Here is a 47,406-nt window from a genome sequence, read left to right on the forward strand (position 1 = left end):
GAGGCTTGGCAAAAACCCAAGCCCTGGTCATCCTCGCCCGCAAGCTGTGCCGGGTGGCATTCGCACTCATGAAAAACCAAAGCGAATACCAGCCGAATTTAAGGTTGCAGGGTTCCCCTGCAACATAGAATCTCCCACACGCACCCCGCACCATTGCGCAGTGACAGGCGCACCCAATCACAGGATAATGCGCCAACTTTTTCGGCGGCTCTGCCCTGCGGGCCGTCTGATACGTTTGCTTGTTTGGCCGCCTTAGCCTGACAACCCTGGAGTGTCTGGTTTGATTGTCTTTCGTTATCTGTCCCGAGAAGTCCTGTTGACCTTGAGCGCCGTCAGTGCGGTGCTGCTGGTCATCATCATGAGTGGACGCTTCATCAAGTACCTCGCCCAGGCGGCTGCCGGTCTGCTGGATCCGGGCTCGCTGTTTCTGATCATGGGCTTTCGCCTGCCGGGTTTCTTGCAGTTGATTCTGCCGTTGGGCCTGTTTCTCGGGATTCTGCTGGCCTACGGCCGTTTGTACCTTGAAAGCGAAATGACCGTGCTGTCGGCCACCGGCATGAGCCAGCAGCGACTGTTGGCAATGACGTTGTTCCCCGCCACCCTGGTTGCATTGGTGGTGGCGTGGCTCAGCCTGAGCCTGGCGCCGCAAGGGGCCAATCAGTTCCAGTTGCTGTTGAACAAGCAGGATGCCCTGACCGAGTTCGACACCCTTGAGCCTGGCCGTTTCCAGGCGCTGCGCGACGGAACGCGGGTGACCTACACCGAAACGTTGTCGGATAACCGCGTCAACCTTGGCGGCGTGTTCATTTCGCAGAAGAACATCTCCTCGGACGACAAGAAGGATCGCGGGATTTCCGTGCTGGTGGCCGAGAAGGGGCGCCAGGAAATTCGCGCCGACGGCAACCGCTACCTGATTCTCGAGAACGGTTATCGCTATGACGGTAACCCGGGTCAGGCCGACTACCGGGCGATCAAATATGACGAGTATGGCGTATTGCTACCTAAGCCGGACGTCAGCGATGAAGTCACCGACCGTGACGCGATGACCACCAGTTCGCTGCTGGGCAGTGACGACATCCGCTCCCGCACCGAATTGCAGTGGCGCCTGTCCTTGCCGTTGCTGGTGTTCATCGTGACCCTGATGGCGGTGCCGTTGTCGCGGGTCAATCCGCGCCAGGGCCGTTTCCTCAAGCTTTTGCCGGCGATTCTTCTCTATATGGCTTACCTGACGATCCTGATTGCCGCCCGCGGCGCCCTCGAGAAGGGCAAGATCCCGCCGGCACTGGGGTTGTGGTGGGTGCATGGGATCTTCCTGGTCATCGGCCTGGGCCTGCTCTATTGGGAACCACTGCGCTTGAAAATGGCGAGTCGCCGCAGCGCGCTGGAGGTGGCCCGTGGTTAAACTCGATCGCTACATCGGCAGCAGTGTGTTCATGGCGATCCTGGCGGTACTGGGGATCATTCTCGGTCTGGCGACGCTGTTTGCCTTTATCGACGAGATGAGCGACGTCAGCGATACCTACACCCTGGTCGATGTGTTGAGCTACGTCCTGCTCACCGCGCCGCGCCGTCTCTATGACATGTTGCCGATGGCGGCGCTGATCGGGTGCCTGATCGGCCTCGGCAGCCTGGCCAGTCACAGCGAGCTGACCATCATGCGCGCAGCGGGTGTATCGGTCGGACGGATCGTCTGGGCGGTCATGAAGCCGATGCTGGTGCTGATGGTCGTGGGGCTGCTGATTGGCGAGTACGTCGCCCCGGCGACGGAAGTCACTGCCCAGGCCAATCGCTCCCTGGCCCAGGGCAGCGGCGATGCGCAAAGCGCCAAGCACGGCCTGTGGCACCGCCAGGGTGACGAGTTCATCCATGTCAACTCGGTGCAGCCCAACGGCCTGCTGTATGGCGTGACCCGCTATCGCTTCGATGATCAACGCCACATGCTGTCTTCGAGCTTCGCCAAGCGCGCGGAATTCGACAAGGACCACTGGCAGTTGAGCGAAGTCACGACCACGGTATTCCATGAAAAAAGCACGGAAGTGGTGACGGCCCCGGTCGAGCGCTGGGATGTGGCGCTGAGCCCGCAATTGCTCAGTACGGTGGTGATGTCCCCCGATTCGCTGTCGATCACCGGCCTGTGGGGTTACATCCACTACCTGGCCGACCAGGGCCTGAGCAATGGTCGTTATTGGCTGGCATTTTGGGTCAAGGTGTTGCAGCCGCTGGTCACCGCTGCCCTGGTGCTGATGGCGATTTCCTTCATCTTCGGTCCGTTGCGTTCGGTGACCCTCGGCCAGCGGGTGTTCACGGGGGTGCTGGTGGGCTTTACCTTCCGCATCGTCCAGGATCTGCTGGGGCCTTCGAGCCTGGTGTTCGGTTTTCCGCCACTCCTGGCGGTGCTGTTGCCGGCCAGTATCTGTGCCCTGGCCGGGCTCTGGATGCTGCGCCGGGCCGGTTGATCCCGGGTATTTGCGGCTCCAGTCGATGATAAAAAAACGCCCCTGTCGCAAGACCGGGGCGTTTTTGTACGTGCCGTCTGACCTGTAAACGTGACGCTTGGGCCGTGGATCAGGTACAATTCCCGGCTATTTTTCGGCGGGCTATGCCTGCAGCCTTTTTGAGTGTTGATCCGTGAGTGATTTGAGTCATATCCGCAATTTCTCCATCATCGCCCACATTGACCATGGCAAGTCGACGCTGGCCGATCGCTTCATCCAGATGTGCGGCGGCCTTGCCGAGCGCGAAATGGAAGCCCAGGTGCTGGACTCCATGGACCTGGAACGTGAACGCGGGATCACCATCAAGGCCCACAGCGTCACCCTGTATTACACCGCTCGCGATGGCATCAAATATCAGCTGAACTTCATTGATACCCCGGGCCACGTCGACTTCACCTATGAAGTCAGCCGCTCGCTGGCGGCGTGCGAAGGTGCGTTGCTGGTGGTCGATGCCGGCCAGGGTGTTGAAGCGCAGTCGGTTGCCAACTGCTATACGGCGATCGAGCAGGGCCTGGAAGTCATGCCGGTCCTGAACAAGATCGACCTGCCGCAGGCCGATCCGGACCGCGTCAAGGACGAAATCGAGAAGATCATCGGCATCGACGCCACCGATGCGGTCGAGTGCTCTGCCAAGACCGGCCTGGGCGTCGACGAAGTGCTCGAGCGTCTGGTTCACACCATTCCCGCGCCGACCGGCAACTACGAAGATCCGCTGCAGGCGTTGATCATCGATTCCTGGTTCGACAACTACCTGGGCGTTGTGTCCCTGGTACGCGTGCGTCACGGCCGTGTGAAGAAGGGCGACAAGATCCTCGTCAAATCCACCGGCAAGATCCACCTGGTGGACAGCGTCGGTGTGTTCAACCCGAAACACACCGCCACCGTTGACCTGAAGGCTGGCGAAGTGGGCTTCATCATCGCCGGCATCAAGGACATTCACGGTGCGCCGGTCGGTGACACCCTGACCTTGAGCTCCACCCCCGACGTTGACGTGCTGCCCGGCTTCAAACGCATCCAGCCGCAGGTTTATGCCGGTCTGTTCCCGGTCAGCTCCGACGACTTCGAAGATTTCCGTGAAGCCCTGCAAAAGCTCACGCTCAACGACTCGTCCCTGCAGTACACCCCGGAAAGCTCCGATGCCCTGGGCTTCGGCTTCCGTTGCGGGTTCCTCGGCATGCTGCACATGGAAATCATCCAGGAGCGCCTGGAGCGCGAGTACGACCTGGACCTGATCACCACGGCGCCGACGGTAATTTTCGAGCTGTTGCTGAAAACCGGTGAAACGATTTACGTCGACAACCCGTCGAAGCTGCCGGACCTGTCCTCGATCGAAGACATGCGTGAGCCGATCGTGCGGGCCAACATTCTTGTGCCGCAAGAGCACCTGGGCAACGTCATTACCCTGTGCATCGAAAAGCGTGGCGTACAACACGACATGCTGTTCCTCGGTACCCAGGTCCAGGTGAGCTACGATTTGCCGATGAACGAAGTGGTGCTCGACTTCTTCGATCGTCTGAAATCCACCAGCCGCGGCTATGCTTCGCTGGACTACCATTTCGATCGTTATCAATCGGCTAATCTGGTGAAACTGGATGTGCTGATCAACGGTGACAAGGTCGACGCCCTGGCGTTGATCGTGCACAAGGATAACGCGCACTACAAAGGTCGCCAGTTGACCGAGAAGATGAAAGAACTGATTCCGCGCCAGATGTTCGACGTCGCGATCCAGGCCGCCATTGGCGGGCAGATCATCGCGCGGACTTCGGTCAAGGCACTCAGAAAGAACGTATTGGCCAAATGCTACGGCGGTGACGTTAGCCGTAAGAAAAAACTGCTGGAGAAGCAGAAGGCCGGTAAAAAACGCATGAAGCAAGTCGGCAACGTGGAAATTCCACAAGAAGCCTTCCTTGCAGTGCTCAGGTTGGATAGTTAGGTCCTATGTCACTAAATTTCCCGCTGTTGCTGGTCATCGCCGTGTTCGTCTGCGGCCTGTTGGCGTTGCTCGATCTGGTTTTCCTGGCGCCGCGTCGGCGTGCGGCCATTGCCTCCTATCAGGGCAGCGTCAGCCAGCCTGACGGGATGGTGGTCGAGAAACTGAACAAAGAGCCGCTGCTGGTCGAATACGGCAAGTCGTTCTTCCCGGTGTTGTTCATCGTGCTGGTCCTGCGTTCGTTCCTGGTGGAACCGTTCCAGATTCCTTCCGGCTCGATGAAGCCGACCCTGGACGTTGGCGACTTCATTCTGGTGAACAAGTTTTCCTACGGGATCCGCCTGCCGGTGCTCGACAGGAAAGTCATCGCAGTGGGTGATCCGCAACGCGGCGATGTGATGGTGTTCCGCTACCCGAGCGACCCGAACGTCAACTACATCAAGCGAGTCGTGGGCCTGCCGGGTGACCAGATTCGCTATACCGCCGACAAGCGTCTGTTCGTCAACGGTGAGTCCATTGCCGAACAACTGGTCGGCTCCGAGCCGGGCACGCTGGGCAGCGCCGAACTCTACAAGGAGAAACTCGGCATTGCCGAGCACCTGATCCGTAAGGAGATGAGCCGCTACCGCGCCGCGCCGGACCATTCGTGGACCGTGCCCGCCGGGCACTACTTCATGATGGGCGACAACCGGGACAATTCGAACGACAGTCGCTTCTGGGATGATCCGAGCATTCCCAAGGACCTGCTGGGCATGGTTCCCGACAAGAATATCGTCGGCAAGGCCTTCGCAGTCTGGATGAGCTGGCCAGAACCCAAACTCAGTCACCTGCCGAATTTCTCGCGGGTTGGCCTGATCAAGTAATCACTCACGGCGCTGTTGAACACAGCGCCGAATGCATTTCTGGAGTCGGCACAATCGGCGCCAGAAGCATGAAACAATGATATTCAGGACGTAATTTTTGAACACAGCGTTAATTGTCCCAAGCCTGCGCCGCACCACGGCGATGGCGGTGGAATCCAGCCACGAACTCAGCGTGGGTAAACCGTGAGCGTCTCCTTAAGCCGTCTAGAGCGTCAGCTCGGCTACACTTTCAAGGATCAGGAACTGATGGTCCTGGCCCTGACTCACCGCAGTTTTGCCGGGCGCAACAATGAACGCCTGGAATTCCTCGGTGATGCCATCCTTAACTTCGTCGCCGGCGAGGCGCTGTTCGATCGCTTCCCGCTGGCTCGCGAAGGCCAGTTGTCACGTTTGCGTGCCCGCCTGGTGAAAGGTGAGACCCTGGCCGTGCTGGCCCGTGGTTTCGATCTGGGTGATTACCTGCGTCTGGGTTCCGGCGAGTTGAAGAGTGGCGGCTTCCGTCGCGAGTCGATTCTGGCCGATGCCCTGGAAGCGCTGATCGGTGCGATCTACCTGGACGCCGGCATGGACATGGCACGCGAGCGCGTGCTGGCCTGGCTGGCCGGAGAGTTCGAAGGCCTGACGCTGGTCGATACCAACAAAGATCCGAAAACCCGTCTGCAGGAATTCCTGCAGTCGCGGGGTTGTGAGCTGCCGCGTTACGAAGTGGTGGATATCCAGGGTGAGCCGCATTGCCGGACGTTCTTCGTCGAATGTGAAATCACCTTACTGAACGAAAAAAGCCGAGGTCAGGGTGTGAGTCGTCGTATTGCCGAACAGGTAGCGGCCGCCGCAGCACTGATTGCCCTGGGTGTGGAGAATGGCAATGACTGATTCAACCGCAACACGCTGTGGCTATGTTGCCATCGTCGGCCGTCCCAACGTGGGCAAGTCCACGCTGCTGAACCACATCCTCGGCCAGAAACTCGCGATCACGTCGCGCAAGCCGCAGACCACCCGCCACAACATGCTCGGCATCAAGACCGAAGGCGCCGTTCAGGCGATCTACGTCGACACCCCGGGCATGCACAAAGGTGGCGAGAAGGCGCTGAACCGCTACATGAACAAAACCGCTTCGGCGGCGTTGAAAGACGTCGACGTGGTGATCTTCGTGGTTGACCGCACCAAGTGGACCGACGAAGACCAGATGGTCCTCGAGCGCGTCCAGTACGTCACCGGCCCGCTGATCGTCGCGTTGAACAAGACCGATCGCATCGAAGACAAATCCGAGCTGATGCCGCACCTGACCTGGTTGCAGGAACAGCTGCCGAACGCGCAGATCATGCCGATCTCGGCCCAGCACGGGCACAACCTCGAAGCGCTGGAGCGGGTGATTGCCGGTTACCTGCCGGAAAACGATCACTTCTTCCCCGAAGACCAGATCACCGACCGCAGCAGCCGCTTCCTTGCCGCCGAGCTGGTGCGCGAGAAAATCATGCGCCAGTTGGGCGCCGAGCTGCCGTACCAGATCACCGTGGAAATCGAAGAGTTCAAGCAGCAGGGGAAAACCCTGCACATCCATGCGTTGATCCTCGTCGAACGTGACGGCCAGAAGAAAATCATCATTGGCGACAAGGGCGAGCGCATCAAGCGCATCGGCACCGAGGCGCGCAAGGACATGGAGCTGCTGTTCGACTCCAAGATCATGCTCAACCTGTGGGTCAAAGTGAAAGGCGGCTGGTCCGACGACGAACGCGCCTTGCGTTCGCTGGGTTACGGCGACCTGTAACACACCGCAGGACCCCTTGTAGGAGCGAGCTTGCTCGCGATGGACTTGAGAGCGCCGCGTTCATTCAGAAGGCCCGCGTCATCGTTATCCACCATCGCGAGCAAGCTCGCTCCTACAGTTCGGCGAGAACCCATGTCCCAAACCCCACCTACCGGCCAACTCGCCTTCGTCCTCCACTCCCGCGCCTACCGCGAAAACAGCGCATTGGTGGATTTCCTCACGCCACAGGGTCGGCTGCGGGCGGTGTTGCGCAGTGCGCGGGGCAAGGCGGGGACGCTGGCGCGGCCGTTCGTGCCACTGGAAGTCGAATTCAGGGGGAGGGGGGAGCTGAAGAACGTCGGGCGCATGGAAAGTGCCGGCGTTTCCACCTGGCTCAACGGTGAGGCGCTGTTCAGTGGCCTCTACCTCAACGAACTGTTGATCCGCCTGTTGCCCGCCGAAGACCCGCATCCCGCTGTCTTCGATCACTATGCCGCCACGTTGCTCGCCCTGGCTGAAGGCCGTCCGCTGGAGCCGCTGCTGCGATCCTTCGAATGGCGGCTGCTGGATGACTTGGGTTACGGCTTCGCCTTGACCGCCGACATCCACGGCGAACCCATCGCGCCGGACGGTCTGTACCGCTTGCAGGTCGATGCCGGCCTGGAGCGGGTCTACCTGCTGCAACCCGGTCTGTTCAACGGTACCGAACTGCTGGCCATGGCCGACGCCGACTGGTCCGCGCCCGGCGCACTGTCTGCCGCTAAGCGCTTGATGCGCCAGGCGCTGGCCGTACACCTGGGCGGTCGCCCGCTGGTCAGTCGCGAGTTGTTTCGCAAGCCATAGGGTCCGTTGACGCTTGATGGTGACCGCGACGACGCTCGTCGCGACCACCACCAAACGTCAACAGACCCTGGCTCCCCGTGTATGCTGTGCACCGAACTTTCCCTTCTTCAGGAGCGCTTCCGTGACCACCAGCAATCGCATTCTTCTTGGCGTTAACATCGACCACGTTGCCACCCTGCGCCAGGCCCGGGGCACTCGTTACCCGGATCCGGTCAAGGCAGCACTCGACGCCGAAGAGGCGGGCGCTGATGGCATTACCGTGCACCTGCGTGAAGATCGCCGGCACATCCAGGAGCGCGACGTGCTGCTGCTCAAGGACGTGCTGCAAACCCGCATGAACTTCGAGATGGGCGTCACCGAGGAAATGATGGCCTTCGCCGAGCGCATCCGCCCGGCGCACATTTGCCTGGTCCCGGAAACCCGCCAGGAACTGACCACCGAAGGTGGCCTCGACGTAGCGGGGCAGGAAGCGCGGATCAAGGCGGCGGTGGATCGCCTGGCGCAGATCGGCTGTGAAGTGTCGCTGTTCATCGATGCGGACGAGCGGCAGATCGCAGCGTCCCGTCGTGTTGGCGCGCCAGCCATCGAACTGCACACCGGTCGTTATGCGGATGCCGAGACGCCGACGCAAGTGGCTGAAGAATTGAAGCGCGTCGCCGATGGCGTGGCGTTTGGCCTGGCGCAGGGTTTGATCGTCAACGCCGGCCACGGCCTGCACTATCACAACGTCGAAGCGGTCGCCGCGATCAAGGGCATCAACGAGCTGAACATCGGCCATGCGCTGGTGGCCCATGCGTTGTTTGTCGGGTTCAAGTCGGCGGTGTCCGAGATGAAGGCGCTGATCCTGGCCGCTGCATTGAAGGGCTAAGACCGCGGCGCTGCTTTCGCTGGCAAGCCAGCTCCTACAGGTTCGTGTCGGACACATAATTGTCGTTTGACGCGCACCTGTAGGCGCTGGCTTGCCAGCGAAGGCGTCTTCAAAAGCAACACAGAATCAGAGCGGCGGGGTTTCCTGGTTCGGCTTGGTCTTGTCGACCCCCGGTACATGCAGACTGCCCTCGGCGACCTGGTCGCCTTCAAGTTGCGGCTGCGTGACCCAGGTCAGGATGTCGTAGTAGCGACGGATGTTCGCCACAAAGTGCACCGGCTCGCCACCCCGGGCGTAGCCGTAACGGGTTTTGCTGTACCACTTCTTCTCGGACAGCCGCGGCAGGATTTTCTTCACGTCCAGCCACTTGTCCGGGTTGAGCCCTTCCTTGGCCGCCAGTTTGCGCGCGTCATCCAGGTGACCGCCGCCAACGTTGTAGGCCGCCAGGGCAAACCAGGTGCGATCCGGTTCCTGAATCGAGTCGTCCAGCTGTTCCTTCACGTAGGCCAGGTACTTGGCGCCGCCCATGATGCTCTGCTTGGGGTCGAGGCGATTGGATACGCCCATGGCCTGGGCGGTGTTCTGGGTCAGCATCATCAGCCCGCGCACACCGGTCTTGGAGGTGACGGCCGCTTGCCACAGGGATTCCTGATAACCGACCGCGGCCAACAGGCGCCAATCGACTTTCTCTTCCTTGGCGTACGCCTTGAAGTGCTTCTCGTACTTGGGCAGCCGTTGCTGCAAGTGCTGGGCGAAGGTGTAGGCGCCCACATAGCCGAGCACATCGACGTGCCCGTAATAGCGGTCCTTGAGACGTTGCAGGGTGCCGTTCTTCTTCACCTTGTCGAGGTAGCTGTTGATCTCGTTCAGCAGGCTGTTGTCGTCGCCAGGCGCTACGGCCCAGCTCTGGTTGCTGGCATTGCCGAGATCGAAGGCCACTCGCACGTTGGGGAAGTAGACCTGGTTCATCGCGACTTCGTTGGAGTCGACCAGGGTCAGGTCGATCTGATCTTCATCCACCATGCGCAGCAGGTCGACGACTTCAACGGCGTCGGACTCTTCGTATTCAATGGCGGGATATTTCTTTTTCAGTTCCGCCAGCTGCTCGGCGTGGGTGCTGCCCTTGAGCACCATGATCTTCTTGCCCACCAGATCTTTCGCATCGGTTGGCCGCGATTGGCCGTTGCGATAGATGATCTGAGGGGTGACTTCCAGATAGGAGTGGGAAAACCGCACTTGCTTCTTGCGCTGCTCGCTGGCGACCAGGCCGGCGGCAGCCAGCACCGGGCCGTTGGGCTTGCCCACCTGGTTGAACAGGTCGTCGAGGTTGTCGGCGGTTTCAATCTTGAGTTCGACCCCCAGATCGTCGGCGAAGCGCTTCACCAGCTCGTATTCGAAGCCGGTTTCACCGTTGCGATCCTGAAAGTAGGTGGCAGGGCTGTTTCGGGTAACCACCCGCAGCACGCCATCCTCCTTTACGCGCTCCAGTGTGTTGGGTTTATCAACACACCCACTGAGCATCAGGAAGAGTCCGGTTGCGATCAGCCATTTGGCGAACCGCGGACGCAAAGCCGTTGGGGAAAACATCTGCGCAGTATACGCAAAGGACCACGAGCGCCATATCTCGACAGCGAGCGGCTTGTCTGTTAGAGGGCTAAAAACACGCCCGGCGCCCGCAGGAACGGGCTTTTACGGCACTTAATGACACAAAAAATAACCCCTGGCGCGCCTCCCCGAGAGCCCGGGTCACGGCACCGCGCGGGCGCTCCGACGTTCGGGTGCAGCCGTGAGTACCGTTTCGAGTGATGTCGCGGCCTGTTTAGGCTAGAATGCACGGCCTCAAAGCACACCCCTTCCCGAGGCTGTCCCGAAGATGTTGATCCTGCGCGGCGCTCCTGCCCTTTCTGCCTTTCGCCACAGCAAACTCCTTGAGCAACTGAGCCAGAAGGTCCCGGCTGTCAGCGGCTTGTATGCTGAATTCGCTCACTTCGCCGAAGTTACCGGCGTCCTGACCGGCGACGAACAGCAGGTGCTCGCGCGCCTTCTGAAGTACGGCCCAACTGTTCCGGTACAAGAGCCGACCGGTCGTCTGTTCCTGGTGTTGCCGCGTTTCGGCACCATTTCGCCATGGTCCAGTAAAGCCAGCGACATCGCTCGCAACTGCGGCCTGAGCAAGATCCAGCGCCTGGAGCGCGGTATCGCGTTCTACGTCGCCGGCCAGTTCAGCGACGCCCAGGCTCAGCTGATCGCTGACGTGCTGCATGACCGCATGACCCAGATCGTCCTCGGCAACCTTGAACAGGCTGCCGGCCTGTTCCGCCATGCCGAGCCGAAACCGCTGACCGCGATCGACGTGCTGGGTGGCGGCCGCGCCGCACTGGAAACAGCCAACACCGAGCTGGGCCTGGCCCTGGCCGATGACGAGATCGACTACCTGGTCAATGCCTTCGTCGGCTTGAAGCGCAACCCGCACGACATCGAACTGATGATGTTCGCCCAGGCGAACTCCGAGCACTGCCGTCACAAGATCTTCAACGCCAGTTGGGACATCGACGGCCAGAGCCAGGAAAAAAGCCTGTTCGGCATGATCAAGAACACCTACGTGATGCACAGCGAAGGCGTGCTGTCGGCTTACAAGGACAACGCCTCGGTGATCGTCGGCAACGTTGCCGGCCGTTTCTTCCCGGACCCTGAAACCCGCCAGTACGGCGCGGTGCAGGAACCGGTGCACATCCTGATGAAAGTCGAAACCCACAACCACCCGACCGCGATTGCCCCGTTCCCGGGCGCTTCCACCGGTTCCGGTGGCGAGATTCGCGACGAAGGCGCAACCGGTCGTGGTGCCAAGCCAAAGGCTGGCCTGACCGGCTTCACCGTGTCCAACCTGCAGATCCCGGGCTTCGAACAGCCGTGGGAAGTGCCGTATGGCAAGCCTGAGCGCATCGTTACCGCGCTGGACATCATGATCGAAGGCCCGCTGGGCGGCGCCGCGTTCAACAACGAATTCGGTCGTCCGGCCCTGACCGGCTACTTCCGTACCTTCGAACAGTCGATCACCACCCCGCGTGGCGACGAAGTTCGCGGTTACCACAAGCCGATCATGCTGGCTGGCGGCATGGGTAACATCCGTGCCGAACATGTGCAGAAAGGCGAGATCACCGTCGGCTCCAAGCTGATCGTGCTCGGCGGCCCGGCAATGTTGATCGGCCTGGGCGGCGGTGCCGCTTCCTCCATGGCCACCGGCACCAGCTCGGCAGACCTGGACTTCGCATCGGTTCAGCGTGAAAACCCTGAGATGGAACGTCGCTGCCAGGAAGTCATCGACCGCTGCTGGCAACTGGGTGACAAGAACCCGATCAGCTTCATCCATGACGTCGGCGCGGGCGGTCTGTCCAACGCCTTCCCGGAACTGGTCAACGACGGCAACCGTGGCGGTCGCTTCGAACTGCGCAACATTCCAAACGACGAGCCGGGCATGGCCCCGCACGAAATCTGGAGCAACGAATCCCAGGAACGTTACGTTCTGGCGGTGGGACCTGCGGACTTCGAACGCTTCCAGGCGATCTGCGAACGCGAGCGTTGCCCGTTTGCCGTGGTAGGCGAAGCCACTGCCGAGCCGCAGCTTACAGTCACGGATAGTCACTTCGGCAACAGCCCGGTGGACATGCCACTCGAAGTGCTGCTGGGCAAAGCGCCACGCATGCACCGTTCGGCCGTTCGCGAAAACGAGCTGGGCGACGATTTCGATCCGTCGACCCTGGAGATCGCAGACTGCGTCGAGCGCGTCCTGCATCACCCGGCCGTGGCGAGCAAAAGCTTCCTGATCACCATCGGCGACCGCACCATCACCGGCCTCGTGGCCCGTGACCAAATGGTCGGCCCGTGGCAAGTCCCGGTGGCCGACGTTGCCGTCACCGCCACCAGCTTCGACGTCTACACCGGCGAAGCCATGGCCATGGGCGAGCGCACTCCGCTGGCCCTGCTGGACGCTCCGGCGTCGGGCCGCATGGCCATCGGCGAAACCCTGACCAACATTGCCGCGTCGCGCATCAACAAGATCTCCGACATCAAATTGTCGGCGAACTGGATGTCCGCCGCCGGTCACCCGGGTGAAGACGCGCGTCTGTACGACACCGTGAAAGCGGTCGGTATGGAACTGTGCCCGGACCTGGGTATCACCATTCCGGTGGGCAAGGACTCCATGTCCATGGCCACCCGCTGGAACGACGACGGCGTCGACAAGACCGTGACCTCGCCGATGTCGCTGATCGTGACCGGTTTCGCGCCCGTGGCTGACATCCGTCAGACCCTGACGCCGGAACTGCGCATGGACAAGGGCACCACCGACCTGATCCTGATCGACCTGGGTCGTGGCCAGAACCGCATGGGCGCCTCGATCCTGGCCCAGGTTCACGGCAAGCTCGGCTCGCAAGCGCCGGACGTCGATGATGCCGAAGACCTCAAAGCCTTCTTTGCGGTGATCCAGGGCCTCAACGCCGATGGCCACCTGCTGGCTTACCACGACCGTTCCGACGGCGGCCTGCTGACCAGCGTGGTGGAAATGGCGTTCGCCGGCCACTGCGGTCTGAGCCTGAACCTCGACGGTCTGGCAGAAACGTCCGCCGACATCGCCGCGATCCTGTTCAACGAAGAGCTGGGTGCGGTGATCCAGGTTCGCCAGGACGCTACTCCAGACATCCTCGCGCAGTTCAGTGCTGCCGGTTTGGGCGAGTGCGTGTCGGTGATCGGTCAGCCGATGAACAACGGCCAGATCAACATCACCTTCAACGGCGAAACCGTGTTCGAAGGTCAGCGTCGTCTGCTGCAACGTCAGTGGGCTGAAACCAGCTACCAGATCCAGCGTCTGCGTGATAACGCCGACTGCGCCGAACAAGAGTTCGACGTGCTGCTGGAAGAAGACAACCCGGGCCTGAGCGTCAAGCTGAGCTACGACGTCAACCAGGACGTCGCCGCGCCTTACATCAAGAAAAACATCCGGCCACAGGTTGCCGTGCTGCGTGAGCAGGGCGTCAACGGTCAGGTGGAAATGGCGGCAGCGTTCGACCGCGCCGGTTTCAACGCGATCGACGTGCACATGAGCGACATTCTGGCCGGCCGTGTCGACCTGAACGAGTTCAAGGGGCTGGTCGCTTGCGGTGGTTTCTCCTACGGCGACGTACTGGGTGCCGGCGAAGGCTGGGCCAAGTCCGCGCTGTTCAACAGCCGCGCCCGCGATGCGTTCCAGGGTTTCTTCGAACGTAACGACAGCTTCACCCTCGGTGTGTGCAACGGTTGCCAGATGATGTCCAACCTGCACGAGCTGATCCCGGGCAGCGAGTTCTGGCCGCACTTCGTGCGTAACCGTTCCGAGCAGTTCGAAGCGCGTGTGGCGATGGTTCAGGTCCAGGAGTCGAATTCGATCTTCCTGCAAGGCATGGCCGGTTCGCGCATGCCGATCGCCATCGCTCACGGTGAAGGTCATGCCGAGTTCGCCAGCGAAGAAGCGTTGCTGGAAGCCGATCTGTCGGGTTGCGTGGCGATGCGTTTCGTCGACAACCACGGCAAGGTCACCGAAAGCTACCCGGCCAACCCGAACGGCTCGCCGCGCGGGATCACCGGGCTGACCAGCCGCGACGGTCGCGTCACGATCATGATGCCGCACCCGGAGCGGGTGTTCCGCGCCGTGCAGAACTCGTGGCGTTCGGAAGACTGGAACGAAGATGCACCGTGGATGCGCATGTTCCGTAATGCCCGCGTCTGGGTGAACTAAGCGCCGTGTACAAACTCGGCTTCTTTGTTCCCGACAGTCATGTCGAAGGGGTCAAGAGCGCCGTATTCGCCGCCGGTGGCGGACGGATCGGTGCTTATGACCATTGCGCCTGGCAAGTGCTGGGCCTGGGCCAGTTTCGACCATTGGATGGCAGTCAGCCGTTTATTGGGGAAGCGGGACAGGTCGAGCAGGTTGAGGAATGGAAGGTCGAGCTGGTGGTGGCGGATGAGTTGATCGTGGCTGTGGTGGCTGCGTTGAAACTCAGCCACCCCTATGAAACGCCGGCTTATGAGGTGTGGCGGTTGGAGGATTTCTGATCTTCCGGCTGCTGAAACAAGAAACCCGCTGAAAGTGATTTCAGCGGGTTTTTTGTTGATCGGTTTTTTGTGGTGTTGCTTATGGCCTCATAGCGGCCTACCAGGCACCGAGGATCTAAACCTTGGCACTCACTTCACTGCGATTGACCAACGCTTGCAGGGCATCACTCAAACTTGGCGCCTTGTCGCCAATCAGCAGATGCCACACGCCACCGTCCAACTGGCTGACACCCTGGCAACCCAACGCTTTCAAATCGCATTCCGACAACACCTTGCCATCCGCCAGCTGCAGGCGAATGCGGGTCATCGCGATACAGTCCATTTGCAGCACATTTTCGCCACCGCCCAACGCCTTCAGCCATTGCTGCGCTTCTGTTGACGCCACGGTGGCAGGCTTCGGCGCATCGACAACAGCTGCAGGAGGGGAGACCAGCGCTCGACCCAATGCCGGCATCGCCAGGCGAATCTCATCGGCAATGCTGTCCGCCATCGGCCCGACGACCACTTGCAAACTCCCGCCTTTGCCCGGACGCACCACCGCCATCGCGCCCAGCGCTTTGAGCTCAACATCCGAAGCCTTGGTGCGATCCACCATGTCCAGGCGCAGCCGGGTGGTACAGGCTCCAACGGTGATCAGATTCTGCGCGCCACCCAGCGCCTTGATGTAGGCCTCGGCCCGGTCACTCTCGGCGATCACCACTTTATCGCCCGCTGGAACATCTTCACGCCGGGCGTCTTGAGGTTGAACCGGCGAATGCAGAAATCAAACACCAGATAGTAGATCACCGCATAAGCCATCCCCACCGGCAACACCAGCCAGCCGTTGGTGGATTTCCCCCAGCCCAGAATCATGTCGATGAAACCGCCGGAGAAGGTGAACCCCAGATGGATGTTCAGCAGGTTGGTGATGGCCATCGACAGCCCCGTCAGCAGCGCATGCAGCAAATACAACAGTGGTGCGAGGAACATGAAGGCGAATTCGATCGGCTCGGTCACGCCGGTCAGAAACGAAGTCAGCGCCATCGACAGGAAGATCCCTCCCATGATTTTGCGCCGTTCCGGCAGGGCGTTGCGATACATCGCCAGGCAGGCGGCGGGCAGGCCGAAGATCATCATCGGGAACATGCCGGTCATGAACTGGCCGCCTTTCGGATCGCCAGCGAAGTAGCGCGACAGGTCGCCGGTGACGAGGGCGCCGGTGGTCGGGTCGGTGAAGTTGCCGAAGACGAACCACGCCATGTTGTTGAGGATATGGTGCAAGCCGGTGACGATCAGCAGGCGGTTGAACACGCCGAAGACGAACGCACCCAAGCTGCCGCTCTCCATCATTAGCGCGCCAAAGCCATTGATGCCGTGCTGGATCGGCGGCCAGATCAGGCCGAACACCACGCCCAGGCCGACGGCGGCGAACCCGGTCACGATCGGCACGAAGCGCCGGCCACCGAAGAACGCCAGGTATTCCGGCAACTTGATGTCTTTGAAGCGGTTGTACAGCGCGCCGGCCATCAAGCCGCTGACGATCCCGGCGAGCATGCCCATGTTGATGCTCGCATCGAGCACCTTGAGGGTGGAGATCATCACCAGATAGCCAATGACGCCGGCGAGGCCTGCGGTGCCGTTGTTGTCCTTGGCGAACCCGACCGCGATGCCGATGGCGAAGATCATCGCCAGGTTGGCGAATATGACCTGGCCGGCGTCATGGATGATCGCGATGTCCAGCAGGTCGGTGTCGCCCAGACGCAGCAACAGGCCGGCAATCGGCAGGATCGCAATCGGCAGCATCAGTGCGCGGCCGAGGCGCTGCAGGCCTTCGATGAAGTATTGGTACATGGCGGATCTCCCTGGATTATTGTTGTTGTTCAGCTCAGAGGCCATTGCTGGTGACAGGCGCGACGCACGGCCGCGGCACTGCTCAGCTTGAGCAAGTCCTGGCTGAAGCGTCGGCATTCGGCGGCGTCGAGGTGACGGACGCGATCCTTGATTTCACCGATCTGCACCGGGCTCACCGACAACTCGCTGACACCCAGACCGATCAGTACCGGCGTCGCCAGGGGGTCAGAGGCGAGCGCCCCGCAGACCCCGACCCAACGGTGATGCACCGCCGCACCGGCACAGGTCTGGGCGATCAGTCGTAGCAGCGCCGGGTGCAAAGCATCGACCCGCGAGGCGAGACCGGCGTGGTCACGGTCCATGGCCAGGGTGTACTGGGACAAATCGTTGGTGCCGATGGACAGGAAGTCCGCATGCTCTGCCAGCTGTTCGGCCAGCAACGCGGCGGCCGGCACTTCGATCATCACCCCCAGCTCCGGGCGCTCAGTGAGCTCAAGCTCAGTGCACAGAGCGTCGAGGCGCTGGCGGATGTGGAGCAGCTCATCGACTTCGGTGACCATCGGCAACAGGATCCGGCAACGGGCCAGCGGGCAGACATGCAGCAGAGCGCGCAGTTGCTGATCCAGCAGTTCCGGCCGAATTTGAGCCATGCGAATGCCGCGCAGACCGAGCACCGGATTCGCTTCGGCGGGAAGGGGCAGATAGTCCAGTTGCTTGTCGCCACCGACGTCGATGGTGCGGATGATCACCGACTTGTCGCCCATGGCATCGAGCACGGCTTGATAGGCGAGGCGCTGTTCCTCTTCGTCCGGTGCGGTGTTGCGGTCCACAAACAGGAATTCGGTACGCAGCAGGCCTACGCCGTCGGCACCATTGGCCAGCGCGTCAGCCGCTTCAGTGCTGGAGGCGACGTTGGCGGCGACTTCGATCTGCACGCCGTCGCGGGTCAGCGCCGGGGTGTGCGCCTGAGTCTGTTGTGCGGCACGACGTTGTTGATGATCGAGTTGCGCCTGACGGACCTCGGCCAAGCGTGCACTGCCGGGCATCCATTCGAGACGCCCGCCATCGGCATCCAGTACCACCGACTGGCCTTGTTGCTGATCCAGCAGTGTTGCGCCCAGTGCCACCAGGCATGGCAAGCCTTTGCCCCGAGCGAGAATCGCGACATGGGAAGTTGCGCCACCCTCGACCATGCACAACCCGGCGACACCTTGCGCGCTCAGTTGCAACAGATCGGACGGGGTCAGTTCATGGGCAGCAACGATAGCCCCGGCGGGCACGTCGTAATGCCAGGTTTCACCGAGCAGGGCGCGCAACACCCGTTGCTTGAGATCGCGCAGGTCGTTGGCGCGTTCGGCCAGCAGTGGGCTGCCCAGTTGCTGCAGCACCTCGCACTGCGCGTCGATCGATCGACACCAGGCATGGGTCGCGGCCATGCCCTGGTCAATGGACCGGTTGGCGGCGTCGAGCAACGCCGGGTCTTCGAGCAACGCGAGGTGAGCGGCGAAGATCGCTTCCTCGGCGGTGTTCTTGTGCTTTTTGGCCCGGGCCAGGGTGCTGTCGATTTCGCTGCGGACTTGGTTCCGCGCAGTGTCGAGGGCTTGCAGTTGTTGCTCGGGATCATGGTTGCCGGCGTCCACCGGCAGGCTGATCGCGTTCAGGCGAAACATTGGCCCGCCGACCAGGCCGGGCGCGGCGCAGACGCCGTGCAGCACGCCCGCTTCTGCCGCACGTTTATGCTGGGCAATGGGTGTCGGCGCCATGGCATGGCTGTCTTCGGCCAGCGCTGTGGACAATGCGGCCAATATCGCTTGCACGGCCGCTTCGGCGTCCGGGCCCTGACAACTGACCTGAACTTCGTCGTGCTCGCCGACGGCCAGACCCATCAGCCCGATCAAGCTGTCGCAGGTCGCCGATTTACCGCCGAAATGCAGTCGGGATTTACTCTTGAAGCCTTGCGCCGTCTGCCGGATCAGCGCCGCCGGCCGGGCGTGCAATCCGCCGCGATGGGCGATGCGGATGTGGCCATGGATTTCTTCTCCCTGCACGTCCACTTCAGCCTGCGCACCCATTGGGTGGCGGCGAATGATGTGCAGCAGCGGTTCACCCACCTTGACCGACTTCAAGGTGATCGCTCGCACCTGGAAGTCCTGGCTGTTGGTCAGGATCATCAGGCTGACCAGGCTTTTGCACTGCTGCGCGACCTGGTCCAGGTCGTAGCGCAACAGCGGCTCGCCGTTGGCGACTCGCGCACCTTCCTTGACCAGCATGGAGAAGCCTTGGCCCTGCAACTCGACCGTGTCCAGGCCCAGGTGAAGCAATAGTTCGGCGCCATTGTCGGCGCGCAGGGTCACGGCATGGCCGGTACGGGCCACATGCACCACCACGCCGGCGCAGGGGGCGTGAAGGGTGTCGTTCAGCGGATCGATGGCGATTCCGTCACCCATGGCGCCGCTGGCGAACACCGGGTCAGGGACATCGACGAGCGTGAGCACCGGGCCGCTGAGCGGGGCGCTGAGGGTCAGCTCTTTATTGTTGTTGTGCATGGCTCGGTCTCATCAATAAAAACTACGGATCGGATCATCGCGCCCCTGTAGGCGCTGGCTTGCCAGCGAAGAGGCCCTTGAGGCAAGCGTCGTCGTTGAGGCCGCCTTCGCTGGCAAGCCAGCTCCTGCAGGGGGGGATTCGTTCGGTATTTGAGTTAGTGGGTGCGCGTGACTTTGCTCAAGTGGCGCGGCTGGTCCGGGTCCATGCCTCGGGCGACCGCCAGACCGGCAGCCATGACGTAGAAACTCTGGATCGCCAGGATCGGGTCGAGAGACGGATGTTCGGCGCAGGTCAGGGTGAGGTCGCGTTCGATGACATCCTCCGGGGCCGCCAGCAATACCCGGGCGCCGCGCTGGCGCATGTCGGCAGCGAAACTCAATAACCCGGCCTGCTCGGCACCGCGCGGGGCGAATACCAGCAATGGATAGTGCTCATCGATCAAGGCCATCGGGCCGTGACGGACTTCGGCGCTGCTGAAGGCTTCGGCCTGGATCGCCGAGGTTTCCTTGAATTTCAGCGCCGCTTCCTGGGCGATGGCGAAACCGGCGCCACGGCCGATCACCATCAGGCGCTGGCAATCGCGCAGGGCTTCGATGGCCAGGCTCCAGTCCTGTCGTGCCGCCTCGCGCAGGCCTTCCGGCAGGGCCAGGCCGGCTTCCAGCAACTCCGCATCTTGTTTCCAGTGCGCGACCAGCCGGGCGCTGGCGCTGAGGGTGGCAATGAAACTCTTGGTCGCGGCGACGCTGCTTTCGATGCCGGCGCACAGCGGCAGGCTGAATTCGCAGGCCGCTTCCAGTGGCGAACTCTCGGCGTTGACCATCGAAATGCTCAGGGCGCCGCGCTTGCGCAGCAGGCGCAGGCTGTTCACCAGATCCGGACTTTGCCCGGACTGCGAGAAAGCGAAGGCCACCTGGCCGCTGACCTTCAGCGGCGCCTGTTGCATGGTCACCACCGACATCGGCAACGACGCCACCGGAATGCCCAGTTGCTGCATGGTCAGGTAGGCGAAGTAACTGGCCGCATGGTCGGAACTGCCGCGGGCGACCGTCATCGCCACTTGCGGCGGCTGACGACGCAGGCGTCCGGCGATCTCGATCATCTGCGGGTCGAGGTGTTGCAGTTGGGCTTGCACGGCCTCGAACGAGGACAGCGCCTCTTCAAGCATTTTTGAAGTCAATGTCTTCTCCTTCGACCATGACGGCGGTCAGTGTGAGTGTGCGATCGAGCCGCACGCAGTCGGCCCAGCTGCCAGGTGCAAGGCGGCCGCGTTCTTGAAGGCCGAGGTAGTCGGCGGGAAATTGCGAAAGACGTTGCGAGGCCTCGGCGATCGGCAGGCCGATCTTCACCAGGTTGCGCAGGGCCTGGTCCATGGTCAGGGTGCTGCCGGCCAGGGTTCCGTCAGGCAGACGCACACCGCCCAGGCATTTGGTGACAGTGTGGCTCCCGAGCTTGTATTCACCGTCGGGCATGCCCGCGGCGGCGGTGGAATCGGTGACGCAATACAGGCACGGGATCGAACGCAGAGCCACGCGGATGGCGCCGGGGTGGACGTGCAGCAAGTCGGGAATCAGCTCGGCATATTTCGCATGAGCCAGCGCCGCGCCGACGATGCCCGGCTCGCGGTGATGCAGCGGGCTCATGGCGTTGTACAGGTGGGTGAAACTGGTCGCGCCGGCCTCCAGCGCCGCCACGCCTTCCTCGTAACTGCCGAGGGTGTGGCCGATTTGCATGCGTACTCCGCGACTGCTGAGGCTGCGGATCAAAGCGTCGTGACCGGCAATTTCCGGGGCGATGGTGATGACGCGGATCGGTGCCAGCGCCAGGTATTCTTCGACTTCGGCCATCAACGCGGTGTGGGCAAAGTTCGGTTGGGCCCCGAGTTTGCCGGGGTTGATGTACGGACCTTCCAGATGCACGCCGAGGACTCGGGCGCTGCCTTTGGGCCGCTGCTCGCAAAACTCGCCGACATCTTTGAGTACACGGGAGATCTCTTCGCCCGGTGCGGTCATGGTGGTGGCCAGCAGCGACGTGGTGCCGAAACGCACATGGGTTCTGGTGATGGTCTCGAAGGCGGTTGCACCTTCCATGATGTCTTTGCCGCCACCGCCGTGAACGTGCAGGTCGATGAAGCCCGGTAGCAGGTAAGGCAAGTCATTGTCCGCCGGATCGCAAGGCTGGCCTTCGATGGACACGACCCTGCCGTGTTGATGGATCAGCCGGCCGCGAACCCAGCCGTGGGCGGTGAGGATGTTGTCTTCGGACATGATCGGTTCTCTCGTTCAGCGGCGCGGCTTTGAGCGGCGAAGCTCTTTATCGGGGAAGCTCTTTATCAACGAAGCTCTTTATCTACGGAGCTCTTTACCTGCGAAGCTCTGCGACAAAATCGTAGTAGTCGTTGCGGCAGTAGGTGTCGGTGACTTCGATCGGCGTGTTGTCTTCCAGGTAGCCGACCCGGGTCATCAGCAGCATCGCGGTGCCGGGGGCGATCCCCACCAGCGCGGCGAATTCGTCCGAGGCGTTGATCGCCTGGATGTGCTGCAAGGCGCGGACTACCGGTTTACCGATGCCGTCGAGGTATTCGTAGAGGGAGTCGCCCACCGCCTGCGGCTTGGGAATAATCGTGGCGGGCAGGGTGCTCATCTCGATCGCCATCACCGTGTCATCGGCCTTGCGCAGGCGTTTGAGCCGCGCGACCTTGTCGTTGGGTGAGAGTCCCAGGCGGATCAGTTCTTCGTGGGTCGGCGGCGTGATTTCCCGCTCCAGCCATTGCGAACCGGGGACAAAGCCCTTGAGCCGCAACATCTCGCTGAAGCCTGAAAGGCGCGACAGCGGCTGCTCCAGACGCGGGGTGATAAACGTGCCGGAACCTTGATTGCGCCGGATCAGCCCTTGTTCGAACAGCACTTCCAGCGCCTTGCGTGCCGTGACGCGGGAAATGCCCAGCGTTTCGCTGAGATTGCGCTCCGACGGCATGGCCTGTTCGGCTTTCCACTGGCCGGCATGGATCGCCGCTTCCAGATTGCGCGCCAGTTGCAGGTACAGCGGCGTGGGCTGGGTATCGTCAGGGCGTAGCGCCTGGAGGTCATTCATAGAGGGTGTCCGATGCGGATATTGGAGTGTTGTCGCCCGGTAATGCAGCGAAAACTAATACCACTTCAATACCATGTCAATCAGGCCACTTGGCTTGAAGCGCAGGAATACCGGGCCTTATGAGCGCCTTTATCAGGCGCCGGCTTTAAGTGGTATTAGCGATGGGGATTTTGAAAGCAAAGATCGCAGCCTGCGTCAGCTCTTACACGTGGCAGTGGTATCACCCCGGTAGGAACTGCCGCAGGCTGCGATCTTTTGATTTTATTTTTCGATGGCGACCGAAGGTAGCGGTCAAAACACGAAGCTGGAGGAGGGGCGCCACAAAAGCGCCTTTGCCAGAGAGAGGGATGCTACGGACGAATCTCGATCATCGTGCCATCCGGCACCAGCCCCCAGACCTCGCGCATGTCCATGTTGCGCATGGCGATGCAGCCGTCGGTCCAGTCCAGGGTGTGGAACAGGGCTTCGGGGTTGTCTTCGGTATCCGGAGTGCCGTGGATCATGATCATGCCGCCGGGTTCGACGCCTTCGCGCCGGGCGCGGGCGGCGTCGCTGATGTTCGGGTAGGAAATGTGCATCGACAGGTTGAAACGGTCGCTGGTCTTGCGCCAGTCCACCCAGTAAAAACCTTCAGGTGTGCGTTTGTCGCCTTCCATGAGTTTCGGACCGACCGGTCTTTTTCCCAATGAAATGCGATAAGTCCTGAGCGGCTTGCCGTCGTTGATCAATTGCAGTTGATGGGCCGACTTGAGCACCAGGACTTTTTCGACGACTTTGCCATCCAGGGTTTCCGCCGTGGAGGCCTGGGAAATAGCGACGAACGACATGCAAAACACGGCAAGCAACCAGCGCATTGAAACGATATCCCTGAAAGGTGTCGTGACTATTTTATTTATAGAAGGTTTTTTAACGGATGGCAGGTTGAGCGAGCGGCGGGATCGATTCGGACCGCACGGGGTAGGTCTCGGTCCGCCGGTCTGCGAAGTAGCATTCTAGGGTACGGCCTACCGTACGGAAAGCCAGCTCGGACCAAGGGATGTCGGCCTCTTCGAACAGTGCCACTTCCAGGCTTTCGGGGCCGGCGGCAAAATCCAGGTCCACCAGCTCGGCACGAAAGAACACGTGTACCTGACTGATGTGCGGCACGTCGATCAAGGTATAGATGCTCAGATTGCGCACCCGGGCACACGCCTCTTCAGCGGTCTCGCGAATCGCCGCCTGCTCGATGGTTTCGCCGTTCTCCATGAAGCCTGCGGGCAGGGTCCAGTAACCGAGCCTCGGCTCGATGGCGCGTCGGCACAGCAATACCTTCGAGCCCCAGACCGGCACGCAACCGGCGACGATATTGGGGTTCTGGTAATGAATCGCATGACAGCTATCGCAGACATAACGCAGGCGCGAATCGCCTTCTGGGATGCGCTGGGTTACCGGGTTGCCGCACTGACTGCAAAATTTCATGCTTGGGTTCCTGAATGCTGTGCCTATCTTGGCGTGCGGCGGTGTCAGTCGGCAAGTTGTCGTTTAGCGACATGCTGCGGTTATGGGGTTGGGCGGTCGGTTCGATTGGTGCATGATGCAAGGTAGAGAATAAGTCGAGAAGTCTCATGCTGGACGAGCTACTGCATCGAGTAAGCAACCACACCCCACGCACACTGGAAACCGACATGCGTTTTCCTGAGGCCGCGGTCCTGGTGCCCATCACTCGCAGTGATGAACCGGAACTGGTTCTGACCCTGCGCGCCAGCGGGCTTTCGACCCATGGTGGCGAAGTCGCGTTTCCCGGCGGTCGCCGCGACCCCGAAGACCCGGACCTGGTGTTCACCGCCCTGCGCGAAGCTGAAGAAGAAATCGGCCTGCCGCCGGGGCTGGTCGAAGTGATCGGCCCGCTGAGTCCGCTGATCTCCCTGCATGGCATCAAGGTCACGCCCTATGTCGGGGTGATTCCGGACTTCGTCGACTATCAGGCCAACGATGCCGAGATTGCCGCGGTGTTCAGCGTACCCCTGGAGTTCTTCCGCACGGACCCTCGGGAACATACCCATCGCATCGATTACCAGGGCCGCAGTTGGTACGTGCCGAGTTACCGTTATGGCGAATACAAGATCTGGGGCCTGACCGCGATCATGATCGTGGAGTTGATCAACCTGCTTTATGACGCCAAAATCAGTCTGCACCAACCGCCCAAGCGTTTTACCGACACCTGAAGCCATCATTCGAAATGGCCAAACCTTTTTGCAAGTGAGCCTGCCTGAGCCTCGAGGGAACAAAGATGAAATATCGCTTGGGCGACGCCCGCGTCGAAACCCATCCACAGAGCTGGGTCGCACCCAACGCCGTACTGGTCGGCAAGGTCAAGCTGGAAGAGGGCGCCAACGTCTGGTTCAATGCCGTGTTGCGTGGCGACAATGAATTGATTCTGATCGGCAACAACAGCAACGTGCAGGATGGCACGGTGATGCACACCGACATGGGCTACCCGCTGACCATTGGCACCGGTGTGACCATTGGCCACAACGCCATGCTCCACGGATGCACGGTCGGTGATTACAGCCTGATCGGGATTAACGCGGTGATTCTCAACGGCGCGAAAATCGGCAAGCACTGCATCATTGGCGCCAACTCGCTGATTGGCGAAGGCAAGGAGATTCCGGACGGCTCATTGGTCATGGGGTCGCCCGGCAAGGTGGTGCGCGAGTTGACCGAAGCGCAGAAGCAGATGCTGGAGGCCAGTGCCGCTCACTATGTGCATAACGCTCAGCGTTACGCCCGCGATCTGGCTGAGCAGGAACCATGAACACCGCCGAACGCCCGGTCCGATCGCCCTGTGTGAATATCTGTGCGCTGGACGAGGACGATGTGTGCACCGGGTGCCAGCGCACGGTGGAAGAGATCACGCGCTGGAGCCGGATGGACAACGAGGAGCGGCGCAGGGTGTTGGGGTTGTGTCATGAGCGGGCCAAGGCCAGTGGGATTATCTGGATGCTGCCTGCGAAATCCGATTCCTGAACCTTGCAGGAGCGAGCTTGCTCGCGATGGTCGTCAACGATAACGCACCCAATCTGAATGAATGCGGTGCCTTGACGTTTCTCGCGAGCAAGCTCGCTCCTACAATCTCCTCAGGTCGTCGCCAGCTGAAGCCAAAGCCTGCGGTTCATGTAAAATGCCGCGCTTTCTCCCCATGGGAAGCGCGCTTTCGCTGCAACCCTCGATGATCCGCTCCATAGAGGACCTGAGATGACCCGTATCGGAACTCCATTGTCGCCAACCGCGACCCGCGTCTTGCTGTGTGGCTGTGGTGAGTTGGGCAAGGAAGTGGTGATCGAGCTGCAACGCCTGGGCGTTGAAGTGATTGCCGTGGATCGCTATGCCGACGCGCCGGCCATGCAGGTTGCGCATCGCAGCCACGTGATCAACATGCTCGACGGCGCTGCCCTGCGTGCCGTGATCGAGGCCGAGAAGCCGCACTTCATCGTGCCGGAAATCGAAGCCATCGCCACCGCGACCCTGGTCGAGCTGGAAGCCGAAGGTTTCACCGTGATCCCGACTGCGCGCGCCACGCAGCTGACCATGAACCGCGAAGGCATCCGTCGCCTGGCCGCCGAAGAGCTGGACCTGCCGACCTCGCCGTACCACTTCGCCGACACCTTCGAAGATTACAGCAAGGCTATCGAAGACTTGGGTTTCCCCTGTGTGGTCAAGCCGGTCATGAGTTCCTCGGGCAAGGGCCAGAGCCTGCTGCGCAGCGCCGATGATGTGAAAACCGCGTGGGATTACGCGCAAGAAGGCGGCCGCGCCGGTAAAGGGCGGGTGATCATCGAAGGCTTCATCGACTTCGACTACGAAATTACCCTGTTGACCGTGCGTCACATCGGCGGCACGACGTTCTGCGCGCCCGTCGGCCATCGCCAGGAGAAGGGCGACTACCAGGAATCCTGGCAACCACAGGCCATGAGCCCGGTTGCCCTGGCGGAATCCGAGCGCGTGGCCAAAGCGGTCACTGAAGCCTTGGGCGGCCGTGGTCTGTTTGGCGTCGAGCTGTTCATCAAGGGCGATCAGGTGTGGTTCAGCGAAGTGTCGCCGCGTCCGCATGACACCGGTCTGGTGACCCTGATTTCCCAGGACCTGTCGCAGTTCGCCCTGCATGCGCGGGCGATCCTGGGCCTGCCGATTCCGTTGATCCGTCAGTTCGGGCCTTCGGCTTCGGCGGTGATTCTGGTGGAAGGGCAATCGACCCAGACCGCTTTCGCCAACCTGGGCGCGGCGTTGAGCGAGCCGGACACGGCGCTGCGCCTGTTCGGCAAGCCTGAGGTCAATGGTCAGCGTCGGATGGGCGTGGCGTTGGCGCGGGATGAGTCGATCGAGGCGGCTCGTGCCAAGGCAACCCGCGCTTCCCAGGCTGTCGTAGTCGAGCTCTAACCGAGTCGCGGCATTCGTCGGATCGCCGCCCGGAGCAAGCCCGCTCCCACATTGACCGCATTCTTGCTGTTAGAACTCGGTCACCTGTGGGAGCGGGCTTGCTCGCGAAGCTTTTGCCGTTGCCGTTGCCGTTGCTTCAGGCCACCCGATTCAGATCGTTGTTACGCGTCTCCTTCAGGCACAGCACCGCGATCAAGCTCAACACCGCCGCCCCCGACACATACCCGCCGACATAACTCAGCCCCCCCATCGCCACCAGTTTCTGCGCAAAGAACGGCGCCGCCGAGGCCCCAACGATTCCGCCAAGGTTGTAGGCTGCCGACGCCCCGGTATAACGCACGTGAGTCGGAAACAGCTCCGGCAGCAGCGCCCCCATTGGCGCGAAGGTCACGCCCATCAGAAACAACTCGATGCACAGGAACAGCGCCACACCCCACGTTGACCCTTGGGTCAGCAGCGGTTCCATCAGGAATCCGGACAGAATCGCCAGCACGCCACCGATGATCAGCACCGGTTTGCGCCCGTAACGGTCGCTTGCCCAGGCCGACAATGGCGTGGCCGCGGCCATGAACAGGACCGCGAAGCACAACAGCGCGAGGAAGGTTTCGCGGGTGTAACCGAGTGTCGACACGCCATAGCTCAATGAAAACACGGTCGAGATGTAGAACAGTGCGTAACACACCACCATCGACCCGGCACCCAGCAGCATGGGCGCCCAGTATTGGCTTAACAGCTCCACCAGCGGAATCTTCACCCGTTCCTGGCGAGCCATGGCATTGGCGAACACCGGCGTTTCGTGGAGCTTGAGGCGCACGTACAGCCCGACCATCACCAGCGCGGCACTGAGCAGGAACGGAATCCGCCAGCCCCACGAACGAAACTGTTCATCGTCCAGGGTCATGGCCAGGGTCAGGAACAGCCCGTTGGCCGCGAGAAAGCCGATCGAAGGGCCGAGCTGCGGGAACATGCCGAACCAGGCGCGCTTGCCTTTGGGCGCGTTCTCCGTCGCCAGCAGCGCTGCGCCGCCCCATTCACCCCCCAATCCCAGGCCCTGACCGAAGCGCAGCACGCAGAGCAGGATCGGCGCCCACGCCCCGATGCTGTCGTAGCCCGGCAGTACGCCGATCAGCGTGGTGCATACGCCCATCAGCAACAGGGAGGCCACCAGGGTCGATTTGCGTCCGATGCGGTCACCGAAGTGGCCGAACAGCGCCGAACCCAGCGGTCGGGCAAGGAAGGCGATACCGAAGGTCAGGAACGCCGACAGCATCTGCGCGGTGCCGGAGGTCTGCGGAAAGAACACCGGGCCGATCACCAGCGCTGCCGCCGTGGCATAGACGTAGAAGTCGTAGAATTCGATGGCGGTACCGATGAAGCTCGCGGTGGCCACCCGGGTGGCGGAGTTCGTCGGTTGCGCAGGCGTGGTGTCGTTATAGGTCGTGCTGGTCGTCATGCGGTTATCCCTGACAGTCATGTGCCCCAGTGGAGCTAATTATTATGGTCGAACACCCAGGGATGTGGGTTTTAACGCAGCGTGCGGGTAGCACAGGGGTATGATTTCAAGCAGGGGTTTGCACTGTGGCGGTATGCCAGATCAACACGCGCGTGACGCGGTTGTCTTCGGTTTCAAGGATTTCCAGCCGATACCGCCCGATCTTCAGGCACACCGCGCTCTCGGGAATCGTCTCCAGCGCCTCGGTGACCAACCCGTTGAGGGTTTTCGGACCATCACTGGGCAGGTGCCAGCCCAGGCTCTTGTTCAGGTCGCGAATCGACGCCGCGCCATCGATCACCAGGCGTCCATCGGCCTGGGGATGGATATGCGGGTTATCCAGGCTGTGCTGGCTTTCGAACTCGCCGACGATTTCTTCGAGAATGTCTTCCAAGGTCACGATGCCGAGCACTTCGCCGTACTCGTCGACCACCATGCCCAGGCGTCGCTGCTGTTTGTGAAAATTGAGCAACTGCAGTTGCAGCGGTGTGCTTTCAGGCACGAAGTACGGCTCGTGACTGGCCGCCAGCAGCGATTCCAGGGTCAGGCTGCCGTCGGGCAGCAAGTGGCGGATCTGCCGGGTGTTGAGCACCGCTTCGACCTGGTTGATATCGCTGTGGAACACCGGCAGGCGCGTGCGTTTGTTGTGACGCAGTTGTTCGATGATGTCCGGGAGGGCGTCGTCGAGGTTGATCCCGTCGACGTCACTGCGCGGAACCAGAATATCGTTGACCGTGATGTCGTCCAGCGCGTGGATACCCGAGAGCGGGTGCGGGCGGCAGACGGCGTGTTCGCGATCGTCGTGCCTATCGTTCGGCGCTTCGTCTTCGCTCTGTTGCACCACTTTGGCTTTGCGCACGAACGGTCGCATCAGCAACTGGCTGATGCCATGAAGTAGCCAGGCAGCCGGGTAGATGATTTTCAGTGGCGCGCCAAGCAAGGTGTTGCCCAGCGCCAGGACCGCGTCCGGGTAGCGCACGGCGAGGGTGCGTGGCAGGTAGTCGGCGAACACCAGCAGGATGGCGCCGGCACCGACGCAAGCGGCCCATGGACCGTTCTCGGCCCAGGTGAAAATCGCCAGCAACGTGCTGATGACCACCACCAGCGCGCGGCACAGGGTGTTGCAGAGGATCAGGCTGTTCAGCGGGAAGTTTAGTTTCGCCACGGGTTTGTCGCTGGAGCGCGAGGCGGTGCGCTGGGCCAGCAAATGTTGTTGTGCCGCTTCGATGGCGGTAAACAGCCCCGACCATAAAATCAGCAGGGCCATGACTGCAAGCATCGGCCCTATGGGCAATTCGTCCATTAATGCCGCCCGTCAGATGTGCAGGATGTATTCACGGACCAGCTTGCTGCCGAAGTACGCCAGCATCAGCAGGCAGAAACCGGCGAGGGTCCAGCGAATGGCCTTGTGTCCGCGCCAGCCCAGGCGGTTGCGGCCCCAGAGCAGCACGCTGAAGACGATCCAGGCCAGGCACGCCAGCAAGGTCTTGTGCACCAGATGCTGGGCGAACAGGTTGTCGACGAACAGCCAGCCGGAGATCAGCGACAACGACAGCAGGGTCCAACCCGCCCAGAGGAAGCCGAACAGCAGGCTTTCCATGGTTTGCAGCGGCGGGAAGTTCTTGATCAGCCCAGACGGGTGCTTGTGCTTGAGTTGATGGTCCTGAACCAGCAACAGCAGCGCCTGGAACACCGCAATGGTGAACATGCCATAGGCGAGGATCGACAGCAGGATGTGGGCGAGGATGCCTGGCTCCTCGTCGATGATCTGCACTGTCCCGGCGGGGGCGAACTGCGCGAGCAACACGGTCGCCAGGCCCAGCGGGAACAGTAATATCAGCAGGTTCTCCACCGGAATCCGCGAGCAGGCCAGCAGGGTCAGGGCAATGACCGCCGCGGCGATCAGGCTGGCGGCGCTGAAAAAATCCAGGCCCAGGCCGATCGGCGTCAACAGATGGGTGACCAGGCTGGCGCCATGGGCCAGCACGGCCAGCACGCCGAGCGTGACCAGCAGGCGTTTGTTGGCCTTGGCGCCGGTGGCCAGACGAGTGCCCTGATAGAGGGTCGCAGCGGCATACAAGCAGGCGGCGGCGAGGGTGGTAAGCAAGCTGGGTGACAAGGGGAGCATAAATCCTGTTAGGCAAGCCCGAAAGGCGCTGAGTTTGGCATAGAACCCACGCCGCACGAAAGTGCGAGGTGTCCGCCAGACGCAGTCTTCGCTATAATCCGCGACCTGCCCACGCCGCAGGCTCGCCGAGCACATGTTGATTCCGGTCTGGGCCGCCATTATCCCGGTCTACACAGGGCCTGAAAGGATCGCGCAATGTTTGAAAACTTAACCGACCGTCTCTCGCAGACGCTGCGCCATGTCACCGGCAAGGCCAAGCTGACCGAGGACAACATCAAAGACACCCTGCGTGAAGTGCGCATGGCGTTGCTCGAAGCCGACGTCGCCTTGCCGGTGGTCAAAGACTTCGTCAACTCGGTCAAGGAGCGCGCCGTCGGCACCGAGGTGTCGCGCAGCCTGACGCCGGGCCAGGCTTTCGTGAAGATTGTCCAGGCCGAACTCGAAAGCCTGATGGGCGCGGCCAACGAAGACTTGAACCTGAGCGCCGTGCCGCCGGCCGTCGTGCTGATGGCCGGTTTGCAGGGGGCGGGTAAAACCACCACCGCTGGCAAACTCGCGCGCTTCCTTAAAGAGCGCAAGAAGAAATCGGTGATGGTCGTCTCCGCGGACGTTTACCGTCCGGCGGCGATCAAGCAGCTGGAAATGCTTGCGGGCGAAGTCGGCGTGACCTTCTTCCCGTCCGACCTGAGCCAGAAGCCGGTCGACATCGCGCAAGCAGCCATTAAAGAAGCGAAACTGAAATTCATCGACGTGGTCATCGTCGATACCGCCGGTCGCTTGCACATCGACGAAGAGATGATGGGCGAGATCAAGGCGCTGCACGCCGCGATCAACCCGGTCGAAACCCTGTTCGTGGTCGACGCCATGACCGGCCAGGATGCCGCCAACACGGCCAAGGCCTTTGGCGACGCGCTGCCCCTGACCGGTGTGATCCTGACCAAGGTCGACGGCGACGCCCGTGGCGGTGCCGCCCTGTCGGTGCGTGCCATCACCGGCAAGCCAATCAAGTTCATCGGTATGGGCGAGAAGAGCGAAGCGCTCGAGCCGTTCCACCCTGAGCGTATTGCTTCGCGCATCCTCGGCATGGGCGACGTGCTCAGCCTGATCGAGCAGGCCGAGCAGACCCTCGACAAGGACAAGGCCGACAAGCTGGCCAAGAAGCTGAAGAAGGGCAAGGGCTTCGACCTCGAAGACTTCCGCGATCAGCTGCAACAGATGAAAAACATGGGCGGCCTCGGCGGCCTCATGGACAAACTGCCGAACATCGGCGGCGTGAACCTGGCGCAAATGGGCAACGCCCAGGGCGCGGCAGAGAAGCAATTCAAGCAGATGGAAGCCATCATCAATTCCATGACCCCGGCCGAGCGCCGCGACCCTGAGCTGATCAGCGGTTCGCGCAAACGCCGGATCGCCATGGGTTCCGGCACCCAGGTGCAGGACATCGGTCGCTTGATCAAGCAACACAAGCAGATGCAGAAGATGATGAAGAAATTCTCCGCGAAAGGCGGAATGGCCAAAATGATGCGCGGCATGGGCGGTATGTTGCCCGGCGGCGGCATGCCCAAGATGTAAAGAATCCGCGCCGCCAGAGATGTCGGCGCAGTACCACAGAGATGTGGGAACTCCAGCAAACCCGCACTTGGCGGGAGCTGACTGGCCGTTTTCAACGACGGCTCTATAGCAAATCTGGATGGCGACCGGAAGGCCGCCGGAAAAAGACATTTGCAAAAGTCCGGATATTCCTTAGAATATGCGGCCTTTCGGGCACCTATGCCCGCTGTGCCTTTAGATTTGCAGCACCGACTACAGGAACGATGTTCACATGCTAACAATCCGTCTTGCCCTTGGCGGCTCCAAAAAGCGCCCGTTTTACCACTTGACCGTAACTGACAGCCGCAACCCACGTGACGGCTCTCACAAGGAACAAGTTGGTTTCTTCAACCCGATCGCTCGTGGTCAAGAAGTCCGCCTGTCCGTGAACCAAGAGCGCGTAGCCTACTGGCTGAGCGTTGGTGCACAACCATCTGAGCGTGTTGCTCAGCTGTTGAAGGACTCGGCTAAGGCCGCAGCCTGAGCAATATGAACGCGACGCCAGCTGTTGCTGATGATTTGATCGTTATCGGCAAAATTTATTCGGTTCATGGCGTTCGCGGCGAAGTGAAGGTGTATTCCTTTACTGATCCGACTGAAAACCTGTTGCAGTACAAAACCTGGACGCTCAAGCGCGAAGGCAATGTGAAACAGGTCGAGCTGGTCAGCGGACGTGGGAACGACAAGTTCCTGGTCGCGAAGCTCAAGGGTCTCGATGATCGTGAAGAAGCGCGTCTTCTGGCCGGTTATGAGATCTGCGTGCCGCGCAACCTGTTCCCTGAATTGACCGACGGCGAGTACTACTGGTACCAGCTGGAAGGTCTGAAGGTTATTGATCAACTCGGGCAATTGCTCGGGAAAATCGATCATCTTCTGGAAACCGGCGCCAATGATGTAATGGTGGTCAAGCCTTGCGCTGGCAGCCTGGATGATCGCGAACGCCTGTTGCCCTATACGGAGCAATGCGTGTTGGCCGTCGACCTGGCCGCGGGCGAGATGAAGGTGGAATGGGATGCGGACTTCTAAACGTGGCTAACCTGCGCGTAGAAGTGATCAGTTTGTTTCCCGAGATGTTCTCCGCCATCAGCGAGTACGGCATCACCAGTCGTGCGGTGAAACAGGGGCTGTTGCAGCTCACCTGTTGGAATCCGCGAGACTACACGACGGATCGACATCACACTGTGGACGATCGCCCATTTGGCGGTGGTCCGGGCATGGTGATGAAGATCAAGCCCCTGGAAGATGCGTTGGTTCAGGCCAAGGCAGCAGCCGGGGAGGCGGCGAAGGTGATTTACCTGTCCCCCCAAGGCCGTCAACTGAATCAGTCGGCGGTACGCGAGTTGGCGAATCTGGATGCATTGATCCTGATTGCCGGCCGCTATGAAGGCATTGACGAGCGTTTTATTGAAGCTCATGTCGATGAAGAGTGGTCGATTGGCGACTATGTACTGTCTGGCGGTGAGCTGCCGGCGATGGTCCTGATCGATGCGGTTACACGACTGCTGCCTGGAGCTTTAGGGCATGCGGACTCCGCCGAGGAAGATTCCTTTACGGATGGTTTGCTGGATTGCCCGCACTACACCCGACCGGAGGTGTATGCGGATCAGCGTGTTCCCGACGTATTGCTAAGTGGCAATCACGCGCATATCCGGCGTTGGCGTTTACAGCAGTCCCTTGGTAGGACCTTTGAACGACGCGCCGATCTTCTGGAAAGCCGCTCGCTTTCTGGAGAAGAGAAGAAGCTGCTCGAGGAATACATCCGCGAGCGGGACGATAGTTAACAACGTATCGATGGTAGATCCGACGATCTACCTTAGGAGCACAGCATGACTAACAAAATCATCCTTGCACTCGAAGCAGAGCAGATGACCAAAGAGATCCCTACCTTTGCCCCGGGCGACACCATTGTCGTTCAGGTGAAAGTGAAGGAAGGCGACCGTTCGCGTCTGCAAGCGTTCGAAGGTGTTGTTATCGCCAAGCGTAACCGCGGCGTAAACAGTGCTTTCACCGTGCGTAAAATCTCCAACGGTGTTGGCGTAGAGCGTACTTTCCAGACCTACAGCCCGCAAATCGACAGCATGGCCGTTAAACGTCGTGGTGACGTACGTAAAGCCAAGCTGTACTACCTGCGTGACCTGTCCGGTAAAGCAGCTCGCATCAAGGAAAAACTGGCTTAAGTCCAGCTTCCGATGCAGAAAAAAGCAGCCTGCGGGCTGCTTTTTTGTTGCCTGCGATTTGCCCGATACAAACCTGACCTGTAGGCGCGAGGCTTGCCCGCGAAGACGTCATATCAGCCAACATAAATGTTGAATGTAAGTCCGTCTTCGCGGGCAAGCCTCGCTCCTGCAAGAGATCACGCCATCACCCAATCAATTGCATCAGGCTCTATAAAGCCACAGCAGGCTATGAAAGACTTGCCGTCAGTTTTCCAGTGACCTGAGCCTCTATGCCCGCCATTGACCACCCACGGATAGACCAATTTCTCGACGCCCTGTGGTTGGAGAAAGGCCTGTCCGATAACACTCGCGATGCCTATCGCAGCGATCTCGCCTTGTTCAACGGCTGGCTGCAGGAGAAAGGCCTGGAGCTGATCAACGCCGGACGCGAGTTGATCCTCGATCACTTGGCCTGGCGCCTGGAACAAAACTACAAGCCCCGTTCAACTGCACGATTTCTCTCCGGCGTGCGTGGGTTTTATCGCTATTTACTGCGGGAAAAGCTGATTGCTGTCGATCCGACCTTGCGCATCGATATGCCTCAGCTCGGCAGGCCATTGCCTAAATCCCTGTCGGAAGCCGATGTCGAGGCGCTGCTCAAGGCACCGGACTTGAGCGAAGCCATCGGCCAGCGCGATCGCGCCATGCTCGAAGTGCTTTACGCCTGCGGCTTGCGGGTGACGGAGCTGATCAGCCTGACCCTGGAGCAGGTCAACCTGCGCCAGGGCGTGCTGCGGGTGATGGGCAAGGGCAGCAAGGAGCGACTGGTGCCGATGGGCGAGGAGGCGATCGTCTGGGTTGAGCGCTATATGCGTGATGGCCGCCATGAACTGCTTGGGGGGCGTCCAAGTGATGTGATGTTCCCCAGTCAGCGCGGCGAGCAGATGACCCGCCAGACCTTCTGGCACCGCATCAAGCACCAGGCCAAGGTCGCCGGGATCGGCAAGTCGCTGTCGCCGCATACGCTGCGTCACGCCTTCGCCACGCACCTGCTCAACCACGGCGCTGATTTGCGGGTGGTGCAGATGCTGCTGGGCCATAGCGACCTGTCCACTACGCAGATCTACACCCACGTCGCCCGGGCGCGCCTGCAAGACCTGCACGCCAAACACCACCCGCGCGGCTGAGCGGGTCCCTGTGGGAGCGCCCTCAAGATGTCTTGCGTCAGGCGCATTCGGCCACAGGGGCCTTATGTGGTAGGCTTTGCCGGTTTGCACGATGGGCGATTATGACCCGGTGTTTCGGCACGGGCGTTCTGATCGTCCCATTTGTCCGCCTTCAGGAGTTCTCATGCGTCTGACCCAGATTTTCGCCGCCGCAGCCATTGCGTTGGTCAGCACCTTTGCCGTCGCCGATGACGCGGCCGACAAAGCGATTCGTAAAAGCCTGGAAAGCCTCCAGCTTGAAACCCCGATCGAAGCCATCAGCGCCAGCCCGCTGGCCGGTCTGTACGAAGTCAAGCTCAAGGGCAGCCGTGTGCTCTACGCCAGCGCCGACGGCCAGTACGTGATGCAGGGCTACATGTTCCAGCTCAAGGACGGCAAGCCGGTCAACCTGACCGAGAAGACCGAACGCCTGGGCGTTTCCAAACTGGTCAACGCGATTCCGGTAGCGGAAACCGTGGTTTACCCGGCGATCGGCGAAACCAAATCGCACATCACCGTGTTCACCGATACCACGTGCCCGTATTGCCACAAACTGCACGCCGAAGTGCCTGAGCTGAACAAGCGCGGTATTGAAGTGCGCTACGTGGCGTTCCCGCGCCAGGGCCTGGGGTCGCCGGGTGACGAACAGCTGCAAGCGGTCTGGTGCTCGAAAGACAAGAAGGCCGCCATGGACAAAATGGTCGACGGCAAGGAAATCAAGGCCGCCAAGTGCGATAACCCGGTTTCCAAGCAGTTCGCCCTCGGTCAGTCGATCGGCGTGAACGGTACACCGGCCATCGTTTTGGCTGATGGCCAGGTCATTCCGGGCTACCAGCCAGCACCACAAGTCGCCAAACTGGCGCTGGATGCGAAATAAAGTTCGTATCGTCACGGTCAGCCTTTGACGATCATGGTCGGGCGGTCATCCGCCTGGCCATTAATAGAGAACCGCAACTATGCGGTTGTTTTCACGGCCGGCCTCGAGTCGGCCGTTTTATGGGGAGTTCACAGTGAAACCGGTCAAAGTAGGCATCTGTGGGTTAGGGACCGTCGGTGGCGGTACCTTCAACGTACTTCAGCGCAACGCCGAGGAAATTGCTCGTCGTGCCGGGCGTGGAATCGAAGTGGCACAAATTGCCACGCGCACGCCAAAGCCTCAGTTCCAAACGACCGGTATTGCGATTACCAACGATGTGTTCGAAGTGGCCACGAACCCTGAGATCGACATCGTCATAGAGCTGGTGGGCGGCTACACCGTTGCCCGTGAGCTGGTACTCAAGGCCATCGAGAATGGCAAGCATGTGGTCACCGCGAACAAGGCACTGATTGCCGTTCACGGTAACGAAATTTTCGCCAAGGCTCGCGAGAAGGGTGTGATCGTCGCGTTCGAAGCGGCCGTGGCCGGTGGCATTCCGGTGATCAAGGCGATCCGCGAAGGCCTGTCCGCCAACCGTATCAACTGGGTGGCCGGCATCATCAACGGCACCGGTAACTTCATCCTGACCGAAATGCGCGAAAAGGGCCGGACGTTCGAAGACGTCCTCGCCGAGGCGCAAGCCCTGGGTTACGCCGAAGCCGATCCGACTTTTGACGTCGAAGGCATCGACGCCGCCCACAAGCTGACGATCCTCGCGTCCATCGCGTTCGGCATCCCGCTACAGTTCGACAAGGCATACACCGAAGGCATCACCAAGCTGACCACCGCTGACGTGAACTACGCCGAAGCGCTGGGTTATCGCATCAAGCACCTCGGCGTGGCACGCAGCACTGCTGCCGGCATTGAACTGCGCGTGCACCCGACGCTGATCCCGGCCGATCGCCTGCTTGCCAACGTCAACGGCGTGATGAACGCGGTGATGGTCAACGGTGACGCTGCCGGTTCGACCCTGTTCTACGGTGCTGGCGCCGGCATGGAGCCGACGGCTTCGTCGGTGATCGCCGACCTGGTTGACGTGGTTCGCGCCATGACCTCCGACCCGGAAAACCGCGTGCCGCACCTGGCCTTCCAGCCGGATTCGCTGTCGGCCCACCCGATCCTGCCGATCGAAGCCTGCGAAAGCTCCTACTACCTGCGCATTCAGGCCAAGGACCATCCGGGCGTATTGGCTCAGGTGGCGAGCATTCTGTCGGAGCGTGGCATCAACATCGAATCGATCATGCAAAAGGAAGTCGAAGAACACGACGGCCTGGTGCCGATGATTCTGTTGACTCACCGTGTGCGTGAACAGCGCATGAACGACGCGATCGCCGCCCTGGAAGCCTTGGCAGGCGTGGTCGGTCCGGTCGTACGGATCCGTGTCGAGCATTTGAACTAAGTCGTTTTTGTTCACCGGGCCCGTGAGCGGGCCCGGGTTAACGAACACAGTCTATTGGAGCCAGTCATGCGTTATATCAGTACCCGCGGCCAGGCACCGGCCCTGAATTTCGAAGACGTCCTGCTGGCAGGCCTAGCCACTGACGGCGGCTTGTATGTGCCGGAAAACCTGCCTCGTTTCACCCAGGAAGAAATCGCTTCCTGGGCCGGCCTGCCGTATCACGAGCTGGCCTTTCGGGTGATGCGCCCGTTCGTGACTGGCAGCATCCCTGACGCCGATTTCAAAAAGATTCTCGAAGAGACATACGGCGTGTTCTCGCACAACGCCGTGGCGCCGTTGCGTCAGCTGAACGGCAACGAATGGGTGCTGGAGCTGTTCCACGGCCCGACCCTGGCGTTCAAGGACTTCGCCCTGCAACTGCTCGGTCGCCTGCTCGACTACGTGCTGGAAAAGCGCGGCGAGCGCGTGGTGATCGTCGGCGCCACCTCCGGTGATACCGGTTCGGCTGCCATCGAAGGCTGCAAGCACTGCGATAACGTCGACATTTTCATCCTGCACCCGCACAACCGCGTGTCCGAAGTGCAGCGTCGCCAGATGACCACCATTTTCGGCGAAAACATCCACAACATCGCCATCGAAGGCAACTTCGATGACTGCCAGGAAATGGTCAAGGCCAGCTTCGCCGACCAGAGCTTCCTCAAGGGTACGCGCCTGGTCGCGGTGAACTCGATCAACTGGGCGCGGATCATGGCCCAGATCGTTTACTACTTCCATGCAGCCCTGCAGTTGGGCGGCCCGGCCCGCTCGGTATCGTTCTCGGTGCCGACCGGCAACTTCGGTGACATCTTCGCCGGCTACCTGGCACGCAACATGGGCCTGCCGATCAACCAGTTGATCGTCGCCACCAACCGCAACGACATCCTGCACCGCTTCATGAGCGGTAATCAGTACGTCAAGGAAACCCTGCACGCCACGCTGTCGCCGTCCATGGACATCATGGTTTCGTCGAACTTCGAACGCCTGTTGTTCGACCTGCACGGTCGCAACGGCGCGGCGATTGCCGGCCTGATGGACACCTTCAAGCAAGGTGGCGGTTTCAGCGTCGAACAGGAACGCTGGACCGAAGCCCGCAAGCTGTTCGACTCCCTGGCCGTGGATGACGCACAAACCTGCGAAACCATCGCCGAAGTCTACGAGCAGACCGGTGAGCTGCTGGATCCGCACACGGCCATTGGCGTCAAGGCCGCGCGCGAATGCCGGCGCAGCCTGGATATTCCGATGGTGATCCTGGGCACGGCCCACCCGGTCAAATTCCCGGACGCGGTGGAAAAAGCCGGTGTAGGAAAAGCGCTTGAACTGCCTGTGCATCTTGCTGATTTGTTTGAGCGAGATGAGCGCTGCACCGTTCTGCCGAATGACCTGAAAGCCGTGCAGGCCTTTGTCAGTCAGCATGGCAACCGCGGCAAGCCCCTGTAACCGGCATAAGCTGTCACATATAAAGCCCGTCTCCCGACGGGCTTTCTCGTTTCCGGGTGTCACACTTATCGTGTGTCTACATGAAGAATCGTCCCATCAAGGACAGGCGATTCGATGACCAGGGAAGGGGCAATGCTATTTTTCAGAGGATTGAAACCAGTCGCGCGCTGGATGTTTTTGCTCAGCGCCATCGGCGTTGCGCATTGGGTGATGGCGATGCATCTGGCGACACCTGATCCCAGGGGCGCAGTCGCAGGCGCGACGATCGGACTGAGCGCTCAGGAGCGGCAATGGATCGCCGAGCACCCGCGAGTCGTTGTCGCGTCGAAGCACTTCCCGCTGTTTCTGTTCAAGGACGAGTACGGGCAGTGGAGCGGGCTGTACAACGATGTGCTCAATCGCATCAGCGCCATGACCGGTCTGCAATTTGTGTACGAAGAGACGTTTTCCACCGAGCAGATGCTGGCGCAACTGGAAAGCGGCGCGGCGAATATGAGTCCGTCGCTGTCGATGAATGACGAGCGCAAGGCGTTTCTGGATTTCAGCCATGCGTTCGGTGGCGCAGGTTGGGTATTGGTCGGGCGGGTGGGGGAACCCCCGGTAGAATCTCTGCAGCAGCTGTCACAGCAAGTATTGGTGCTGCCGGCCAGGCATGCGCTCGAATCCATGATTCGCCGTGACTATCCGGCCATCCAATTGCGTTCGGTCAAGACCTACGCCGAGGCCCGGGCGCTGGTCGTCAGTGGTGAGGCTTATGCCACCATTGAAAATGAAATCGCGGCGCAATTTTACCCGGCGGGACAGCTCGAGGTCGGGCAAGCGGTGGAGGGACTCTGGACCGCCGATTATCTGTCTGTAGGCAAAGGCCAGCCGCAGTTGTTGAGTATCCTCAACAAGGCGCTTGCAGCATTTGCGCCTGCGGAGTTACGCGCCATTCGCCTGAAATGGACCACTGGAAGTGTTCCGGTACAAGCGCCCACTGCCTGGCAGCGGCTCACGAAGTGGGGCTGGTGGGGTGTGTTGGCGGTCGGCGTATCCGCACTGTCGATAGGTTTGAGTCATCGGCGCAGGACCCTGCTCCAGCGGCGTCTGGAGGCCGAGACAGACCTTCGTGATCAGTTGGCCTTTCAACGAGCGTTGATGGACGCCATGCCCGATCCGATGTTCGTTCGTGATCTGGAAGGACGGTTGGTCATGTGCAACAAAAGTTATGAAGAAAGCTTGTCGACTCGTTTCGACCAGGTCAAGGGACGGCAATTGATCGAACTCGATACCTTGCCCAGGGAGACTGCCGAACGGCTGCATGCCGAGTTGATGGCACAACTGGCAACTCGCAAGACGAGCTTCAGCCTGTGTCAGTTGTTATTCAAGAGTGGGCCCAGGGATATTTATCAGTGGACGGTGCCGCTTTACGGTGCAGACGGCAAGTTGCGCGGTCTGTTGGGTGGATGGAGCGATATCGGCAAGTGTAAAAAGCAGGATTGATGCGGCTGATCTGCCGCCGCTGTTTTGTCTTTGTCATCTTCGCCATGCATGCTCCATCGACCAGCGACGCCGATGTGTCTGCAATCGGCATCCAGAACTTTCCCCCGAGGCCAGTGGTCATTTACAGTGGACACGCCCCAGGCACTTTGTTTTCGGACTATTGAGTGGTGATCGAGATGGAAAGTATCAGTCTATTGCTCGGTGAGGCTCTGAGCCCGTATCAGGTGACGTTGACCCCATCGGGACCCCAGGGCAAATGCCTGGTGACCCTGAAAAATTCGACTGGCGCCATTGCGGTCGAACGGGAATTCAACCAGGCACAGTTGACCGATAAGCGTCTGCTGACGGATGTGGTCGACGGATTGCATCGCGATGTGCTGATTGCCGAAGGGCGTCTGGAGCCCTGCGTTATCGCAGCCTTGCGCAATGCTGCTCAGGGCAAGCCCCTGGCCAGCCGAAAATGAAATTATGTTTTGCGGGAACCTTCCTGCTCCAAGGTCGGTCAGAGCATGTAACAGCAGGATCAAGCATTGTGCTCCGGTGCTTGTAGCTTGCTGTTACTGGTCTTTATGTAGGCCACGTTTAACCCCGAGTCGTCTCCCCACTTCTCGGGGTTTCTTTTTGCCCGCGATTTGTCATTGCCAGGCCTGCTGGCTGAAAAATGCCTTGCTGGCTTGCAGGTAGTCGCTGCGACTGTCCGGGTCCAGCCAGGCGGCGTAGGCCTCGCTCAAGCGCTCGTGGGGCAGGTCGCGCAGCAGTTGGTTGATCTCGGCGATGGCCTGGCGGCCCTGCGGGGTATCGGTACAGCCGATATAACCGGACAGGTATCGGCCGGTGCCGCGGATCGGGTAGAACTGCAATTCGTCTTCCGCGAGCCCCTGCTGCCGGGCCTGGTAGCGGATCTCCGAGCGGTACCCCAACAGCAGTCGCAAGCGTCCCAGGCGTTGCATCTGTAACAGGCTGCCCAACGCGTCGTTGCCGTAGTGGAGCGTCAGCGCATGGGCGGGTGCTTGTTTGAGCAGTGCATCGAGGTACTCGCCGTAGTTGCGCTCGGCAATGATTCCCAGCTTTTCGTCGCCGCTGGCCAGCAGGGCCGCCAGGTCCACTTCGCCGTCCTTGATAAAGGGCGTCAGCAGACCCCGATCAACGCGCCGCACTGCCAGGCCATTACTGATGGCCCGAAAGACCGGGATGGAAAACGCCATCCAGCTGGCGCGTTCCTGGCTCCAGTTCAGCGCCGCATCGCACGTGAGGGACGGCTCGCGGAGCATTTGCAAGCCGCGAGCGCGATTGACCCGCATCAGGGTGTGTTGGTATTGCGGCATGCGAGCGATCAGCAACGGCAACAGTTGATCGATGACGCCCTGGCCCTTTTCCGGTCCTTCGAAAATCATCAGCGGTGGCAGGTCGCGCAACAGCCAGACCAGGGTTTCCTTGGGCTGCGCCCACGTCGACTGAGCCTGACTGGCCAGCAGGAGGAAAGCCGCGAGTGCGCGCAGCGTTCGTCCGCCGCTCGACAGGCAGTGTTTGATGAGCCGCGCAGGCAGACGCTGTAGCTTAGATGGCGCCGTCTTCACGCAGCTTTGCGATCTGTTCCCTGTCGTAACCAAGGTCGTTCAGTACCTGAGTATTGTGTTCGCCCAGCTGCGGTCCGACCCATTCCGATGTGCCAGGCGTTTCTGAAAGTTTCGGCACGATCCCCGGCATCTTGAAATCCTTGCCGTCAGGCAGCTTGGCCTTGAGAAACATTTCCCTGGCCAGGTACTGCGGATCGCTGAACATGTCTTCGGCACTGAAGATCCGGCTGGCCGGTACATCAGCCTGATTCAACTGCTCGATGATGGCATCCAGTGGCAGCGAGTTGACCCAGCGATCAATCACCCCGTAAATCTCGTCGCGTCGGCTGTCGCGCCCGTCGTTGCTGGCCAATAGCGGGTCGCTGGCCAGGTCTTCCCGGCCAATGAGCAGCATGAAGCGTTTGAAAATGGCATCGCCGTTGGCACCGATCTGCACATGTTTGCCGTCGGCGCTGGTGTGGATCGAAGAGGGGGTGATGCCGGGCATGATGTTACCGGTGCGTTCGCGGATGAAACCGAACACGTCGAACTCCGGGACCATGCTTTCCATCATGGCGAAGATCGCTTCATACAGTGCCACATCGACCACTTGGCCCAGGCCACCGTTGACTTCGCGATGACGCAGGGCCATCAGCGCGCCAATCACGCCCCAGAGTGCGGCAATCGAATCGCCGATGGAGATGCCGGTGCGCACCGGTGGTCGGTCTTCGAAGCCGGTGATGTAGCGCAGGCCGCCCATGGATTCACCGACGGCGCCAAACCCTGGTTGATCCTTCATCGGTCCGGTCTGACCGAATCCCGATAGACGCACCATCACCAGTTTCGGGTTCAGTGCGTGCAGGACTTCCCAGCCCAGGCCGAGTTTTTCCAGGACGCCGGGGCGAAAATTCTCGATCAGAATGTCCGCTTCGCCGAGCAGCTTTTTCAAAATCGCCAGACCGTCCGGATGCTTGAGGTTTAGCGTCAGGGACTTTTTGTTGCGAGCCTGGACGAACCACCACAGCGAGGTGCCTTCGTACAACTTGCGCCACTTGCGCAAGGGGTCACCACCGTCCGGGGATTCAATCTTGATCACTTCGGCACCGAATTCACCGCAGATGCGCGAGGCAAACGGCCCGGCGATCAAGGTGCCCAATTCAATGACTTTCAGACCTGAGAGCGGTTTGGCGGTGAACGGCATGCTGGATCCTTTAGGACAAAGGCTTAACGGGTAGAGCGTTTTAGCATAGCCCGGTGTCAGCCGCCCAAGGTTGATTCGCCTTCAATTCGTTGATTGCCTGTCGCATCGGTTAGACTTGCCGCCTTTCCACGTATCAAGAAGCCCGTTCATGGCCCAGCCGTCCACGACCTACAAGTTTGAACTGAACCTCACCGACCTCGACCGCAGCGTCTACGAGAGCGTGAAGCAGACCATCGCCCGTCACCCTTCGGAAACCGAAGAACGCATGACCGTGCGGCTGCTGGCCTACGCCTTCTGGTACAACGAGCAGCTGTCGTTTGGTCGCGGTCTGTCAGACGTCGATGAACCAGCCCTGTGGGAAAAGAGCCTGGATGACCGTGTCCTGCACTGGATCGAAGTCGGCCAGCCGGACGCCGATCGCCTCACCTGGTGCTCGCGCCGCACCGAGCGCACCAGCCTGCTGGCCTACGGCAGCCTGCGCGTCTGGGAAACCAAAGTGATCCCGGCGATCAAGAATCTGAAAAACGTGCACATCGCCGCGGTACCCCAGGACGTTCTGGAGACCCTGGCCAAAGACATGCCGCGCGTGATCAAGTGGGATGTGATGATCAGCGAAGGGACGATTTTCGTCACTGACGACCGTGGTCAGCACGAAGTGCAGCTGCAGTGGCTGAGCGGCGAACGCGGCTGATCGATCTGCGCGGTACCGCACCCACCGGTTTTGTCCCACCTATCCAAGAGAAGCACCTGTCACCCCATGCGCATCGAACCTCGCCTGTTGCCCGACACCCTGCCATTCCTCGGTGATCTGCCGCCGCTGCTAACCCGTCTGTACGCGGCGCGGGGCGTACAGTCCGAAGCCGAGCTGGACAAGAGCCTGGCGCGGCTGATTCCGTTCCAGCGGCTGAAGGGCATCGAGGGCGCGGTGGATTTGCTGGTGGCGGCGCTGGAGCAGCGTCAGCGGATTCTGATCGTCGGTGACTTCGACGCCGATGGGGCGACGGCCAGTACCGTGGGCATGTTGGGGCTGCAGTTGTTGGGCGCGGCTCACGTCGACTATCTGGTGCCGAACCGCTTCGAATACGGGTATGGCCTGACTCCGGAAATCGTCGAAGTCGCACTGACCCGCGACCCTCAACTGCTGATTACCGTGGATAACGGCATCTCCAGCGTCGAAGGCGTGGCGGCGGCAAAAAAAGCCGGGCTCAAGGTCCTGGTTACCGATCACCACTTGCCTGGCGACGAGCTGCCATTGGCCGATGCCATCGTCAATCCCAACCAGCCGGGTTGTGAGTTCCCGAGCAAGGCACTGGCCGGTGTCGGGGTGATTTTCTATGTACTGATGGCCTTGCGCGCGCGTTTACGCAGCCTCGGCTGGTACGCGAGCACGCCGCAGCCGAATATCGGCGAGTTACTGGACCTGGTGGCCCTCGGCAGCGTCGCCGACGTCGTGCCGCTGGATGCCAACAACCGGATTCTGGTGCATCAGGGTCTGGAACGCATTCGCGCCGGACGTGCTCGACCGGGGATCAAGGCGATCCTCGAAGTGGCCAAGCGTGACCCTGCGCGCATCACCTCCACCGATCTGGGGTTCATTGTCGGGCCCCGCCTGAACGCCGCCGGTCGGCTGGATGACATGAGCCTGGGCATCGAATGCCTGCTCACCGAAGACGTCGGGCTTGCGCGTGAAATGGCCGCACAGCTGGACGGCATGAACCAGGATCGCAAATCCATCGAGCAGGGCATGCAACGTGAGGCGCTGGCCCAGCTCAAGGACTTGCCGGTGGAATCGATGCCGTTCGGTTTGTGCCTGTTCGATCCCGAGTGGCACCAGGGCGTCATCGGCATCCTCGCCTCGCGAATGAAAGAACGCTATTTTCGTCCGACCATCGCCTTTGCCGATGCCGGCGATGGCCTGCTCAAGGGCTCGGGACGTTCGGTCCAGGGGTTTCATATTCGCGACGCGCTGAGTGTGGTGGCGGCGCAACATCCGAACCTGATCAGCAAATACGGCGGCCATGCCATGGCGGCAGGCCTGACGCTGCCGGAAGCGAATTTTCCGTTGTTCGCCGAAGCCTTCGATGCCGAAGTCCGTCGGCAATTGCGCGAAGAGGACCTGACCGGTCGGCTGTTGTCGGACGGCACCCTGGCAGTCGAGGAGTTTCACCTGGAACTGGCTCGTGCCCTGCGTCATGCCGGCCCTTGGGGGCAGCACTTTCCGGAGCCGCTGTTTCATGGGGTGTTCCAGTTGGTCGAGCAGCGCATCGTCGGCGAGCGGCACCTCAAGGTGGTGCTGAAAAGCGAATGTGGCTCGGTGAAACTCGATGGCATTGCCTTTGGCATCGACCGCGACATCTGGCCGAACCCGACCATCAAATGGGTGGAACTGGCCTACAAGCTCGACCTCAACGAGTTTCGCGGGAATGAGACGGTGCAGTTGATGATTGCCCACATCGAACCGCGTTGACCCTATCGCGGGCTTGCCCGCAATAGCGATCTCTCTGATACCGAATTCATCTGAACCCTCCACCAACCCCCGATGTCGACTAGGCTCTAAGCACTGCTTGATAATCCTTGTGACGTCTTGTCAATTTTTTTACCCGCGGGGGCGGGTGCTGCAGCTTTTTTTTCCTGTCACTCGTCGACTTTCAAACAGAACCCTGGAGCCTGCCCACTGATTCGAGAGGTGCCCCATGAGTCTGCTGCTTGAACCCTATACCCTTCGCCAATTGACCCTGCTCAACCGCATTGCGGTCTCGCCGATGTGCCAGTATTCGAGCGTGGATGGCCTGGCCAATGACTGGCACCTGGTCCACCTTGGCAGCCGCGCTGTCGGCGGCGCCGGCCTGGTGTTTACCGAAGCCACGGCGGTCACTGCCGATGGACGGATCACCGCCGATGACCTCGGTCTGTGGAGCGACGAACAGATCGAACCCCTGCAACGTATTACCCGCTTCATCACCGCTCAGGGCGCCGTGGCCGGCATTCAGTTGGCCCACGCCGGGCGCAAGGCCAGCACTCACAGGCCGTGGCTGGGCAAGCATGGCAGCGTCAAACCCGATGAAGGAGGCTGGGTTCCGGTCGGTCCTTCGCCGATCGCTTTCGATCCCCAGCACACCCAACCCAGGCAGCTTGATGAAGGCCAGATCGCCGACGTCATCCAGGCCTTTGTCGAGTCAGCCAAAAGAGCGCTGACCGCCGGTTTCAAAGTGGTGGAAATACACGCCGCCCATGGCTATCTGTTGCATCAGTTCCTGTCCCCCCTGAGTAATCAGCGACGCGATCTATATGGCGGTTCATTCGAGAATAGAATCCGGCTGGTGCTGCAAGTCACCGAGGCGGTGCGTGCAGTATGGCCCGAGGAGCTGCCGCTGTTTGTGCGGGTGTCGGCCACCGATTGGGTGGAAGACGGCTGGAACCCCGATGAAACCGTCGAACTGGCGCGGCGCCTTCACGCGTTGGGCGTGGACCTGATCGACGTGTCGTCGGGGGGTACGGCGGTCAACGCCGAGATCCCCACAGGGCCGGGTTATCAGACCCGCTTCGCCGAGCGTGTGCGCAAGGAGTCGGGCATTGCCACCGGCACGGTAGGCATGATTACCGAACCCGCTCAGGCCGAGCACATATTGCGCACCTGCCAGGCCGACATCATCTTCCTGGCTCGGGAACTGTTGCGCGATCCGTATTGGCCGCTGCATGCCGATGACGACCTGGGTGGGCGCAAGGCCATCTGGCCGGCGCAGTATCAGCGGGCCACCCATCGGGAGCAGCCGATTCATGAGTCGGATCTGCGTGATTGAGTGAGGCTGTAAAACCAAAAAGCCCCGGTCGAGTTGATCGGGGCTTTTGTATTTCTGTGCCGGGATATTTGTTGCCTGTTCAGCCGCCTTCGCGGGCAAGCCCGCTCCCACAGTTAACCGCGATCATCCAGATGGAATGCGATCCAATGTGGGAGATTCTATGTTGCAGGGGAACCCTGCAACCTTAAATTCGGCTGGTATTCGCTTTGGTTTTTCATGAGTGCGAATGCCACCCGGCACAGCTTGCGGGCGAGGATGACCAGGGCTTGGGTTTTTGCCAAGCCTC

Annotated in this window: 40 protein-coding genes and 3 pseudogenes; 29 read left to right on the forward strand and 14 right to left on the reverse strand. The window is 60.8% G+C overall.

What is annotated here, in order from left to right; translation table 11 throughout:
- The 9 genes and pseudogenes from BZ163_RS35515 to pdxJ form a co-directional block, all read left to right on the forward strand.
- A pseudogene (locus tag BZ163_RS35515) lies at positions 1–128 on the forward strand (IS110 family transposase); the annotation flags it as partial.
- A 152-nt stretch (positions 129–280) separates the two neighbouring features.
- Positions 281–1,402 (forward strand): LPS export ABC transporter permease LptF, encoded by a 1,122-nt coding sequence (gene lptF, locus BZ163_RS10250; protein WP_128870811.1) that lies wholly within the window; start codon positions 281–283, stop codon positions 1,400–1,402.
- Positions 1,395–2,456, forward strand: coding sequence for an LPS export ABC transporter permease LptG (gene lptG / locus BZ163_RS10255; RefSeq protein ID WP_128870812.1), 1,062 nt, complete (start codon positions 1,395–1,397; stop codon positions 2,454–2,456). Before lptF ends, lptG begins: the two co-directional genes overlap by 8 nt.
- A 172-nt stretch (positions 2,457–2,628) precedes the next feature.
- The gene (gene lepA / locus BZ163_RS10260; RefSeq protein WP_128870813.1) at positions 2,629–4,428 is read left to right on the forward strand and encodes a translation elongation factor 4; all 1,800 of its coding nucleotides are present in this window, start codon (positions 2,629–2,631) and stop codon (positions 4,426–4,428) included.
- 5 nt (positions 4,429–4,433) lie between these two features.
- Positions 4,434–5,288 (forward strand): signal peptidase I, encoded by an 855-nt coding sequence (lepB, locus tag BZ163_RS10265; protein WP_128870814.1) that lies wholly within the window; start codon positions 4,434–4,436, stop codon positions 5,286–5,288.
- Between the two features lie 183 nt (positions 5,289–5,471).
- Positions 5,472–6,161: a ribonuclease III gene (gene rnc / locus BZ163_RS10270; protein ID WP_027924885.1), complete on the forward strand. Its 690-nt coding sequence runs from the start codon at positions 5,472–5,474 to the stop codon at positions 6,159–6,161.
- Positions 6,154–7,056, forward strand: coding sequence for a GTPase Era (gene era, locus BZ163_RS10275; protein WP_128870815.1), 903 nt, complete (start codon positions 6,154–6,156; stop codon positions 7,054–7,056). The genes rnc and era overlap by 8 nt, the downstream gene beginning before the upstream one ends.
- 132 nt (positions 7,057–7,188) lie before the next feature.
- Positions 7,189–7,878: a DNA repair protein RecO gene (gene recO / locus BZ163_RS10280; RefSeq protein ID WP_128870816.1), complete on the forward strand. Its 690-nt coding sequence runs from the start codon at positions 7,189–7,191 to the stop codon at positions 7,876–7,878.
- A gap of 121 nt (positions 7,879–7,999) precedes the next feature.
- Positions 8,000–8,746, forward strand: a complete 747-nt coding sequence (gene pdxJ, locus BZ163_RS10285; RefSeq protein WP_128870817.1) for a pyridoxine 5'-phosphate synthase — start codon at positions 8,000–8,002, stop codon at positions 8,744–8,746.
- Between the two features lie 126 nt (positions 8,747–8,872).
- On the opposite strand, the gene mltF is transcribed toward pdxJ, so the two are convergent.
- A complete protein-coding gene (gene mltF, locus BZ163_RS10290) occupies positions 8,873–10,333 on the reverse strand; it encodes a membrane-bound lytic murein transglycosylase MltF (protein WP_128870818.1) in 1,461 nt (486 codons plus the stop codon).
- 286 nt (positions 10,334–10,619) lie between these two features.
- On the opposite strand from mltF, the gene purL reads away from it, so the two are divergent.
- Both purL and BZ163_RS10300 read left to right on the forward strand, forming a co-directional pair.
- Entirely contained in the window at positions 10,620–14,516 is a 3,897-nt protein-coding gene (purL, locus tag BZ163_RS10295; protein ID WP_128870819.1) for a phosphoribosylformylglycinamidine synthase, read from the forward strand.
- Between the two features lie 5 nt (positions 14,517–14,521).
- The gene (locus BZ163_RS10300) at positions 14,522–14,833 is read left to right on the forward strand and encodes a YqfO family protein (protein ID WP_128870820.1); all 312 of its coding nucleotides are present in this window, start codon (positions 14,522–14,524) and stop codon (positions 14,831–14,833) included.
- Positions 14,834–14,948: 115 nt separating this feature from the next.
- On the opposite strand, the pseudogene nagE reads toward BZ163_RS10300, so the two are convergent.
- The 7 genes and pseudogenes from nagE to BZ163_RS10335 form a co-directional block, all read right to left on the reverse strand.
- Positions 14,949–16,663, reverse strand: a pseudogene (nagE, locus tag BZ163_RS10305) (N-acetylglucosamine-specific PTS transporter subunit IIBC).
- A 29-nt stretch (positions 16,664–16,692) separates the two neighbouring features.
- Positions 16,693–19,209: a phosphoenolpyruvate--protein phosphotransferase gene (ptsP, locus tag BZ163_RS10310; RefSeq protein WP_128870821.1), complete on the reverse strand. Its 2,517-nt coding sequence runs from the start codon at positions 19,207–19,209 to the stop codon at positions 16,693–16,695.
- Positions 19,210–19,364: 155 nt separating this feature from the next.
- Positions 19,365–20,387 carry an SIS domain-containing protein gene (locus tag BZ163_RS10315; RefSeq protein ID WP_128870822.1) on the reverse strand — a complete coding sequence of 341 codons (1,023 nt, stop codon included), beginning with the start codon at positions 20,385–20,387 and terminating at the stop codon, positions 19,365–19,367.
- Positions 20,368–21,474 (reverse strand): N-acetylglucosamine-6-phosphate deacetylase, encoded by a 1,107-nt coding sequence (gene nagA / locus BZ163_RS10320; protein ID WP_128870823.1) that lies wholly within the window; start codon positions 21,472–21,474, stop codon positions 20,368–20,370. Before nagA ends, BZ163_RS10315 begins: the two co-directional genes overlap by 20 nt.
- Before the next feature lie 94 nt (positions 21,475–21,568).
- Positions 21,569–22,300, reverse strand: coding sequence for a GntR family transcriptional regulator (locus tag BZ163_RS10325; RefSeq protein ID WP_128870824.1), 732 nt, complete (start codon positions 22,298–22,300; stop codon positions 21,569–21,571).
- Positions 22,301–22,650: 350 nt separating this feature from the next.
- Positions 22,651–23,154: a murein L,D-transpeptidase family protein gene (locus BZ163_RS10330; RefSeq protein WP_128870825.1), complete on the reverse strand. Its 504-nt coding sequence runs from the start codon at positions 23,152–23,154 to the stop codon at positions 22,651–22,653.
- Positions 23,155–23,206: 52 nt separating this feature from the next.
- Entirely contained in the window at positions 23,207–23,758 is a 552-nt protein-coding gene (locus tag BZ163_RS10335; RefSeq protein ID WP_128870826.1) for an NUDIX hydrolase, read from the reverse strand.
- Positions 23,759–23,904: 146 nt separating this feature from the next.
- On the opposite strand from BZ163_RS10335, the gene BZ163_RS10340 reads away from it, so the two are divergent.
- The 4 genes from BZ163_RS10340 to purT all read left to right on the forward strand — a co-directional run bounded on the left by BZ163_RS10340 (position 23,905) and on the right by purT (position 26,716).
- The gene (locus BZ163_RS10340) at positions 23,905–24,504 is read left to right on the forward strand and encodes a CoA pyrophosphatase (RefSeq protein WP_128870827.1); all 600 of its coding nucleotides are present in this window, start codon (positions 23,905–23,907) and stop codon (positions 24,502–24,504) included.
- Between the two features lie 65 nt (positions 24,505–24,569).
- Complete coding sequence (locus BZ163_RS10345; protein ID WP_128870828.1) at positions 24,570–25,094, forward strand: gamma carbonic anhydrase family protein; 525 nt, start codon at positions 24,570–24,572, stop codon at positions 25,092–25,094.
- Positions 25,091–25,306, forward strand: a complete 216-nt coding sequence (locus BZ163_RS10350) for a DUF1289 domain-containing protein (RefSeq protein ID WP_128870829.1) — start codon at positions 25,091–25,093, stop codon at positions 25,304–25,306. Before BZ163_RS10345 ends, BZ163_RS10350 begins: the two co-directional genes overlap by 4 nt.
- Before the next feature lie 228 nt (positions 25,307–25,534).
- Positions 25,535–26,716, forward strand: coding sequence for a formate-dependent phosphoribosylglycinamide formyltransferase (gene purT, locus BZ163_RS10360; protein ID WP_128870831.1), 1,182 nt, complete (start codon positions 25,535–25,537; stop codon positions 26,714–26,716).
- Positions 26,717–26,852: 136 nt separating this feature from the next.
- On the opposite strand, the gene BZ163_RS10365 is transcribed toward purT, so the two are convergent.
- From BZ163_RS10365 to BZ163_RS10375, 3 genes are all read right to left on the reverse strand, one after another.
- The gene (locus tag BZ163_RS10365) at positions 26,853–28,169 is read right to left on the reverse strand and encodes an MFS transporter (RefSeq protein ID WP_128870832.1); all 1,317 of its coding nucleotides are present in this window, start codon (positions 28,167–28,169) and stop codon (positions 26,853–26,855) included.
- 106 nt (positions 28,170–28,275) lie between these two features.
- Positions 28,276–29,511, reverse strand: a complete 1,236-nt coding sequence (locus BZ163_RS10370) for a transporter associated domain-containing protein (protein WP_128870833.1) — start codon at positions 29,509–29,511, stop codon at positions 28,276–28,278.
- 12 nt (positions 29,512–29,523) lie between these two features.
- Positions 29,524–30,336 (reverse strand): inner membrane protein YpjD, encoded by an 813-nt coding sequence (locus tag BZ163_RS10375; RefSeq protein ID WP_128870834.1) that lies wholly within the window; start codon positions 30,334–30,336, stop codon positions 29,524–29,526.
- A gap of 195 nt (positions 30,337–30,531) precedes the next feature.
- Here BZ163_RS10375 and ffh point away from each other — a divergent pair, with 195 nt between their 5' ends.
- From ffh to BZ163_RS10430, 11 genes are all read left to right on the forward strand, one after another.
- A complete protein-coding gene (ffh, locus tag BZ163_RS10380; RefSeq protein ID WP_008014733.1) occupies positions 30,532–31,908 on the forward strand; it encodes a signal recognition particle protein in 1,377 nt (458 codons plus the stop codon).
- Positions 31,909–32,158: 250 nt separating this feature from the next.
- Positions 32,159–32,410, forward strand: a complete 252-nt coding sequence (gene rpsP, locus BZ163_RS10385; RefSeq protein ID WP_025854836.1) for a 30S ribosomal protein S16 — start codon at positions 32,159–32,161, stop codon at positions 32,408–32,410.
- 5 nt (positions 32,411–32,415) lie between these two features.
- A complete protein-coding gene (rimM, locus tag BZ163_RS10390) occupies positions 32,416–32,952 on the forward strand; it encodes a ribosome maturation factor RimM (protein WP_008014731.1) in 537 nt (178 codons plus the stop codon).
- The gene (gene trmD / locus BZ163_RS10395) at positions 32,934–33,707 is read left to right on the forward strand and encodes a tRNA (guanosine(37)-N1)-methyltransferase TrmD (RefSeq protein WP_178084677.1); all 774 of its coding nucleotides are present in this window, start codon (positions 32,934–32,936) and stop codon (positions 33,705–33,707) included. The genes rimM and trmD overlap by 19 nt, the downstream gene beginning before the upstream one ends.
- 45 nt (positions 33,708–33,752) lie before the next feature.
- Positions 33,753–34,103, forward strand: a complete 351-nt coding sequence (rplS, locus tag BZ163_RS10400) for a 50S ribosomal protein L19 (protein WP_003175895.1) — start codon at positions 33,753–33,755, stop codon at positions 34,101–34,103.
- Between the two features lie 269 nt (positions 34,104–34,372).
- Entirely contained in the window at positions 34,373–35,269 is an 897-nt protein-coding gene (gene xerD, locus BZ163_RS10405) for a site-specific tyrosine recombinase XerD (protein WP_128870835.1), read from the forward strand.
- Positions 35,270–35,432: 163 nt separating this feature from the next.
- Entirely contained in the window at positions 35,433–36,164 is a 732-nt protein-coding gene (gene dsbC / locus BZ163_RS10410; RefSeq protein ID WP_128870836.1) for a bifunctional protein-disulfide isomerase/oxidoreductase DsbC, read from the forward strand.
- Positions 36,165–36,297: 133 nt separating this feature from the next.
- On the forward strand, positions 36,298–37,602 hold the full coding sequence (locus BZ163_RS10415; RefSeq protein WP_128870837.1) for a homoserine dehydrogenase: 1,305 nt from the start codon (positions 36,298–36,300) through the stop codon (positions 37,600–37,602).
- A gap of 66 nt (positions 37,603–37,668) precedes the next feature.
- On the forward strand, positions 37,669–39,078 hold the full coding sequence (gene thrC / locus BZ163_RS10420; protein WP_128870838.1) for a threonine synthase: 1,410 nt from the start codon (positions 37,669–37,671) through the stop codon (positions 39,076–39,078).
- Between the two features lie 132 nt (positions 39,079–39,210).
- Complete coding sequence (locus tag BZ163_RS10425; RefSeq protein ID WP_128870839.1) at positions 39,211–40,563, forward strand: transporter substrate-binding domain-containing protein; 1,353 nt, start codon at positions 39,211–39,213, stop codon at positions 40,561–40,563.
- Between the two features lie 176 nt (positions 40,564–40,739).
- A complete protein-coding gene (locus tag BZ163_RS10430; RefSeq protein WP_128870840.1) occupies positions 40,740–41,027 on the forward strand; it encodes a DUF3509 domain-containing protein in 288 nt (95 codons plus the stop codon).
- A 171-nt stretch (positions 41,028–41,198) separates the two neighbouring features.
- On the opposite strand, the gene BZ163_RS10435 is transcribed toward BZ163_RS10430, so the two are convergent.
- Both BZ163_RS10435 and BZ163_RS10440 read right to left on the reverse strand, forming a co-directional pair.
- Entirely contained in the window at positions 41,199–42,140 is a 942-nt protein-coding gene (locus BZ163_RS10435) for a TIGR02285 family protein (protein ID WP_128870841.1), read from the reverse strand.
- Complete coding sequence (locus tag BZ163_RS10440) at positions 42,121–43,320, reverse strand: CaiB/BaiF CoA-transferase family protein (protein WP_128870842.1); 1,200 nt, start codon at positions 43,318–43,320, stop codon at positions 42,121–42,123. Before BZ163_RS10440 ends, BZ163_RS10435 begins: the two co-directional genes overlap by 20 nt.
- A 148-nt stretch (positions 43,321–43,468) precedes the next feature.
- On the opposite strand from BZ163_RS10440, the gene BZ163_RS10445 reads away from it, so the two are divergent.
- From BZ163_RS10445 to BZ163_RS10455, 3 genes are all read left to right on the forward strand, one after another.
- Positions 43,469–44,011 (forward strand): YaeQ family protein, encoded by a 543-nt coding sequence (locus tag BZ163_RS10445; RefSeq protein ID WP_008151638.1) that lies wholly within the window; start codon positions 43,469–43,471, stop codon positions 44,009–44,011.
- A gap of 66 nt (positions 44,012–44,077) precedes the next feature.
- Positions 44,078–45,787 (forward strand): single-stranded-DNA-specific exonuclease RecJ, encoded by a 1,710-nt coding sequence (gene recJ, locus BZ163_RS10450; RefSeq protein ID WP_128870843.1) that lies wholly within the window; start codon positions 44,078–44,080, stop codon positions 45,785–45,787.
- A 226-nt stretch (positions 45,788–46,013) separates the two neighbouring features.
- A complete protein-coding gene (locus BZ163_RS10455; RefSeq protein WP_128870844.1) occupies positions 46,014–47,120 on the forward strand; it encodes an NADH:flavin oxidoreductase/NADH oxidase in 1,107 nt (368 codons plus the stop codon).
- 158 nt (positions 47,121–47,278) lie between these two features.
- Here BZ163_RS10455 and BZ163_RS35520 read toward each other — a convergent pair.
- Positions 47,279–47,406, reverse strand: a pseudogene (locus BZ163_RS35520) (IS110 family transposase); the annotation flags it as partial.

Source organism: Pseudomonas sp. VI4.1, from assembly GCF_002029345.1.
GTDB lineage: Bacteria > Pseudomonadota > Gammaproteobacteria > Pseudomonadales > Pseudomonadaceae > Aquipseudomonas.

Coding starts and splice junctions, on each gene's coding strand:
- BZ163_RS10335 (WP_128870826.1), bottom strand. CDS start 23,758: ATGAAATTTTGCAGTCAGTGCGGCAACCCGGTAACCCAGCGCATCCCA.
- BZ163_RS10445 (WP_008151638.1), top strand. CDS start 43,469: ATGGCCCAGCCGTCCACGACCTACAAGTTTGAACTGAACCTCACCGAC.
- BZ163_RS10330 (WP_128870825.1), bottom strand. CDS start 23,154: ATGCGCTGGTTGCTTGCCGTGTTTTGCATGTCGTTCGTCGCTATTTCC.
- trmD (WP_178084677.1), top strand. CDS start 32,934: ATGGGATGCGGACTTCTAAACGTGGCTAACCTGCGCGTAGAAGTGATC.
- recO (WP_128870816.1), top strand. CDS start 7,189: ATGTCCCAAACCCCACCTACCGGCCAACTCGCCTTCGTCCTCCACTCC.
- BZ163_RS10345 (WP_128870828.1), top strand. CDS start 24,570: ATGAAATATCGCTTGGGCGACGCCCGCGTCGAAACCCATCCACAGAGC.
- BZ163_RS10440 (WP_128870842.1), bottom strand. CDS start 43,320: ATGCCGTTCACCGCCAAACCGCTCTCAGGTCTGAAAGTCATTGAATTG.
- thrC (WP_128870838.1), top strand. CDS start 37,669: ATGCGTTATATCAGTACCCGCGGCCAGGCACCGGCCCTGAATTTCGAA.
- ptsP (WP_128870821.1), bottom strand. CDS start 19,209: ATGCACAACAACAATAAAGAGCTGACCCTCAGCGCCCCGCTCAGCGGC.
- xerD (WP_128870835.1), top strand. CDS start 34,373: ATGCCCGCCATTGACCACCCACGGATAGACCAATTTCTCGACGCCCTG.
- BZ163_RS10425 (WP_128870839.1), top strand. CDS start 39,211: ATGCTATTTTTCAGAGGATTGAAACCAGTCGCGCGCTGGATGTTTTTG.
- BZ163_RS10370 (WP_128870833.1), bottom strand. CDS start 29,511: ATGGACGAATTGCCCATAGGGCCGATGCTTGCAGTCATGGCCCTGCTG.
- rpsP (WP_025854836.1), top strand. CDS start 32,159: ATGCTAACAATCCGTCTTGCCCTTGGCGGCTCCAAAAAGCGCCCGTTT.
- purL (WP_128870819.1), top strand. CDS start 10,620: ATGTTGATCCTGCGCGGCGCTCCTGCCCTTTCTGCCTTTCGCCACAGC.
- rimM (WP_008014731.1), top strand. CDS start 32,416: ATGAACGCGACGCCAGCTGTTGCTGATGATTTGATCGTTATCGGCAAA.
- recJ (WP_128870843.1), top strand. CDS start 44,078: ATGCGCATCGAACCTCGCCTGTTGCCCGACACCCTGCCATTCCTCGGT.
- dsbC (WP_128870836.1), top strand. CDS start 35,433: ATGCGTCTGACCCAGATTTTCGCCGCCGCAGCCATTGCGTTGGTCAGC.
- BZ163_RS10455 (WP_128870844.1), top strand. CDS start 46,014: ATGAGTCTGCTGCTTGAACCCTATACCCTTCGCCAATTGACCCTGCTC.
- BZ163_RS10365 (WP_128870832.1), bottom strand. CDS start 28,169: ATGACGACCAGCACGACCTATAACGACACCACGCCTGCGCAACCGACG.
- era (WP_128870815.1), top strand. CDS start 6,154: ATGACTGATTCAACCGCAACACGCTGTGGCTATGTTGCCATCGTCGGC.
- rplS (WP_003175895.1), top strand. CDS start 33,753: ATGACTAACAAAATCATCCTTGCACTCGAAGCAGAGCAGATGACCAAA.
- BZ163_RS10430 (WP_128870840.1), top strand. CDS start 40,740: ATGGAAAGTATCAGTCTATTGCTCGGTGAGGCTCTGAGCCCGTATCAG.
- lepB (WP_128870814.1), top strand. CDS start 4,434: ATGTCACTAAATTTCCCGCTGTTGCTGGTCATCGCCGTGTTCGTCTGC.
- BZ163_RS10325 (WP_128870824.1), bottom strand. CDS start 22,300: ATGAATGACCTCCAGGCGCTACGCCCTGACGATACCCAGCCCACGCCG.
- purT (WP_128870831.1), top strand. CDS start 25,535: ATGACCCGTATCGGAACTCCATTGTCGCCAACCGCGACCCGCGTCTTG.
- BZ163_RS10340 (WP_128870827.1), top strand. CDS start 23,905: ATGCTGGACGAGCTACTGCATCGAGTAAGCAACCACACCCCACGCACA.
- BZ163_RS10350 (WP_128870829.1), top strand. CDS start 25,091: ATGAACACCGCCGAACGCCCGGTCCGATCGCCCTGTGTGAATATCTGT.
- BZ163_RS10375 (WP_128870834.1), bottom strand. CDS start 30,336: ATGCTCCCCTTGTCACCCAGCTTGCTTACCACCCTCGCCGCCGCCTGC.
- nagA (WP_128870823.1), bottom strand. CDS start 21,474: ATGTCCGAAGACAACATCCTCACCGCCCACGGCTGGGTTCGCGGCCGG.
- ffh (WP_008014733.1), top strand. CDS start 30,532: ATGTTTGAAAACTTAACCGACCGTCTCTCGCAGACGCTGCGCCATGTC.
- mltF (WP_128870818.1), bottom strand. CDS start 10,333: ATGTTTTCCCCAACGGCTTTGCGTCCGCGGTTCGCCAAATGGCTGATC.